Here is a 56,467-nt window from a genome sequence, read left to right as displayed (position 1 = left end):
CACATAGCCCTGTGTTGCGGCTCGCGAACGAATGCAGTGTGGAGCGGCCCATGAACCGGCGTCGTCCTCACCGTTCCGCGAGTGCCGAGGAGCTGCTCACCACGCTGCAGCAGCTCACCGCCCGGGCACGGCACGAGGTCCAGCTGCACCAGGCTCGGGTGGAGCTGGCCGAGGCGTTGCAGCAGGAGTTGCTCCCCGTCGGCCTTCCCTCGTTCCCGGGGCTGCAGACCGCCGCCCGGTACTCACCGGCTCGCAGCGGACTGGACATCGGTGGCGACTGGTACGACGGTTTTCCACTGCCGGACGGCACCCTCGGGTTCGCCATCGGGGATGTGCAGGGCCATGACGTGGAGGCCGCCGCGTTCATGGGGCAGATCCGGATCGGCATGCGGGCGATCGCAGCCACCACCGCGGATCCCGGCGAGATCGTGGGCCGGACGAATGATCTGCTCCTCTCCATCGACTCCACCCTCTTGGCGACCTGCACGTTCGTCCGTTTCGACCCGCACGCCGGGGAACTGCGCACGGCCCGGGCCGGACATGTGGCCGCCGTCTGGGCCACGACGGACGGGCGGTCGGGGATCACACAGGACGCGGGCGGACTGCCGCTGGGTGTCGGTGAGGCGGAGAAGTATCCGGTCACCCGCCACCGGCTGACCGCCCCAGGAGCGTTCGTGCTTGTCACGGACGGAGTCGTCGAAGGGCCCTCGTTCCCGATCGACGAGGGGCTGGACGCGGTCGTGCGACTGGTGGCCGCGCGGGCCTCGGCGTCGGCCGAGGCGCTGGCCGACGAGGTGATGCAGACGGCGGAGCGCACCGGTCACCAGGACGACGCGGCCGTCCTGGTCCTGCGCCACAAAGGCTTCCCCGTCGGCTCCGGGTGACCGGGCCGAGCGTGTCACGCCGCCGCGCGTCCCGGGCCGCGGTGTCTGATGAGATCTGTGATCCGCAGCGAGGAAACCAGACGTACGGCGTCAGCCGTGCTCCGCATCCTGGTCGTCGCCGCCGGCTACTACGGGGCAGGACAGATCGGTCTGCTGAGAAAGATGACCGTCCACGGCGCCACGGTCACTCCGCTCTGGCCGTCGACGGGGATCGCCCTGGGCTGCTTGCTGTACCTGGGCATCGGCGTCTGGCCCGGCATCACCCTCGGCGCCCTGCTCAACATCATCACGCTCTCCGACACGGTCTCGCTCTCCGACTACGGCATCATGATGAGCAGTACCGTGGCGCCCGTCTGCTCGTACCTCATGCTGCGCAGATTCGGCTTCCGGATGGAGCTGGACCGGCTGCGTGACGGCGTCGTACTGGTCTTCCTCGGCGCGATGGCCGGAATGCTGATCAGCGCGACGGTCGGCACCGTGCTCTTCGTACTCGACGGCAAGCTGCCCGCAGGCCATTTCTGGCCGGTCTGGGCGGCGTGGTGGTCGGGGGACGCCATGGGCGTGCTCGTGGTCACGCCGCTCATGCTCGTCATGCGCAAGGCGCGGCTGCCCCGCGCCGACGACAGATGGCTGGAGGCGACCGCACTGGCGGTCGTCTCCGTCGTGGTCTCACTGGTGGCCACGCGGAGCGAACTGTCGATGATCTATCTGGTGTTTCCGCTGCTCATCTGGGCCGCCCTCCGCTTCCAGCTGGCGGGCAGCGCGCCCTGCGCGCTGCTGGTGTCCGTGCTGGCAATCATCGCGGGAGGGCAGGCGGTTGGTCCGTTCGCCGGACACACCGTCCTGCAGGTGATGCTGAACCTGGCGATCCTGAATGGCTCCGTGGCGCTGACCGCGCTGCTGCTGGCGGCGATCGTCACCGAGAAGATGGACATCCGGCGCCGGATCGAGCAGGCCTGTGTGGAGCTGGCCGACGTGGTGGACCACCTCGCGCCGGGCAGATCGGCGACCGCGTGGCCGTCGCGGTACAAGGAAAGACGCGACGGCCTCTGACGCCGGGCGGCCGGGTCCCCCGACTCACCCCCGCGCGCCGCTCGCCGGCGTCACTGCGGAAAGTGGCGGTCCAGGAAATCGTTGCGGAACTTGCCCGCCGGGTCGGACCTGGCCATCAGCTTCTCGAAGCCGGCGTACTGCGGGTACAGCGTGCGCAGCGTCTCGGGTGCGGTCGTGAACACCTTGCCCCAGTGCGGACGGGCACCGAACGGTGCCAGGGCCTCCTCGATCGCCCCGAGCACCGGTGTGACGGCGGCGATGTCCTGCACCCAGGTGAAGTGGAAGGCCACCGCGTCGGTCCCGCCCGCGGGGCTCAGCCACAGGTCGTCGCGGGCCACGGTGCGGATCTCGCCGATCTGCAGCAGCGGGGCGATCCGGTCCCGGAGCCGGTCGAGCGCGGCGAAGGCTGCCGCGGCGTCGCTCCGAGCCACGAAGTACTCCGACTGCAACTCGTCCCCGTTGCTCGGGGTGAACTCCAGCCGGAAGTGCGGCAGACGCTTGTGCCACGCACCGGGAACACCCTGCTGGCGCGTGCAGTTCTCGGCCGGCATGCCCTGGATCGGGTGGCGCGGACCGTCCGCGAGCCTCGCGCCGAGCCACTCGGCGGGCGCCTCCGCCGCCACGTCCGCATCCACTCGCTGCTTGAGCCAGACCTGGTTGACGGGGCCGCCCCGCCAGTCGGTGAAGAGACTGACGCTGTAGGCGGCCGACATCACCTCGTCGAACCCGGACCGGTCGCCGATCCGGGCCTGCGGCAGATCCTCGTAGACCCACTGCCGTACGTCGAAGGCGGGCACCAGGTCCAGCGTCAGCCGGGTCACCACGCCGAGGGCGCCGAGGGCGACCACCGCGCCGGGGAAGTCCGCGTCTCCGCGGGTCAGCCGCGCGGTGGTCCCGTCCGCCGTGACCATGTCCAGCGCCCGGACCGCACCGGCCAGGGAGGTGTTGGCCACGCCGGAGCCGTGCGTTCCGGTAGCACAGGCGCCGGCCACCGAGATGTGCGGCAGCGAACCCAGGTTGTGCAGGGCGAAGCCGTGCTGGTGGAGTTCGTCGGCGAACTCCCCGAATCGCAGTCCCGCGCTGACGGTGACCGTCCCCGCCTCCCGGTCGATGTCGACGGTGCGAGGCAGTCCGGCAACCGACACGAGGTCTCCGGCCGTGTCGGCGACGGTACTGAAGGAGTGCCGGGTGCCCAGCGCCCGTACCTTTGTGCCGGTGGCGACGATCTCCTGCAGCTCGGCCTCCGAGCTGGGGGTACGCAGCCGCCGCGCACCGAAGGTGATGTTTCCGGCCCAGTTCTTCTCCGCGGGAGTCACCGCACGTCCTCTTTCGCTCGTGGCCGGCCATCGCCGCCTCCGGCCAAGTCTCCCAGACGCGGAGGCGACCGTACGAGGTGGTGACACGTCCGCGCACAATCCCAGCGCGGAACCGCCCAAATGCCAACAGCCGACCACAAGACCCTGTGATCCGGCTCGGAAGGGGACGAGACCAAAGCGGCAGCTCGCGTTCTGAACTTCACGAGAACTCCAGCGAAATGGCACGTGTGTGGATATCGTGCACCGAGCGAGGGCGCATCCGTCAGTCCACGGGATCGGCGGATGCGTCCTGTTTGTGGAGATGCAACTGTGACTGGGGGGTTCATGGGGCATGTCGAGCTACCCGAATCCGAAATATCAGGACCCGCGGGACTGGCGGGCGCGCCACGTCCACGGACTGCTTCAAACCGGCCGCACAGCACGGTACTCGAACAGCTGTGGAGCGCCCCGACCGTACAGCGCAACCGTTCCGACCACCGGCCCGGCCCGAAGAAGAGACCGGGCCGATACCTGCCGCTCATCGTCTGCGCCGATCTTCTCGGCATGGGGATACCGGCCTGGCTCGTACTGGGCGCCTACGGACAGCCGCGGGCACAGCTCGCCGCCGTGGTGTCCGCGTCGGCGTGGGCAGGCGTCCGGGCCGTGCGTGGCAGGTACACGAGCCCGCGGCCGGCGGGCTTCGCGGGCGCGCTGACCGCTCCGGGGGACTGGCTGCTGTTCATGGGCGTGATGGCCGTGCTCGCGACCGTGTTCAGCGAGCCGGTCCAGCCGGTGACCGCGGTCGCGGCGCTGGCGCCCGGCCTGCTGGTGACCGTCGTCGTGTCGACGGTGCGTCACCTCCCGTGGCCGGGAGGGCGACAGCAGGCCGCGCACCGGGTGCTGGTGGTCGGCGAAGCGCCCGGGGTGGACCGGGCGGTGCAGCTGCTCGGTTCCCGTACGGACCACGCCTACACCGTGGTGGCCGCCATACCCGTGGGGACGGCGTCACTGAGCGGTGAGGCTCCGGTGCCGGGGCGGCTCGCACCCGCCCCGGCGGACGACGACGTGACGACGGTCCTGGGCGGAGCCTTCGCCCATGACGCGGACCTGGCACTGGTCGTACCCGGACCACAGCTCTCCGGGGAACGTCTGCGACGCCTGTCCTGGGGGCTGCACGACGGGGGGCTCCAACTGTCCGTGCTGTCGGACCTCTCGGACATCGCGGCGGGCCGGGTGCGTCCCGCCTCCGCGGCCGGGCTGACGCTGCTGCACATCGTGCCGCCGCTGCGCCGGGGGCCTCAGATGGCGCTGAAGGCCGTGGTGGACCGCATCGGTGCGGCCCTCGGACTCGTTCTGCTGACACCGCTGTTGCTGCTGATCGGGGCGGCCATACGGTTCACCTCCGCCGGCCCGGTGTTCCACCGTCAGATCCGTCAGGGGCAGCACAACCAGCCTTTCACCATGTGGAAGTTCCGCACGATGGTGGAGGACGCCGAGACGCACAAGGCGAAGCTGGCGACGGCCAACGAGAACGACGGTCCGATGTTCAAGATGCGGCGCGATCCCCGGGTGACCCGGATAGGCCGGGTCCTGCGCCGGACCTCGCTCGACGAGCTGCCGCAGCTGCTCAACGTCATCCTTGGCGACATGTCACTGGTGGGTCCGCGGCCTCCTCTGCCGGAGGAGGTGTCCCGCTACGACGAGCGTGAGCTCCGGCGGCTCGCGGTCCGGCCCGGGCTGACGGGCCTGTGGCAGGTCAGCGGACGTTCGGACCTGTCCTGGCAAGAGACCGTCGCACTGGACCTGTGGTACGTCGACAACTGGTCGGTGGCCACGGATCTGGGGCTCATGGCCCGCACGCTGCGCGCCGTCACCGACGGCCGCGGGGCGTACTGAGAGCGGCGGGACACCGGACGCGAGAAGTGAACGCCGGCCGGTCGGGCGGCCGTCGCGCTGCGACGGCCGCCGCGGCCCGGCGGAGTCAGCGGTCGGTGTCCCGGTGTTCCAGCCACCAGGCGTAGGTGCGGGCGATGCCGTCGCGCAGCGGGATCTGTGGTTTGAAGCCGAGAGCGGAGAGGCGGGAGATGTCCAGGAGCTTGCGCGGGGTGCCGTCGGGCTTCGACGTGTCCCAGGAGACGCTTCCTTGATATTCCGTCACATCACGTACTGTCGAGGCGAGTTCACGGATGGTCAGATCCTCGCCGCAGCCGACGTTGACCGGCTCGTCACCGTCGTAACGCTCGAGGAGCAGGAGGCATGCCGCGGCCAGGTCGTCGACGTGCAGGAACTCGCGCCGGGGGCTGCCGGAGCCCCAGAGGGTGACCTCGGGTGCGCCGCCGTGTCGCGCCTCGTGGAAGCGCCGGATCAGGGCGGGCAGCACGTGCGAGGAATCCAGGTCGAAGTTGTCGCCGGGCCCGTAGAGATTGGTGGGCATGGCGCTGATGTACGAGGCGCCGTACTGCCGTCGGTACGACTGGGTCTGCACGATGCCGGCGATCTTGGCGAGCGCGTACGCCTCGTTGGTCGGCTCCAGCGGGCCGGTGAGCAGGGCGTCCTCGGAGATCGGCTGCGGGGCGCGCTTGGGGTAGATGCAGGACGAGCCGAGGAAGAGCAGCCGCTCGACCCCGGCGGCATGCGAACCGGCGATCACGCTCAGCTGGATTCGCAGGTTGTCCTCGAGGAACTGCACCGGATACGTGCTGTTGGCCATGATCCCACCGACCTTGGCGGCGGCCAGCACCACGGCGTCCGGGCGGATGTCACGCAGGAAGGCCTCGGTCGGTGCGGCGTCACGCAGATCGAGGCTGTCGCGACCGCGGGTGATCACCTCGTGGCCTTCGGCGCTGAGGCGGCGCACCACTGCCGAGCCGACGAGCCCGCGGTGGCCCGCGACAAATATGCGGGCTCCGGGTCGCAGGAGGGGGCGGACGGATTCCTGGGGAGTGCCGGGGAGATCAGTCGTCATGGCTCGGATTGTGCCAGTAGCCGTGCAACGCGGTGCAGTTTTGCCGCAGATCACGCAAATACTGATATTTCGGTGACCCAACAGCCTCTCGAGCGGCCTCGGCGGGCGAGGATGCGGCGAAGGCCGCATTCATCCCTGGTGAGTCGGCGCGCGATGTCAGATGCGGTGCATCGCAGGGCGGAGGGGCGCCTCCATGCGGGCATGTCCGGGCGTTCCGACATCGCAGCGAGATGCCACGGCTGTCGTCGTGAGCCCGCCAAAAATTACGGGACGGCCCTGAGTCGGGCAGCGTACGGACCGATTCCGGTCAGCTCCGGCGCGTAGTCGGTCCAGACGACGGGAAGCCGACGGCCCTCGAACGGCTTGTGATGATCGGCATCGGACATCGGACGATCGTCTTCCCCCGGTACAGCCCCCGTTCCCTCCAGGGAACATCCCCAAAAGTGAGCTTATCCGTTCACGTGATGCGCAAGTGGTCTTCACAGTAAGGTCATTGCACCATCAACACCGATACCGATATCCCGCAGGACCGGACGCCATGTCCGGACACCTGACCGGGACACGGACGTCACGTTCACCGTGGGGGGAGAGAACGGATGGTGCACAGGGTCGGCTACGCGCCAGGGGTCTACGACCTGTTCCATGTAGGGCACCTGAACATCCTGCGGCACGCCCGCAGCCAGTGCGACTACCTGGTGGCGGGGGTTGTCTCGGACGAGATGGCCGCGCTCGCCAAAGGCCACAAGCCGGTGATTCCACTGCCGGAGCGGCTCGAGATCGTCCGCAGCGTGCGCTATGTGGATGCGGCGTTCGTCGAGACCGTTCCCGACAAGGTCGAGACGTGGCAGCAGGTCAGGTTCGACGTCATCTTCAAGGGGGACGACTGGCGGGGCACGGAGAAGGGGAAGCGGCTCGAGCGCGACTTCGCCGAAGTCGGCGTGGAGGTCGTCTACTTCCCGTACACCGTGCATACGTCCAGTACCCAGCTGCGCCGGGCACTGGACAGGCTCGTCAGCCCGCCGCCCGGAGCGCTTTCAGCTCCCTGAACCACTTGACGAGGAAGGCCACCAGGAACAACGCGTGCACGACGGCGAGTACGGCATAGCCGATACGGAACGCGGCCTCGTTCCCGAGCAGTAGGAACACCAGGCAGAAGACCCCGTAGTCGGCGGGAAGCAGCGCCACGGCCCGCACCCGGGACACCGGGGCCGTGGCGCTGCCGGGCGGTGCGGGGTGGGCAGCGGCCCTCCCGAGCTGTTCGCGCAGCAGACCGGCACAGAAGGTCAGCACCGCGACGAACAGGAAGCCCAGCGGCAGCAACAGCCAGATCTCCCCGGGCAGCTCGAAGAACCGGTGGAAAGAGATCAGCACGGCGGTGTGGACGAGGATCATCTTGGCGCAGTCCACGACATGGTCCAGCCACTCGCCGTCGGGCCCGCCCCGCCCGGTCAGCCTGGCGAGCTGCCCGTCGGCCGAGTCGAAGGCGAAGCCGAGCACCAGAGCGGCGTACACGACTGCCCCGAGCCCCCAGGACGGACGGACCAGCGCCACCGAAGCGATGGCGGCGAAGGTGAACACCGCGCTGACCAGTGTGACCTGGTTCGGCGTCAGCCCGGCCCGAAAGGCGCCGGCCGCAAGCACCCGTCCGGCCGGGCGGTTCACGTACCGCGAGTAGAGCGACACACCTTTGGCGGTCTTCTGTGCGCCGCGCAACTCGCGCAGCACCGTACCTGTGGATCCCATACGCCCCCCAGCGTCCAGCCGTTCCCGCAGCGTCGGCGGAGCACCGCGGACGCTGCGGTCGGAGCCGCATCATGGCACGGAGAGCGCCTGTTACGGGGCTACTCCCGAGGTCGGACCGGCAGTCGGTCGCCTCAGGCGGGCGCGGTACGGCACTCGGGGTGGCCCCATCCGTTCGGATTCTTGGCGATCATGTCCTTGGCCGCGTAGGGCTTTCCGCAGTGGCAGCGCCCCGCGAACCTGGCCCGGACAGTGCCTCCGGTGCGCGCGGGGCGTGTCGCACCGTCCGTCTTCTTCGCCGCCGCACCGCCGCTCCGGCCCCCGGACGCCCTGGCAGGGGCGGGGATCGGCAGCGGGGACCCATGGGCGGAACCCGCCGCCCGCTGGGCGACGGCGGCCTCGCTGGCCGCCTGGTCGGCAAGGGCGTTGAGCGGGTCTCCGTCCACCTGGTGGGCGGGCACGTAGACGAAGTTCACGGTCCGGCCGCTGAGCAGCGTGTCGATGCGGACCACCAGATCGCGGTTGGCCACGGGCTTGCCGGCCGAGGTCTTCCACCCGTTGCGCTTCCACCCCGGCAGCCATTTCGTGACCGCGTTCATGGCGTACTGGGAATCCATCCGGACCTCGATCTCCGCGCCCGGGTCGGTGGACTCCAGCAGTTCCTGGAGCGCGGTGAGTTCGGCGACGTTGTTGGTGGCGGTTCCCAGCGGCCCCGCCTCCCAACGTCGAGGGCTCCCCTGGGCATCGGCCACGACCCATGCCCAGGCCGCAGGCCCCGGATTACCCTTCGATGCCCCGTCACACGCGGCGATCATGCGCTCGTTCATGCCCCCGATCATGCCAGCGTCACGCCGTCCCACGGCCGCGCAGCCCTGACGGTGACGCAGCGTAACGCTTCGGAATGCGGAGAGCCCGCGACGCTGGTTCTCTGATGGAGCCCGCTCTTCACCTAGCGTCCAAGGAGTGACGATGAGCGTTGCAGGCGAAACCAGTGGCCGAGCCCAGCAGATGCGCGAGAAGGCCAAGCACATGACCGAGGCCGCGGAGCGCGCCACCGATCCCGAGCAGCGTCAGCGGCTCGAGGAGAAGGCTCGGAAGCTGCAGGAGCAGAGCGAGCAGCTCAGCAACATGAGCGGCGACACGCGCCCGCACAAGTAGGACCGCAGCACGCACAGGCCGATGGTTTCGCCGCTCTGTCCATGAGTGGGCGGCGAACCATCGGCCTCTGCCGTGGGCTCACCGCTTCTGCCGTCGGCCACCCGGAGCGCGGTTACCCGGTGCAGCCGTCTCGACACGGACGGACCGCGGACAAGCATCGGCGCACGCCCCATCGCATGCCCATTGCCCGTTCAGCGAATTCCCGCGTAGCGAGGCCCGCCTGATCTTCCGTCAGCCCCCCAGAAACGACGACCCGTTGGAAACGACGGCCGATGGTCGAGGTGCACCACCGGCCGTACCGAACCGAGCAGTTGGATGCTGATGATCACCACCGCGGACCCCGCAGCGACGCACCTGGAACGGGTCCTCATGCGTGCGAACGAAGTGTCCATCGACAGCTGCGTTCCATACCACGCACGAGGTCGCTCAGTGCTCGCTGACCGCACGGACCAGTGGTGAGCCGAGCACCTGGTGTCCGCCGCTGGCCATCATCCGCACCTCGCCGTTCTCGCTGATCTCCGCGCGTACGATGCCTGTCTCGTCCTCGTAGATGGGGTAGCCGCCGGCCCCCTCCCGCACGGTCCGCCGAACGATCACGGCGTCGTCCTCGACGGCAGATGCCTGAAATACCAGCTCGTAACTTTCTGGGTAATCCATAAGGGGCTCCGCCCAACGATCTTCGGCGGCGAGTCCGCTGCCTGCGTCTTCCATTGTCGCCCACACCCGCGCGCTGTGCCTCAAGAGGATCTGGAGGCACAGGCGCCTCAGGACGGCAGCGCGGGCTCGTCCGAGCCGCGGGTTCCCCGGCGGATGAGGCCGTCTATGATCGCGTCGAGCTCGTCGGCGACCGAGTAGTCGGCGGCGTAGGCGCGCCACTGGTCCTTGATCGCAGTGAGCCTCGGCAGCTCCTCCGCGTCCTCCTCGGTGACCATCTCGGGGAAGTAGTGCCTGCTCGGCGGGTGCTCCGCACGGCGGGCGGCGGCCCTGCGGAAGATCAGGTCGCCGTAGATGTACTGCCAGATCGTCCAGCAGGCCCGTACCGCCCGGGCCGGGGAGAGACCGCACTTCTGGGAGCAGTCGAGGATCTCCTCCACTATCCACAGGGCATCCCTGTCGGTGAGCTCGCCCAGCGCCAGGACGTCGAGCACCCACGGCATCCGGCGGAGGATCTCATGCGCGTGCACAGAGACCGCGAGCAGCCGCGCGCGCGGGTCCTCGGGCAGTTCGGGGCGCGGCAAGGCCCCCGCGGTCCCGGACAGGGTGAGCATCAGCAGCTCGTCCTTGTCCCGTACGTAGTGGTAGAGCGCCATCGGCGTGCTGCCGAGCTCCTTCGCCACCCGTCGCATGCTCAGGGCGTCCAGGCCCTCTTCCTCGAGGATGCGCCGCGCGGTGGCGACCATCGTGTCGGGGTCGAGCCTGCGCGGCCGTCCCACGGACCGCCTGCCCGCCGCCTGCTTCCTGTCTGCACCCGACACATGACCATTGTCCCTCTCACCTCCCCCGCAACCGTTTTCGTATAGGTAAAACAATCTGCCCGTGAAGGTCAGCTACGGCTCCGCACGCGCAGCCCTGCGCCCGCATCCGATACGCAGGTGATCTGCCAGACCACTGCTGCGACCAGTCCCCAGACCAGCCACACCGCACCGAAGTGGCCGGCGAACCCGCCGAGCGCGAGCGTCAGCAGCAGACAGGGCAGCGCCCAGGCGAGGGTGTGCCCCCATGGCGCACGGGCCGCCGCCGCGGCCAGCAACCCGACACCGAAGTACACGGCGAGACCCACGCACAGCAGCCAGCGTGCCTCGTCCGGGGCGGGGCCGTGCGGATGGGCGATGGCCAGCCCCAGCCCCGCGGCCAGGACGGCGATCGTGCAGCTTGTCACACAGTGCAGCGTCAGGGTCACCCGCACGGGCAGGTCGTCCGGTCCGGGCTTCGGCACGCCGCCGAAGCCGTGCAGCAGGGACATGCTCCACAGCGCGACGAGCAGGACGAAGCCACCGGTCGCGACACCGGCCATCGGCACGTCCCAGGCGGTGTCCGCAGCTGCCGAGGTGATCCGGACGACCCCCTCGCCCAGCACGATGATGACGAAGAGGCCCAGTCGCTCCACCATGTGCGGCACATCGGAGTAGGCCGCCTCGATGACCGGCAGCCGATCGGAGTGTCCTCGCTTCCTGACGACGCGCTGCACGCGGTCCTGTGCGTCCCGGAGCATGCGGCTGCCCGAGGCGGTGAGCATGATCAGCAGGTCGAACGCGAGGCCCAGAGCCCACAGCCAGTACCGCACCGGGGCATCCACCCACAGCGAGACGATCCAGGGCAGCGTCCCGCCGCCCACTTGAGCGAGCGGCCAGTCCACCACGATCTGTCCGGGCCGCCAGAGCCGGCCGGACAGCCAGCGCACGAAGGCGTACGCGATCGCGAACGCCAGGGCGTGGTCGGTGCTGATGCCGGGCACGGACGCGACCATGACGGCCAGCCCGAACATCGCCAGCAGGAAACCGGGCGTCCAGGCGCGGCTTCCCTCCACGTTCCCGTAGACGGTGAAGCAGACCCACGCGATCCAGAACGCCAGGTAGAGCACCACGTACAGGCCCAGGTCGGCGGCTGTCGGGCTGTCGTGCAACAGGTGCGAGAGCTGGAGGACACCCGCGACGACGACCAGGTCGAAGAAGAGCTCGATCCAGGAGGCATGCCGCCGGGCGGCGGGCTGACGTGTACTCATGAGGGAATCATGGGACAGGTGTTCCGCTCCTGGACGCAGGCGGCCACGTCTCGCGGGGCACGGTCCGGGCCCGCGGGGCGGCAGGACATCGGCGGACGGGGAGGGTCAGAGCCGGACGATGACCAGGGCGGTGTCGTCGGTGGGGCCGTCGGGCGGGAGCAGATCGAGCAGGACGGCGTCGGCAAGGGCTTCGGGGTCGATGTCCTGGTGGCGGACGAGGGAGTCGGCGAGGCGGGCGAGGCCGACGTCGATGTCCTCGCGGCGGCGTTCGATCAGGCCGTCCGTGTACAGGACGAGGGCCTCCCCGGCGGCGAAGACGGCGGTGCCCTGGGGCCGGGGAACGAAGTCCGGGTGGGCGCCGAGCGGGGGGTCGGTGGCCTGGTCGAGGAACTCCACGGCGCCGTCGGTGTGCAGCAGTGCGGGCGGGGGGTGCCCGGCGCTGCTGTAGCTGATGGTGCGCGCGTCCCAGTCGATGCGGGTCGTGACGACGGTGGTGTTCTCGGCACCGTCGACCGAACGGGCGTACAGGTCGACGACCTCCAGGGCCTGGGCGGGGCCGCGGGCGACCCGGGACGCGGCGCTCAGCGCACTGCGGAGCAGACCCATGACACCGGCGGCCCGAAGGCCGTGTCCGACGACGTCGCCGACGGCGACGCCGACGCAGTCGCCGGGCAGATCGACCAGGTCGTACCAGTCGCCGCACACGTTCAGCGAGCCGGCTGCGGGCCGGTACCGCACGGCGGGGCGGTGGCGGCCGACGGGTCCGGGGACGGGCAGCATGGCCTGCTGCAGGGCGAGGGCCACCTCACGCTCCCGGGCATGGGCCTGCCGCAGCCGTTCGTTGACCTCCTGCAGCTCCCGGGCCCGGGTGTAGAGCTCGGCCTCCAACACGCGGGTTCGGTCGGTGTCGGGGCCGCCGCGGGCCTTGATGAGCTCGGTCACCTCCTCCACCCGGTGCACCAGCAGGACCACCCGCCCGTCGGGGCCGAACACCGGGGCGTTGACCGGGCTCCAGTACCGTTCCACCCATTCGCCCGGCCGCTCCAAGGACTGGACGTCATAGGGTTGCAGCGCCATGGCGTCCCGCTCGCCGGTGGCCAGCACCCGTCGGAGCGACGCCTCCAGATTCCGCATGCCGGTCGCGGCGGGGTTGTTCGGATTGTCGGGGAACACGTCGAACAGGTACCGGCCGACGACCTGGTCGCGCGTGCGACCGGACATGCGAAGGAACTCATCGTTCGCATCCGCGAACATCAGTTCCGGGGTGATCAGCGCCACCATGCCGGGCAGGCCCCGGAACACTGCCGTGTAGTCGATGCCGTCATCCTTCATGGTCCGCCTGCCTCAGTGTCCGCCGTCACCGTGTGACCCCACGCTCCGGCCCGTGCCGCCGACGGGACGGGCCGGGGAGCACAACCGTCTGCACGGGAGAGTGCCCGGAGCGGGCGAGTCGGTTCAGAAGTCGACGGGTTCACGGATGAGCGGGCAGGTCATGCAGTGGCCGCCGCCACGCCCACGGCCGAGTTCGGCGCCGACGATGGTGATGACTTCGACCCCGGCCTTGCGCAGAAGGGTATTGGTCTGCGTGTTGCGGTCGTAGGTGAAGACGACACCGGGCTCCAGGGCGACGGCGTTGTTGCCACTGTCCCACTGCTGCCGCTCGGACGCGTACACGTCGCCGCCTGTCTCGATCACCCGCAGACCGGGCAGGCCCAGACCCTTGGCGACGACATCGACGAACGCCGACGATCCCTCGTCGGTGATGCCGACACCAGGAGCGTTGTCTTCGGGGCGCAGGGAGAAGGTATGAACCGCTTCCATGATCGTCGGGTAGACCGTCACGATGTCCCGGTCGGCGAAAGTGAAAACGGTGTCCAGGTGCATCGCCGAGCGGAGCTTCGGCATCCCCGCGACGATGACGTGCTCGGCGGCGCCGTTCCTGAAGAGTGAGGCCGCGACCTGGGTGATGGCCTGGCGGGAGGTGCGCTCGCTCATGCCCATGAGCACGACGCCGTTGCCGACGGGCATGATGTCGCCGCCCTCGAACGTGGCCTGGCCCCAGTCCAGTTCCGGGTCTCCCCACCACACGGTGGAGCCCATGAAGTCCGGGTGGAAGGTGTAGATGGCCTTCATCAGAAGGGTTTCGCCGTGCCGGGCCGGCCAGTAGAGCGGGTTCATGGTCACGCCGCCGTAGAGCCAGCAGGTGGTGTCACGCGTGTAGAGCGTGTTCGGCAGCGGTGGCATGAGGTACTCGCGTGCGCCCGTCGAATCGCGGGCCAGGGTGACGTACCCGGAGCGGAACTCGTCCGGCAGATCCGTTGTGGCGAGACCGCCGATCAGGTACTCGGCGAGCCCGCGCGGATCGAGTGATTCCAGAAAGGCGCGTGTGTCGTCGATGAGCCCGATGCCCACCTCGTTCGCGGTGATCTTCCGGTCCAGAAGCCATGTCCGGGCCTCGGGAATCGCCATGGTCCGGGCGAGCAGGTCGTGCAGTTCGACGACCTCGACACCGCCTTGCGCCAGCTTGTCGACGAAGTCGGCGTGATCGCGCTGGGCGTTCTCCACCCACATGACGTCGTCGAAGAGCAGGTCGTCGGAGTTGGTAGGGGTGAGCCGGCGGTGTGCCAGACCCGGCGCGCAGACCAATACCTTGCGCAGCCTGCCGACCTCGGAATGGACGCCGAGTGCCGGCGCGGACGTTGATGTGTCGGTCACGGTGTGTGCCTTTCCGCATGGGGCGAGGGAGACGGGACGGCTGAGGCAGGCAGGTCAGAGCTCGATCCAGCCGACCGCCAGGGCGATCACGCCCACGACGGCACCGGCGATCGAGACGGCGCAGATGACAGCTTCGGCGGGCGAGAACAAGCGCCTGTTCTGCTCCCGCCTCGCCTTGACGAACAAGAACGTCGCCGGGGCGTAGAGGATGAACGAGAGCAGTACGAACCTCAGCCCGGCGGCGTACACCAGAAACGCGGTGTAGAGCGTCGCCAGCGCGGCGATCACCAGTTCCCGGCGGGGCCCGCGCTCCACGGCACTCTCCGGGCCTGGCCTGTATGCGATCTTGACGGCGAAGGCGGCCGCGAGGAAGAACGGGATCAGACTGAGCACACTGGTCAGGTCGAGGGCGAAATTGAAGGCGTCGTCCGAGAACATCGTGACGACCAGGACGATCTGGCTCAGTGCGGTGGTCATGAGAAGGGCGGGCACGGGGACGTCGGCCTCGGTGGCACGACCCAGGAAGCGCGGCATGTCCTCGTCCTTGGCCGCGACGAAGAGCACCTCGGCGGCCATCAGCGTCCATGCCAGATAGGCACCGAGTACGGAGACGATGAGCCCGACACTGACGAAGACCTTGCCCCAGGTGCCGACCGCGGCCTGGAGCACGCCGGCCATCGAGGGCTGGCGCAGCTCGGCGATCTCACTCATCGGCAGAATTCCGTACGACACGATGGTGACCGAGGCGAAGACGGCGAAGACGCTCAGGAATCCGAGGACGGTGGCTTTGCCGACGTCCTCGCGTCGCTTGGCGTGGCGGGAGTAGACGCTGGCTCCCTCGACACCGAGGAAGACGAAGACGGTCGCGAGCATGGTGCCGCGGACCTGGTGGAAGAGCGAGCCGGCGTAGTCGGCGCCGCCGAAGTTCGCTGCGAAGACGGACGGGTCGAAGTAGAAGAGGGACAGCAGGATGAAGACCAGGATCGGTACGACCTTGGCCACGGTCACCACCCGGTTGATGGCCGCCGCTTCCTTCACTCCGCGCCGGATGAGCAGGAAGAACGCCCACAGCCCGACGGTGGACAGGACGACCGCGAGGAGCGTGTCACCGTCGCCGAGTACGGGCGCGATGGCGCCGATCGTCGACATGATCAGCACCCAGTAGGTGACGTTGCCGACGCACGCGCTGGCCCAGTATCCGAACGCCGCGAAGAAGCCCAGATATTCACCGAATCCGGCCTTGGCGTAGGCGTAGACGCCCGCGTCGAGATCGGGCCTGCGCACCGCGAGGGCCTGGAACACGAACGCCAGCATCAGCATGCCGATGCCCGCGATGACCCACGAGATCAGCGCGCCGGCGACTCCGGTCTCCTCGGCGAACCGCCGTGGCAGGGAGAACACCCCGGCGCCCACCATCGAGCCGACGACCATCGTCGCCATCGTGAACAGGGTCAGTTTGGCCGCAGGCCGCCCCTCGGCCGCGGCGGACGGTGTGGTGCCGGTGTCGGAGTCGGTCATCAGATCCCTCATCGACGCGCCCTGTGACGGACGAATTGGCTGTCAGTGGGCCGCGGCACCGGCTGTGACCGGTTGCGTCTTCTCGATCTCGGAGCCGCTGCCGCCGTGGAGCACGCTCAGGGCGGGGCCCGGCTCGTCGAAGAGGGCGTACGGCGGGTACGACAGCGCACCCTGGCCGGTCCGCTGTACGGCGGACCGGCTGCGACCGTTCTTCGTCGCGACGAGCGCGGCGGGCATCGCGCGCATGCCCAGGGGCACCTGGCTCGGGCCGTCCGGAGCATCGAGAACGAAACGCGCCGGTGTGCCGGCCATCAGGACGGCCGGCACAACAGATAATGGGGACGACCGCGTCAGCCGATGAAGGCACCCGGACGCGCGCTCGCGCTCCGCCTGGTCATCGTCCGCCACATCAGCTCCGGTTCGCACAGGGGCCCGCCGACCGCAACGCCGCACTTTCGCCCAGACGGAAATCTAGTACCGTTCAATACCTTTGTCGCGCTTTACACCATTTAAGAACTTGATGCGGTTCTTGCCGCGCGCCCTGCGCCACGGGGCTCGCCGGCGCCCCGTGCGCACAGGGCGCCCTCCCTTCATGGCGCAGGGACCGGCCACCGGCGGACTCGCAGCCGTCCTTCTCAGTCGGTCACCTTGAAACCGTCGAGCGTGGTGTACTGCCCGCTGCGCTTGACGATCTGCACGGTGTGCTCACCCGCGGTCAGCCCGTCGATTCCGAAGATCTCGGCCTGTACCTGGCGCGTGGCGGCGGTCGTGTCCACCAATCCCTGCGACGAGCCGTCGACGAAGACCTCGACGCTGCCCTGGTCGGAGAACTTCTCGCCGAGGACCGCGACCCCGGTGCCGTGGAAGGTCAGCGAGGCGGACGCTCCGTCGGCGGTCGTGTAGTGGACGTCGTCGGCGAGGTCGCCGGCGCCACGGTTCACCGAGAGGCTCCAGTTCCCGGCGAAGACGGTGCCGGACGTGTTGTTCAGCGTCTCGGTGCCGGACGGTTTGGCCAAGGTGACCTCGGCGGCCGCCTGGTTGCGCCAGACCGAGAGCTCGACCGCGCCGCCCGCCGCCAGCTTGTTGTACGGCGTCCAGTAGCTGGTCCGGTCGGTGACCTTCCGGCCGTTGATCTCCCGGATGACGTCATTGACCCGCAGACCGCTCCGGTAGGCGTACGAATCCTCCGGCACGGTCTTGAGCACGAGGCCGTCGTAGTCGGTGAGACCCACCGACGACTTGATCTCGTCGGAGTAGATCTGGGTCGCGGTGGCGCCGAGGAGCGGCTCGGCGAGGGACTTGTACGGATCGGCCGGTGCGGCCCGCCACTGCAGCGGCGGAGGGGTGGGTGCGCCCGCCTTGCCGAACCCGCCCATCGCGATGTTCTCGAAGCCGAGCCCGAGCGCGGGTGAACCGGCAGAGACCGTGTAGTCGAGCTTCTTCGGGTCCATGAACGGGTTGCTGCCGGTGAACTGCGGATCGGCGATCACCGAGCTCACGTCCAGACCCTGCGCCCGCCAGGCGTCGTCGATGCCGGCGACACCCTTGCCGTTGTTCCAGAAGACGTTCTTGTCGATGACCGGCCTGGACCTGGCCATGTCGACGCCGATCAGGTCGTACGGGTCGTCCGTGGCGAAGACGTTGTTCTCGATCACGTCGCCGTTGTCCGCGTACCAGACGTGGAAGTGCGCCCCGCCGTTGACGAAGATGTTGTTGCGCACCGTCCGGTGGAAGCCCTCGCGCAGTTTCACCCCGCCGTTGAGCAGGAGATTGTTCTCGATGAGGTAGTTCGACGATCCGTCGTCGAGGTCGATGTCCCAGTGCGAGGAGTGCCAGATCCTGTTGTGCCGGATGACGGTGGTCTCCATCGCATCGAGCTTCGCATACGACTTCTTGGTGGCGTCGTCGGCGTCCAGCGGCCAGAAACGGTCCCGGCCCCACGCGTTGACGGGGCCGTGGTCGGAGGTCTCCTTCACACAGTTGAAGATGTCGTTGTTCTCGATGACGTGCCCGCCCCAGGTGCCGTCGTTGATGTCGATGCAGGCGCGCGGACCGTCGTGGATGGTGTTTCCGGAGACGGTGATCCGGCGGCTCATCGACATCTGCACGCCCGAGGTCTGCTTCTCGAACTGTCCGTTGTCGTGCATCCAGTTGTCGCGGACGACGATGTCGCGCGGGTAGTTCTCGGACTTCGGGCCCGGCGTGGTGTCGGTGATGGTGGTACGGAAGGCTTCCCAGGTGGACGGCTCCCGTACCGCGTCGGGGTTGCCGATGATCGCGACGTCCGAGGCACCGGAGTGGCTGAACTCGTTGCCCGCGACGGCGTTCCTGCTGTTGTAGCCGTCGAGAAGGACGGCGTTCCCGCCCACCTGGTCGAAGCGTGAGTCGCGTACATCGACGTGCTCGGTGTTCTTGAGGTACACCGCGCCGGTCCGCGCGATGGCCCAGTCCCCGAGCTGCAGTTTCTCGTACGGGTGGTTGAAGAGGGTGCGATGGGCCTGCGTGAAGGTGAACCCGGAGAAGGTGAGATGGCGTACCGGGCTGTCCGGACCTTCGCCGACGACCCGGATCAGTTCGTCACGCTCGGCGGTCTCCATCCGCGCGGTGGACAGGTCCGCGCCCTCGGGGGCGTAGAAATAGAGCTCGCCCGCGGGCTTGTCGTAGAACCATTCGCCGGGCGCGTCCAGCTCCTCGAAGATGTTCTCGACCATGCGGTACGTGGTGTGCATGCCGCTGCCGCGGTTGTTGTCGCCGACCCATGCGAGCTGAGCCGAGCCGTCCTCACGGACGCCGGTGATCCTGTACGAGTTACCACCCCACATGCCGTTGTGCAGGGCGCGGACCAGCCCTGTGGTGGGGTTGTGCCACGTCGCGATCCGGGCCGGGGATATGGCGTCCGCCGCGGTGCCGCCCAGGATCGCCTGGTCGGGGTCGAAGTCGGGGTACCGGGCCAGGATCTGGCGCCTGCCGTCGAGGAAGAGTTCGTCGAAGTCGAGTCCCTTGCCGATGTCCGCGACCTTGATCTTCTCGGTGTGGTCGTGCCACCGGGGCGTGAGGGCCCGGCCGCCGCTGATGACGACCTTCTCGCCGGGCGCCGCGGTGTAAGTGACCGGAGTATGCGCACTGCCGGAGTCACGGGTGTCGAAACTGAGAGTGTGCTGCAGGTGATACGTACCGCCGTGCACGACCACCCGGACCGCCACATGCTTCGTGCGAGCCAGGACACGCGCCGTCTTCTGTGCCCGCTCGATCGTGCGGAACGGACGAGCGGACGTGCCGGCGGCGCGGTCGCTGCCGGCCACGGAGACATGCAGGCTCACGCTCGCGACGCCTTCGGCGTGCGCGACGGCCGCCGGCAGCAGCGTAAGCCCCGCGCTCACGGCCGCCGACGTCACAACGGCCCACAATCGGCGGAACGGGCGTGATGGTTCCGATCTCCGGCTCAACGGGGCTCCTTGACGTTTCGTCGGACGCCTACCGCATCATTCATCCAATGTATGAGCGGACTTCTAGGCGCTCTGCAGGACTGTTGAGCCGAGAACGTAGAGAGTCATCGGATGACCGTCAAGAGATTCAACGGGATCGTCCGAGGAACACGGTGGTCTGCTCGCATGCCGCGCGCCCAGGAGAACGCGGCCCGAGTGGTCACGGGATCCGCCCACACCGTTGATCACCGAGGTCGCATACGAAGCGGATTCCCACGTCGAGATCTACGACGCCACCCACGTACCGGCGGCCGTCGATCGGGCCATGTCCTGTTCGGCCAGGAGCATCTGACGCCGCATCGGCTTCCGGTCCCGATCCGGAACTCGCCACGGGCCGTTCAGGCCGGCTCCCCCGCTTCGTGGACCAGCTTCTGCTCGGTCCAGATGGTCTTGCCCTGCTGCGTGTAACGCGTTCCCCAGCGGTCGGAGCACTGGGCTACGAGGAACAGCCCCCGGCCGCCCTCGTCGGTGGTGCGGGCATGTCGAAGCCGTGGCGCGGTGCTGCTGCCGTCGAAGACCTCGCAGGTCAGGACGAGGTCGTGGATCAGGCGCAGTCGGATGGGGGCCTCGGCGTGCCTCATGGCGTTGGTGACGAGCTCGCTGGCGATGAGCTCGGTGGCGAACGCCTCCTCGCGCAGGTTCCATGATGTGAGTTGGCGGGTGACGAGCGACCGGGCCGTGGAGACCACGGCCGGGTCCGTCGGCAGGTCCCACGATGCGACCCGGCCGGGGTCCAGCGCGTGGGTACGGGCGACGAGGACGGCGGCGTCCTGGCCGGCCTGCTCCGGGACCAGCGCCTCGGTGATCATGCAGGCCGTCTCCTGCACCGACCCGGACGGCCGGGCGAGCAGGTCCGCGAGTCGCGCCTCTTCCGGATCGCCGCCGCGCGCCCGCAGGCGCCCGCTGGTGTGGAGTGCGAGCACCGACCCCTCCGGCAGCATCACGTCGGTCTTCGCGAACGACGGCCCGGGGAGGCCGAGTGGAGCGGCGGGCGGAACGTCCAGCATCATCGCTGTCCCGTCCGGGTGGACGACAGCGGGGCCGGGATGGCCCGCGCCGGCCGCGCAGCAGCGCAGGGAGATGGGGTCGTAGACCAGATAGAGGAAGGTGCACCAGGCACCCGAGTCGGCATGGGGCGCTTCGGAGCCTGCTTCGTGGGCGGGTTCGTTGCCGTCGCGCCGCGGACCGGCGTCGTCGGCGAGACGGCGTACCAGGTCATCGAGGCGAGCGAGCATCTCGTCGGGCTCCAGGTCCAGATCGGAGAGCGTGTGCACGGCCGCGCGGAGCCGTCCCATGGCGGCGGCTGCCTCCATGCCACGCCCGGGCACGCTGCCTGCCACGAGCGCCACCCGGGCCCCCGACAGCGGCACGACATCGACCCAGTCACCGCCGGCCCCGCCGTGCACGTACTCGTAGGCCACCTCCACCCCGTTGTTCCGGGGAGGTCCCGTCGGAAGCAGACTGCGCTGCAGCGCCATCAGGGAGTCGTGCTCGCGCAGGTAGCGGCGGGCGTTGTCCAGACAGAGAGCGGTGCGGCGCCCGAGCTCGGTGGCCACCGTGAGATCGTCCTGCTGGAACGGGCCCTGCTCCCCCCAGCGGTAGAAGGTGGCGATCCCCAGGGCACGGTCCTGGGCGACCAGCGGTACGAACATGAGTGAGTGGATCTTCTCCTCCAGCATCCGCCGGCCGCGAACGGGATCGCTCCGCACCCAGTCGCTGTCGGGGGTCAGCGGGCTGATCAGCCGCGGTTGCAGATCGGAGAGAGCCTGCGACGACGGTGACGTCGGCGGGAAGGTGCTGGACTCGCCGACCGGGTAGGCGCCCGGCCGGGTGCCCGGCCGCCGGGACCGCGACGCGGCCCGACGCAGCACGGCCCCGGACTGCACCGGGCCGGAAGAGATCTCCTCGCCCATGAGTACCGGCTCCAGAACCTCCACGCCGATGCTGTCGGCCAGCTTGGGCACCGCCACCTCGGCCAACTCCTGGGCCGTGCGCATCACATCGAGTCCGGTACCGATGCGAGAACCGCCCTCGGCGAGCAGAGCGAGCCGCTCCTGCGCGAGGTAGCGTTCGGTGACGTCGACCGCGGCGTCAGCCACTCCCAGAACACGGCCGTCGTCGTCCTCGAGGCGGAACGCGGAGACCGAGTAGACGTGCGTGTGGTCAGGATCCCCCGGCGGCTTGCCGTGCTTCTCGAAACCCATCACCGGTTCACCCGTGTCCAGCACACGAGTCAACACCCGTTCCACCAGCTCCGGGCTGAAGTCGGGCCATGCCTCGGTCGGCCGTTTGCCGAGCGCTCCCGCAGCAGGGGCGCCGTGCATGCCTTCCGCGGCGCTGCTGAACCGCACCAGCCGCAGCTGCGGGTCGAGAACGAAGAGCCCCACCGGGGACCGGGTGAACAGCGCTTCGAGCAGCGCCCGGTCCAGGTCCGACTCAGGGGGGCCCGTCGGGACGAGCGTCACCGTCCACCGCGCGTCGGCACCGCTTCCTGTCCCCGTCGATTCCACAGGGCAGATGGTCAGCCTGCAGGGCACCGGTCGGCCGTCGCGATGACGCACCACGCTCATTGCGCCATCGGCATCAGTCGATTCCACAGCCGTGGCCAGGAACTCCGTCGCCGGTCGGCCCAGCACCCATTCGGCCGGGTATCCGAGCAACTGCTCCGCTTCCCGGCTCCATCCGGTGATGACGCCTCGCACTCCGACTTCGGCCCGGGCCCCGATCCGTATCGTGTGCGCGTCGAGCCGGTCCGTTCGATTTTCGACGTCCGGTGCACCCATGTCCACCAGCCTCGTCCTGCATCTGCGTCCTCGTGCTCCCAGTCTCCTCCACGGGAACCGGCTCACAACTTGTCCCCCGGCCGCCCCACCCCGTACCGCAAGAGATTACCGTTCGGTAACACGGGTGCAGAGGCATTGGCGGTGCGGGCAGCGCGAGGTTGACTCATCAACCATGACTGACTGGACCGGCCGCACCGCCGTCGACATCGCTGCCGCCGTACGTGAAGGACGGGCCGGCGCGGCCGACGTCACCCGCCAGCATCTGGACCGCATCGCGCGGCTCGACCCGAGCCTGTCCGCCTTCCGGCACGTGCGGGCGGAGAAGGCGCAGGCAGAGGCCGAAGCGGTGGACCGGAGGGTCGACCGCGCTTCCCTGCCGCTCGCAGGGGTCCCGGTTGCGATCAAGGACAACATCGCGGTCGCGGGCGAGCAGGCCCGCAGCGGATCCGCTGCCACTGCGCCGGACCGCAGCGCCGCCGACCATGTGATCGTCGAGCGGCTGCGGGCCGCGGGCGCCGTGGTGATCGGTCTGACCAACGTGCCGGAACTCTGCCTGGTCCCGATGGCGGACAGCGTCTACGGGATCGCCCGCAACCCCTGGAACGAGCAGCGCACACCCGGTGGCTCCTCGGGCGGCAGCGCGGCCGCGGTGGCCGCCGGCCTGGTCCCACTGGCGCACGGCAACGACGGGTTCGGCTCGATCCGCATCCCCTGCGCCTGCTGCGGAACCATCGGGATCAAGCCCGGGCGCGGCGTCGTGCCGCACGCACCGGACGAACTGACCTGGTTCGACCTGGTCGAGAACGGACCGATCGCGACCACGGTGCGGGACGCCGCGCTCGGACTGGCCGTGATGTCCGGTGAACCGGACTACGCGCAGCTCGGCGAACCGGGCCCGCTGCGAATCGGTGTCTCGGTCCGGTCGATGTCGCCGGGCTTTCCGATCGCCGCCGAATACCGCCATGCCGCGCTGAAGGCCGGAAAACTGCTGGAAGGACTCGGGCACACGGTGACCCGGCACACCCGGCGCTACCCGGCATGGCTGGGACCTGCGTCGCTGGGCACCTGGTACGCCTCGGCGCACCGGAGCGCCGAGGGACTCGACCGCGCCGAACTCGACCGGCGCACCCGGCGGTTGGCCGCGATCGGCAGGACGCTGACGGCCACGCACCTGCGAGGGGACCAGGCGCGGGACCGCTGGCGCACCGAAGCGGCAGAACGCTTCTTCGGACAGATCGACGTCCTGCTGCTGCCCGCGCTCAGCCGGCCGGCAGCGCAGGCGAAGCGCTGGGGCGAGCACGGCGCGCTGCGCACCTCGGCGGTCAGCACCCGTACGGCCTCACTCTTCGGCTCCTGGAACATCGCGGGTTGGCCGGCGCTCGCCGTGCCTGTGGGGGTGGACGACGACGCGATGCCTGTCGCGGTGCAGCTCGTCGCCAAGCCCGGCGGTGAGAAGCGCCTGCTCGAACTCGCCGCGCAGATCGAAGCCGCCAGGCCCTGGCCGCGGCACGCGCCGCGCTATGCCGTGGACGCCACGGCAGCACCGGGACAGGGGTTGTGAGCTACTACCTCGGCCACTCCGCGGCACCTGCACCATCGGCCCGCGTACGGGCGACTTCGGCCGCGGCGAAACCCGACTGACCCGGCCGCCCGAGTCGCTTATTGTCAACGTGATTCCTGGCGTAAGCCGTCGGCTCGGTCAGGACGAGGACGATGACGTGGAGGATGATTGTGCGCTACCGCGAGCTGGGACGCAGTGGACTGTCCGTGTCCGAGATCGGATACGGCGCGTGGGGCATCGGTGAGTCCAGCTGGGTGGGTGCCACGGAGGACGAATCCGTACGCGCCCTGCACCGGGCCATCGACCTCGGCGTGAACTTCATCGATACGGCGCGCGGCTACGGCGAGAGCGAGCGAATCGTCGGCCGGGTCGTCCGTGAGCGGGCCGACGACGAGGTGCTCGTCGCGACCAAGGTGCCGCCGAAGAACCGCACGTGGCCGGCGCCCGACGGACTGGACCCGGCCGAGGCGTTCCCCGGCGAGCACATCCGCAAGAGCCTGGAGACCAGTCTGCGCAGCAGCGGCCTGGACCACTTCGACGTACTCCAGTTCCATGTGTGGAGCGATGACTGGGTCGGCCGTGGTGACTGGCTGGAGACGATCGCGGAGCTGAAGCAGGAGGGCAAGATCCGCCTGTTCGGGGTCTCCATCAACGACCACCAGCCCGACAACGCACTCGCGCTCGTGCGCAGCGGCACGGTGGACAGCGTGCAGGTCATCTACAACCTCTTCGACCAGGCGCCGGCCGACGCGCTGCTGCCGGCCTGTGAGGAGCACGGCGTCGGTGTCGTCGTGCGAGTGGCGCTGGACGAGGGCGGCCTCACCGGCCGGATCACCGCCGGTACGACGTTTCCCGAGGGCGACTGGCGCAACCGCTACTTCCGCGACGACCGCCCCGCACAGGTCGAACAGCGGGTGGCCGCGATCGTCGCCGACCTCGGCATCGCCCCCGATGAGATCGCCGAGCACGCGTTGCGGTTCGTACTGAGTTCGCCCGCGGTTTCCACCGTCATCCCCGGAATGCGCTCCGTACGCAACGTCGAGCGCAACACGGCCCTGAGCGACGGACGCCCGCTCACCAACGACCAGCTGGCCGTGCTGGCCAAGCACCGGTGGGAGCGCAACTTCTACTCGTGATCCGTGGGCAGCGTCGCCGGGCCCGGGCGGCACGCGGAGCGCGCACCGCCCGGCCGCGAACGGCGCTACCGGCGTTCCAGCGAACCCCGGACGAATGCTGCCTGGCCGACATGCTGCAGGTCGTCCGCGACGACGCTGATCAGACGCACGCCGAGGGTGACCGGCGGCGACCAGGTCTCATCCACGATGCGCTCCAGGGACCTGGGGTGGAGCCCGCTGATGAACTCGACGCTCTGCTCGTGGACGGCGTCGTAGTAGCCGAGCAGCAGTTCGGGTGAGCCCACCCGGACAGCCGCGACCTGTTTGCTGCCCTGCCCGTATCCGGTGGCTCCCTTGTCGAAGGGCAGATCGAATCGGGAGGCCCAGTCCTGGGAGAACCAGACCTGCTGCACACCGGCCGCATCCGAGACATGGTCGTCCTGGATCCGGGTGAGGTGCCACACCAGCCAGGCGATCGAGTTCGCGCCGTCGTCGAGCCGGACGTGCAGGTCGTCGGTGGACAGGCCCTCGACCGCCGAGTGCACCGCTTCCTGGATTCGTGTGAACGCGTCCGTCAAAAGGTCTGCGCTGTTCATGCGAACACCATCGCCGTTCCCGCGCCCGGACCCTGCCATCGACACGCGTCGCAGGTCCGCCGCACGTCAGGTGGGTCGCGGGTAGCGGACGCCGACCGCCCGCCCGGAGCGGGTCGTCCCGTCAGTGACGTCCGCACCGGTGCCACGGACACCGGCGCGCGCTTTCGCCTCCACGTGGTGAATGCGCGCCCAGGAATCCGATTCCCATGCCCAGCATCCAGAAATCCTTGGCCAGCGGGATGCCGTTCTGGGTAGGACGCAGACTGCCGGGCTCCCGCATTCCGGGAACCCTCAGGTACAGACCGACCAGCCCCGCGGAGAACCCGGTGAGCGCCGCTCCGGCCAGCCTGGTCGGTACGAAGGGGGTGAGCAGCGTCCCGCCGACAGCGATCTCGGACAGGGCGAGCAGCCGGGTGAAGCGCCGTGCGTCCAACTTCTCCAAGAACGGATAGGCGATGCAGGCCATGCCGTGCACGCCCGCCGCCGTCTCCTGGTCCGCTCGCAATTTGCTCAGCCCCGAGTTCAGGATGAACACACCGGTGGCGAGGCGCGGGGCCACGTCGCGCGCTTCAAGCTTCAGTTCCATGGGAGCCTCCGTCGATCAGGTACTCGGGCCCCTCGTCGACCTTAGCCAGAAGGTGACAGAGGCGCTTGACGGAGGGATCGGCCTCTCCGTCAAGCGCCTCTGTCGCCCTTCGCCGGGCGCCGGTCCGTATCGCATCAGCCTCGTACGGCGTGTTCCGCCGTTCGGGGGATCGGCTTGCCTGAGGTCAGCCTGCGTTCTTGACGAACTCCGTGGTGAAGGTCTTGTCGAGGTCGACCTCGGCGTTCTTCAAGTTCGGGTTGAAGGCCTTCAGGACCCGCTCGACGGTGGCAGGTCCGTCCGCCGGCATGACGCCGTCCGTGGTGAACATGGGCAGCGTGCTCTTGATGGCCTGCGCGTAGAGGGCCTTGCCGCCTCCCTGCGCGTAGTCGGCGGGCATCTTGGCCGCGATCTCGTCCGCGCTGTGCGTGGACATCCACTTCAGTGTCCTGACGAAGGCGTTGGCCAGCTTCTGGACGGTTTCCTTGTGACTGTTGACCCATTCGGTCTGCATGTACAGGCTGGAGGACGGGTAGAGCCCGCCGAGCGCCTGCTTGGACCCTTCGGGGGTGCGCATGTCGACGAGAATCTTGCCGAGCTTCTTGTCCAGGATGGTGGCGACGGTCGGGTCGGTGGTCATGCCGCCCTGGATGGAGCCCTGCTGGAGGGCGGAGATGAAGGTCTGACCCGCTCCCACCGCGACGGGCGTGAACTGGCTGGTCTGCACATCGCTGTTGACGGCGAGGTACTTCGTCAGGAAGTCGGTCGAGGAGCCGATGCCCGTCACACCGAGCTTCTTGCCCTTGAAGTCCTTCGGTGACTTGATGTCGCCCGCCGCCTGGTTGGAGACGATCTCGACCTCGCCAGGAGCCTGTGAGAACTGGACGACCGACTCGACCTGCTTGCCCTTCACCTGGAGGTCGAGGGTGTGGTCGTAGAAGCCGACCGTTCCCTGCACATCTCCGGAGACCAGGGCGGTCTCGGCCTGGACGCCCGCCGGCTCGGTCAGGAGCTGTACCGACACCCCTTCGTCCTTGAAGTAGCCCAGCCGCTCGGTGAGCATCGCGGGCAGGTAGATGACCTTGTCGAGTCCCCCCACCATGATCTTGACCTTGACGTTCTTGCCGTCGGAGGCACCGCCGGAGGAGTTGGAGCCACAGGCGGTCAGGGTGGTCAGGGCGAGTGCGCCGGCGACGGCGACGGCCGAGACCCGGGTGAGTGTACGCATCTGGTTCACGTCCTCGTGAAGAAGCAATCGGATATTCGAATGGCGGGCGGCCCGGGGAGTGGGCGCCGCTGTGTGGAGCAGAGGTCAGCGCGCGGAGTCGGCGTCAGCCGGCTTCCAGCGGAAGAGCCGCTTCTCGAGGAAGGTCAACAGGCCTTCGGCCAGCAGCGCGACGACCGCGAGGATCACCATCGCGGCGTAGACGCCGGCGGCGTTGAAGGTGCCCTGGGAAGCGGCGACCAGCAGTCCGAGCCCCTTGGTGGCACCGATGTACTCACCGACGATGGCGCCGATGAGCGCGAAGCCGAAGCTCACGTGCAGGCTGGTGAAGATCCATGAAGTGGCCGAGGGGATGACCACCTGGAAGGTGACCTGGCGGTTGCTGGCACCCAGAATGCGGGAATTGGCGACGAGGTTGCGGTCCACCTCCCGGGCGCCCTGGAACGCGTTGAAGAAGACGGGGAAGAACACGAGGACGACCGCCGAGGCCACCTTCGAAGCGGGGCCGAGGCCGAACCAGATCAGGAAGATCGGGGCGAGCACGATGCGCGGCAGGGCGTTGAGCACCTTGATGTAGGGGCCGAGGACATCGGCGGCGAACTGGATCCGGCCCAGCGCGATACCGAGCAGCACACCGGCGATCACACCGATGACCCAGCCGAGCAGTGCTTCGTAGAGCGTGTACCAGATCTGCTCCCACAGGGAGCCCTGTGCGGTGCCGTCGACGACCCAGGTGCGGATCTGGTCCCAGATCTTCGACGGCATGGAGAAGTTGAACGGATCGATGACCGCGGTCCGGGCCAGCCACTCCCACAGCCCGATGACCGCGAAGAGCAGCGCGATCCGGCTTCCGAGCACCAGGAACCTGCGGTTGCGGGTGGCTCGCGCTCTGGCCTGGGTCCGCTCGGTCTTGGTGACGGCGGCGCTCGCGGTGATGGAATCAGGCGACATCGAGTGCACCCCTCTCGCGGGTGATGCGGACTTCTTCGCCGAGCGAGGACCAGATCTCCCGGTAGATCTCCAGGAACCTGGGCTCCAGACGCACCTGTTCGACCTTGCGCGGGCGGGGCAGATCGATCTCGAAGACCTCCTTGACGGTGGCCGGTCCCGCGGTCATGACCACGACCTTGTCGGCCAGCGCGATGGACTCCTCCAGGTCATGGGTGACGAAGACGACGGAGGCGCCGGTGCCGGCCCACAGCTCCAGCAGTTCGTCGGACATCAGGGCCCTGGTCTGCACATCGAGTGCGGAGAACGGTTCGTCCATGAGCAGGATCTCGGGATCATTGACGAACGTGGCCGCGAGTGCGACACGCTTGCGCTGGCCGCCGGACAACTGGTGGGGATAGCGGTCCTCGAAGGAGGACAGGCCGACCCGGGCGAGCCACTCCCGGGCGCGTTCCTTCGCCTCGGGCTTCGGCACGCCCCGGAAGCGGGGGCCTGCCATCACGTTGGACAGCACGGTGCGCCAGGGGAAGACCGCGTCCTGCTGGAAGACGAAGCCGACCTTGTCGCCGATGCCACGCACCGGCTCACCGGCGACCAGCACCTCTCCCTCGGTGGGCTCCTCCAGGCCGCTGACCAGGGTCAGCGTTGTCGATTTGCCGCAGCCGGTAGGTCCCACCACGGCAACGAACTCACCGCGCCCGATCGTGAGGTCCAGATCTCGTACGGCGGTGTGGAGCGCCCCCGACGGAGTCCGGAACGCTTTGCTCGCCCCCCGCAGCTCGATGGCGGGGCTCGTTTCGCTGTTCATGGGGCGGGACGCTAGATGCGGCCCGGGCACGACGGCACCCTTGCGCTCACAACTCCTGCTTCTGCCCATAACCTGCGGTTCTGCTCGTTCTGCTCACGCCGGAAGAACGAAAGTGCTACGAGGGCTGGTCAGCGACGGCAGCGACGTTTACGTTGCGTTTACACAGCAAACGGATCAGCAGATTCCCAGGCGGGCGGAAGGCAGAGGACGAGCACATGCGGATTCACTGGCCCCGCCGTGTCTTCGCCCAGGTCCTGCTCACCCAGGTCGCCATCACGACCGGGGTGGTCATGCTCGTCACCGGGCTCTTCCTCGCCCCGCTCAGCCACCAACTCGACGACCAGGCGATGCGCCAGGCTCTGTCCATCGCCCAGACGACCGCCGCCGAACCCGGCCTGGTGCACAACCTGACCAGCACCGAGCCAAGCCCCGGCGGGCCGGTACAGGCCGAGGCGGAACGGATCCGGCGGGCGACCGGCGCGCTCTACATCGTGGTGATGGACACCCGCGGGGTCCGCTGGTCGCACACCGACACCCCACAGATCGGCAAACACGTCTCCACCGATCCCAGCACGGCCCTGGCCGGCCGGGAGATCATGCAGATCGACGACGGCACCCTGGGCCGCTCGGCACGCGCAAAGGTCCCCCTCCGCGACGCACACGGGACGATCGTCGGCGCCGTCTCGGTGGGCATCGCCTACGACAGCGTCCGCGAGCGGCTGCTCGGCACCATCCCGGGACTTCTGCTCTACGCGGGGGCTGCGCTCGCCGCGGGGGTCCTCGCCGCCCTGGCCGTCTCGCGACGTCTGCAGCGCAGCACCCATGGCCTTGCCTTCGCCGACATCTCCGCGCTGCTGGACGAGCGCGAAGCCATGCTGCACAGCATCCGCGAAGCAGTTCTCGCCCTCGACGCCCGGGGGCGGATCCGGCTGCTGAACGACGAGGCGCAGCGTCTGCTGGAGCTGACGCCGGACGCCGTCGGCCGTGCTCTGAGCGAGGTGCTGCCACCGGGGCGCGCGTCAGAGGTGCTGACAGGGCAGGTCGACGGCGTGGACCTGCTCACCGTCTGCAGGGGACGCGTGCTGATCGCCAACCGCATGCCGACCGGTGACGGCGGCGCGGTGGTCACCCTGCGCGATCGCACCGAACTGGAGCTGCTCGGCCGCGAACTGGACTCCACGCACGGCCTTCTCGACGCGCTCCGCGCCCAGGACCACGAGCACGCCAACCGGCTCCACACCCTGCTCGGACTCCTGGAGCTCGGGAGGCACGAAGCGGCGGTGGAGTTCGTGGCAGAGGTGGCCAACGGTCGCCGGGCCTCGGCGGAGCAGGTCGCGGAACGCGTCAACGACCCGCTGCTGTCCGCGCTGTTGGTGGGCAAGTCGGCCATCGCGGCGGAGCGGGGCGCGTCCTTGCACATCTCCCCGAACACCATGTTCCCCGACGTCGTGGTGGACCCGCGCGATCTGGTGACCGTCCTGGGCAACCTCATCGACAACGCACTGGACGTCGCTTCCCTCATCGAGGTCGAGCTCCGCGCGGAGGGCACCACGACGGTCCTGCGGGTCAGCGACAACGGTCCGGGCGTGGCTCCCGATCTGCGCGAACAGATCTTCACCGAGGGCTGGTCCACCAAGGAGTCCCCCGCACACCGGGGCCGTGGACTCGGCCTGGCGCTGGTACGCCGCCTCGCGGAGCGTTACGGCGGGGTGGCCCGCGTCGGCGCGAGGGCCGGTGGCGGCGCTGTCTTCACCGTCGTACTGCCCGAGACGCTCACCGTCCGGCAGCTGACCGAAGTGGGAGGGGTGCAATGATCGACGTCCTCGTGGTGGACGACGACTTCCGGGTGGCCGAGATCAACGCTGCGTACGTGGCCAAGGTGCCCGGCTTCCGGGTGGTCGCTCGCGCACACACCGCCGCCCAGGCACTGTCCGTCCTGGAACGCGACCATGTCGACCTCGTACTCCTCGATCACTATCTTCCGGACGAGACGGGACTGACGCTGGTACGGCGACTGCGCCAGCTCGGCCACACGGCGGATGTGATCATGGTGACGGCCGCTCGCGATGTCACGACCGTGCAGACCGCCCTGCGCTACGGAGCCCTGCAGTACCTCGTGAAGCCGTTCAGTTTCGGCGGTCTGCGGTCCAAGCTGGAGAGCTACGCGGCTCTGCGCCGCACTCTCGAAGGCGTGGGGGGCGGCCGGGGCGAGGCCGGCCAGGAGCAGGTCGACCAGATCTTCGGGGCGCTCCGCACCCCGGAGGCCGTTCCCGCGGCCGGTCTGCCCAAGGGGCACTCCGCGCCGACCGCCGAAGTCATCCGCCACGTCCTGTCGGCGGCGGACGAACCGCTGTCCGCACACGAGGTCGCTGTCCGGGCCGGGTTGAGCCGATCCACCGCCCAGCGCTACCTCAAGTACCTGGAGAGCGCGGGCCGCATCAGCCTCAGTCTCAAATACGGCGACACCGGCCGGCCCGAGCACCGCTACGCGTGGGCGAGGGCCGGCTGACTTCCGTGCTGTGCCGGAGGCATCCGGCACAGCACGGACCGGGTAGGGGCATCGAGGCCGCGTGATCAGGCCCAACGGTCACGCGGGCAGCCGCGGCACGCTTTCGACGAGGCGACGTGTGTACGGGTGGGCGGGAGCGCCCAGCACCTGTCCCGTTTCGCCCTGTTCGACGATGCGGCCGCGCTCCAGGACGGCGGTGCGTTCGCACAGCGAGGCCACCACCGACAGGTCGTGGGAGACCATGACGAGAGTCAGACCCTGCTTCTGCTTCAAGTCGTGGAGCAGATCGACGACTTTGACCCGGGTCGTGACATCGAGTGCGCTGACGGGTTCGTCGGCGAGCAGCACCCGTGGGTCGCACACGGTCGCGCGGGCGATCGCGATGCGCTGGCGCTGACCGCCGGAGAACTCGTGCGGATAGCGCTCGGCGGCGTCGGCCGGGAGACCGACCCGCTCCAGCGCGTCGGCCACCTTGGGCCCGGCCGTGCTCCGGCTGCCGATACCGAGGGAACGCAGTGGTTCGGACACGATGCTGCCGACACGCCTACGCGGGTCCAGCGACGAGTACGGGTCCTGGAAGACGCACTGCACGCTGCGCCTGAAACGCCGCATCTGCTCGCGGTCGCGCGGCTTCAGCTCGTCGCCGTCGAACCGGACGGTCCCGGAGGTTGCCCGGGCCAGCCCGAGCAGCAGCCGCAGCAGGGTCGTCTTGCCCGCGCCGGATTCGCCGACGAGGGCGAGACTGTGCCCGGGCTCGACGGCGAAGGAGATGTCCTCGACGACGGGCGCGGTCTGCCCTCGGTAGGCGAAGGAGGCCGCGTTCAACTCCAGCACGGGCGTCATCCTGCGCTCCTGAGGTCGAGAGCCGATTCCAGCTGCCGCGCGCTTGCCACCAGCGCCTTGGTGTACTCCTCGCGCGGGGCCCGCACGATCTCGCGGACGTCGCCCTGCTCCACGGCGTGGCCGTCCTTCATCACCAGCACACGATCGGTGACCTTCGAGACGACCGCGAGGTCGTGACTGACGAAGAGGACGGCCATGTCCCGTTCCCGTACGAGGGTGTCGAGCAGGTCGAGCATGTCGGACTGCACGGTGACGTCGAGGGCGGTGGTCGGCTCGTCCGCGATGAGCAGCTTCGGGTCGCAGGCCAGGGCCATGGCGATTGCGACGCGCTGCCGCTGTCCGCCGGAGATCTCGTGCGGGAAGGCGCGGGCGATGCGGTCGGGCTCGGGCAGCCGCACCTGCTCCAGGGCCGTTACGATGGCCCGCTTCAGCCCGGTGCCCCTGAGCCCTCGCCTTCTGGCCAGCGGTTCGGCGATCTGCCTGCCGACGCGCATCAGGGGGTCGAGTGCGGTGAGCGGCTCCTGGAAGACGACGGCGGCGTCCCGGCCGCGTACGCCCGTGAGCTGTTTCTCGCTCGCGCCCACGATCTGGGTGCCGGCGAGTTCGGCGCTGCCGGTGGCCGTCATGCCGTCGGGCAGCAGGCCGAGGACGGCGAGAGTGGTCAGCGACTTCCCGGAGCCCGACTCTCCGATGAGGCCGAGTCGTTCGCCGGGGGCGATGGTCAGCGAGAGGCCGTCGACGAGGATGCGTCCGTCGGCGGTACGGATCGTGAGGTCGCGTACGTCGAGGATGTTCATGCGCTCCTCCGTCGGGCCGCCGGGTCGAGGGTGTCGCGCAGTCCGTCGGCGACGAGGTTCACACCGATGACGAGCAGGACGAGCAGGATGCCGGGGGCCAGTGCACCGGCGGGGGCCGTGGTGAAGGTGGCCTGCGCCTCCTGGAGCATGCGGCCCCACGAGGCGTTGGGCGGCGGTGCCCCCAGGCCCAGGTAGGACAGGCCGGCCTCGGCCAGCACCGCGAGTCCGAACTGCAGGGCCAGGTTCACCACGAGCGTCGGCCAGATGTTGGGGAGCACATGCCCGGCCACGATCCGCGGCCACGACGTGCCGGACGTGCGCGAGGCCGTGATGTAGTCCTGCGCCAGGACCCGCTTGACCAGGACCCGCACGAGCCGACCCACGACCGCGCTCTGCGCGAGGCCGATCGCCAGCACCGCGGACCCCAGTGTGGCCGAGTGCGCGGCGACGATGAGCATCGCGAGCAGCAGCGTCGGGAAGGCGATCAGGATGTCGAGGAACGCGGAGAGCGTGTCGTCGAGCCAGCCCTGGGCGAACGCGGCCAGCACACCCAGCGTGACCCCGACGGCGGCCGCGATGAGGACCGAACCCAGACCCGCTTCGAAGGCGACCCGGGAGCCGGTCATCAGCTGGGTGAACAGATCACGGCCGAGCTTGTCGGTGCCCAGCAGATGGCCCGCACCGGGGCCGGTGAGCCGCCCGCCGGACGTGTCGTCGGCGGCGTACGGGGCCCAGAAGAGCGAGACCAGCGCGAGCAGCGCGATCAGACCGGCCAGCGCGCATCCGAAGGTCAGCGTGTACGAGCGCTTCGTCGACTGCTTCACCGGACACCCCCGGAGAGCCTGCCGCGGAGCCGAGGATCGATGATCCGCTGTACGAAGTCGGCGGCGAAGCCGATGACCAGCACCGCGAGCGTGGAGACGAACAGGACGCCCTGGATCACCGGGTAGTCGTGCTGCGCGATGCCCGTCGCCAGCAGCGAGCCGAGGCCGGGAAGCGCGTACACGGACTCCACGACGACCGCGCCCAGCAGCGTGGACGCCAGCTCGATGCCGAGGATCGAGATCACCGGCACCGAGGCGTTGCGCAGCCCGTGCCGCCACATGGCCCGTCCGAACGACGAGCCCAGGGCTCGCGCGGTGCGCAGATAGTCGCTGTCCAGCACGTCGAGCGTGGCCGACCTGACGTAGCGGATCAAGGACGCGCTCATCACGAGCGCGATGGTGACGACGGGCAGGACGAGCGAGCGGACCGCCTCGGCCGGCTGCGACCAGCCGTCCGGCGGGAAGCCACCTGCGGGGAGCCAGCCGGCGTTCAGCGCGAAGACGGCTATCAGGATCATTCCGAGCCAGAACACGGGAACGGCGATGCCGAGTTGGGAGACCCCGCTGAGCAGCGCGCCGTACCAGGTCCTGCGCCGGTGCGCGGCGACGAAGCCGACCGGGACGGCGATGAGGACCGCCAGGACGAACGCCGTGAGCGTGAGCGGGATCGTGACGTTCAGCCGCGAGGCGACCTCGGGCGCGACCGGCAGCGAGCTGACGAACGACGTACCGAGGTCACCGCCGGCCATCTGCCCGATCCAGTGGACGAACTGCTCGGGCAGCGGCTTGTCGGAGCCGATGGAGTGCCTCGCCGCCGCGATCTGCTCGGGGCCGGCGCCCACCGCGGTGAGCGCGTTGGCGGGGTCGCCAGGCAGCATCCGCAGCAGCACGAACAGGACCACGCTCGCGAGCGCCAGCGACACCAGCAGGAAGGCGAGGCGGCGCAGGAGATACCGCGCCATCAGCCCTTCTCGATGTCGTACGCGAAGAACTGCGAGTTGAGGCCGTTGACCGGGTATCCCGAGAGCTTGCTGTTCGCCACGACGATCTGCGGGTAGAGGTACAGCCAGTCGCTGGCCGCGTCCTCCGCGGTCCGGCGGTTGACCTTCTTCAGCAGTTCGGTCTGCTCAGCCGTGCCGGACGCCTGCTCGGCCTCTTCGACCCACTTCGTGACCTGCTTGTCGTCGTAGCCCCAGTAGAAGTCGGGGTTGCCGTACCAGACCAGGTCGCGGTCGTTGACGTGTTCCTGGAGCGTGGCCGTGAAGTCGTGGTTCTTGTATACCTTCGTGTACCACTCGTCCGGCGTGATCGTGTTGATCTCGACGGTGATACCGACCTTGGCGAGCTGCGACTTGATGAAGGTCGCCGCCGTCGGGTGCGGGTCGTAGTTCGGGGTGTCGAGGGTGAAGGTGAAGCCGTTCTTGTATCCGGCATCGGCGAGCAGCTTCTTGGCTCGCGTGGTGTCGTAGGCGTTGACCTTGGTGAGGTCCTCGTACCAGGGGTCGGTGGGCGGCACCATGGAGCCGATGAGCTTGCCGTAGCCGCCCCAGACCGACTCCAGCAGCTTCTTGTCGTCGATGGCGGAGGAGACGGCCTGGCGGACCTTGACGTCCGTGAAGGGCTTGGCCTTGTCGTTGAAGGCGAGCAGCAGCTTGGTCGTCGAGTTGCCGTCGCTGACCTTGTAGTTCTGGTTGCTCTTGAACTGGTCGAGGGCGTCGGGCGACTGCTCGCTCGTGACGACGTCCACGGCGTTGGTCAGGAGCGCGTTGTTGAGAGCGGTCGCGTCCTTGTAGTAGTGGAAGACGACCTGCTTGTTCTTGGCCGCGTCACCCCAGTACCCGGCGAACCGGTCGAGGCCGAGAGCGGAACCGCGGGTCCACTTGTTCAGCCGGTACGGGCCGGTGCCGTCCTCGCTCGTCTTGAGGCTCTTCGCGTCGGAGTTGATGATCCACACGTAGGAGAGGTTGTAGACGAAGGAGATCGACTTCTTCGACAGCTGGACCTTCACCGTGCGCGCGTCCGGTGTCTCGAGGGACTTGATGACCTCGAGATTGCTCTTGCGCGCGGACTGCGAGTCCTTGGCTATCACCTTCTCCAGGCTGTACTTGACGTCCTGGCTGGTGAGCTTCTTGCCGCTGTGGAACTTCACACCGTCGCGCAGGGTGAAGGTGTACGTGAGCCCGTCGCCGCTGACCTTGTAGTCCTGGGCGAGCAGATTCTCGACCTTGCCGTCGTCGGTGAGCTCGAACAGCCCCTCGTACACGTTGCCGTTGAGCGCCTCGGTGACGCCCTGGCCGCCGCCCGCGGTGTTGTCGAGATTCTGCGGCTCGTAGAGCGAACCGATGTTGACCGTGGCGCTCTTGTCGTACGCCCCTGTGGCGGCACCGCCCCCGTTGGAGCCCCCGCCGCAGGCGGTGAGGGTCAGGGCGAGGGCAGCGGCGGTGGCGCCGCCGTACACAGAGGTCTTCTTGATGCTCATGAGGAGTACGCGCTTTCGTGCGGCGAGGCGGGAGTGCGGGATGGATCAGTGCTGCGCGAGGAAGCCGTCGCGGAAGACGGGGCGCTTCTCTCCGGCCTCGACGGGCAGGTGGAAACGGTTCTGCCGCGGCGGCATCGGACAGTTGTACTGGTCGGAGAATCCGCACGGCGGCACGAAGGCGCGGTTGAAGTCGAGGAGGACACGGCCCTCACCGGTGTGGGTGACGAAGAGGAAGCGCCCGGCGCCGTAGGTGCTGCCGCCGTTGGTGGGGTCACCGAAGACGAGAAGCAGGGTGCCGTCGTCGTCGAAGGCGCTCAGCACGTACTCCTGTCCGTCCAGCGTGAGAGTGATGTCACCCGGCACGGCGAGGTCACGGGTACCGCCGTTGTCGCGGATGTGCTCGAAACCGACCCGCCGGGCATCCGGCACCGGGGTGTACGAGGCCTCCAGCACCCAGTCCGGGTCGTACGGGAAGACATCGGTGCGCTCGAAGTTCTGGATCGCGGGCGACTGCGCGTCCCAGAAGCGCAGACCGTGCTCCGGCTCGCCGGTGACGAGGTCGGTGCGCTGAACCGTGGTGACAGTCACGTTCTCCGGCTGTCCGGCACGGGCCGCATCGAGGTCGGGGCGCTGACCTGCCGGGGCCCAGCGCGTCTCCACGAGGGCGAGGTTCCCGGAGGGCGAAGCGACGGAGCGCCGCCGCTCGGCGCGCCATGCCTCCCAGTCCGCGGCGGGGTCGGTCGGCTGGTCCGGGACGGCGGCGTGGGACACGGCTTTACTCATTCGCGTAGACGATCATCGGCTGTCACACGTCGAATATCACGCTGCGTGAAGTTCAGCCCAAAGGACCTTCTTTATCTTTCATAAGGCAAGCTAATGTCAAATTCGGGCCACTGGCCGAGATGAGACTGTCTGTTCCAGCAGGTGGGAGCCCGGAAGGCGCACAGTGTCACCCCCGGAGGGCGCCTCCCGGGTTGCTCGGCGTGCGACACGCGGTGTGCCGGAGCACGCTGGTCGTGAAGCTGCCTGTCCGCCCGACCGGCAGCAGGCCAGGAAAGGGGTGGCAGCCATGTTCGCGAGGCTGAGCACCTATCAGGGTTCACCGGTTCCTGCAAAGGGAGACCTGACCGCGAACTGGGAAGCGACTCTCCAGCACATCCAGGAGGCTTCGGGCTTCCGAGGCGTGTTCTACCTCGTCGACCGGGCCTCCGGAAAGGCCGCGTCGCTGACTCTGTGGGAGGACGAGGAGGCCATGCAGGCCAGCGAGGACAGTGCCGCCCAGCTCCGCGAGGAGGTCGCGCACAGGGAAGGCCAGCGCGTCGCCTCGGTCGAGCATTACGAGGTGGGTTTCGGTCGCGTGGAGCCGTCGTAGTCGGCGCACCAGGCGTCGACGGCGACGCAGAGTCGCCGGACGGGCATCACGGGCCCCACCCTGGCCGGGTCGCGGTCGGCTCGGGATCCGCCACCTGGCCGACGCAGCCGGCAAGCGGGGTTGAGCCATTCGTGTTGTGATCGAAGACAGGGGAACACGCCGGTCGAGGACAGGAGGACACCATGTCCGAGAAGCTGCTGGCCCGGGACATCATGACCGGTGGGGTGCAGTGCGTCGGCGCACACGAGTCGCTGTTCGAGGTGGCGAGGACGATGCGCGATCTGGGCGTCGGTTGCCTTCCCATCTGCGGCGACAACAACAGGCTCACCGGCTTGATCACCGACCGCGACATCATCGTCAAGTGCTGCGCCGAGGGCATCGACCCTGCAACCGTGCAGGCCGGATCCCTCAACGCCAAGATCCACTGGATCGATGCCGAAGCGGACGCCGCCGATGTCCTGACGACCATGGAGGAACACCAGATCAAGCGACTGCCGGTGATCGACGTGAAGGGCGGCCACCGCCTGGTCGGCATGATCACGGAGGCCGATCTCGCGAAGAACCTGAGCGACGAACAGATCGCTGAATTCGTGAGCTGCGTGTACGCGACCGCTCAGTAGCAACTCCTTCAACTGCCGCCGCACCACAGGCCTCTCATGAATTGGTCGGTGAGTATGCTCTGCGCATGATCCAAGCGGTGTTGCTGGACCTCGATGCGACCTTGCTCGACTACGGCACGCCCGCTTGGAGGGCGACTGTGCGGGCGGTGTGCGACACCCTCGTCCGGTCATCGGCCCCCGACCTCGATGCCCAGGCGCTCCACGACGCCTATACACGCCGCTACCTCGACCACATGCGCGCGGGCGGGGACGGGGCGCAGCACCCGCCCGGCCGGATCCCGGATGCCGATTCCATCTGGAGGGAGTGCTGGCGGCAGGCACTCGACGAGTGCGGGCACGCCGAACTCGCCGGTCCTGCGACGGATGAGTACAAGCGGCAGCGTCGTCGGCGCTACGTCCTTTTCGACGACGTGGCGAGCACGCTGAGTGCGCTTCGCAGCGCCTCGTACCGGGTGGGGCTTGTCACCAACGGTCCGGGCGACGCGCAGCGGGACAAGATCACGGCGACCGGCCTGGACAGGTTCCTGGACCTCACCGTGATCTCGGGCGAGGTAGCCGTGTCCAAGCCCGACCGGAGGATTTTCGAGATCACCCTCGAACGCATGGGGCTCGGGCCCACCGATGTCTGCCACGTGGGCGACAGTCTGGTGACCGACGTCGGCGGAGCGCTCAACGCGGGTCTGGGTGCCTCGATATGGCTGAACCGGTCGCGCGCGGTGCGGGACCCCCTGCTGCGTCCCCCGTCGCACGAGATCACTTCTCTTCACGAACTTCCTGCACTGATGCGACTCCACGCACCACGGTGACATAGCCGCTGCGCGGCGGGCCGCTCCCTGATCCAGCCTGATCCGAACGACAGACCCGGGCCCGAGGGGCACCCGTCGTGCGGTGACAGCTTCCGCCGGGCGGCCGTCGTCCGGCGGAAGCAGGGATTCGGCCGGGTCAGGCGTGCGCCGTGGCGCGGGTGGGGCGCAGACGGGACTTGACGCCCACGAGCACGGCCGACAGCACCGCCCAGAGGGCGAGAGTGAGCAGCGGCACTCCTGCGTGGGCACCGTCGAAGTAGCTCAGATCGCTCACCACTCGTACCGCCGCGCCGGGCGGCAACAGAGCGGAGACGGCACGGGCCGCGGCCGGCAGCAGGTCGGAGCTGATGGTGGCGCCGCTGGTCGAGTTGCCGACCGTGAGCAGAAGCAACGTCGCCACCGGGACGCCGATGGGGCCGAGGTAGGTGCCCAGCAGCTTCGTGGTGAACGCTGCCGCTGCCGCCAGCAGCGCCAGTGTGGCCGCCAGTGGGAAGAACGGCGCAGGGACCGCGTCCAGGACGGGGCCTGCGATGATCGCGGCTACGGTGCCGGTCGCCACCGAGACGCCCGTGATCAGCCAGAACCGGTGCCGCAGGTGGAGCACGTTCGCCATGCCCAGGGCGTTCTGGGCGAGGACGAATCCGGCGAGGGTGACACCGAAGGACACATAGAACCCGGCGAGACCCCGCCCGTCGAACGGAGCGAGCGGCACCACGTCGGTCGTCGTGACCTGCTGGCCGGATCCCGCGGCGTACGCGGACACCACGCTCTTGACCGCGCCCGTGGTGGACAGGCCGTTCGCCCCGGCCACCTCCAGGTTCAGCTGTCCGGCGCCGCCGGAGCTCAGCGCAGCGACCACGTCGTGCTGTTCCACTGCCTGGCGGGCTGCGACCGCGCTCTCCGCGGGGCGTACGGCGACACTGTCGCCGAGCGACAGTTCCATCTTGTGCGCGAGCGTGTTGCCCACGACCGCCACCGGCAGCTGATGCGGCTTCGGGTCGCGTTGCAACCCGACGTAACAACTGATGAAGGCCGAGACGAGGACCAGGGCGATCACCGCGGGCTGCAGCAGCGTCCGCAGCGGCGGCCGACTGCTCGGACCCGGGTGGCGCGGCGCGGACGCCTCGCCGGGTACGGAGCCGGGCGGTGCGGTCACTTCCTCGCTGCGGGCGGAGGCGGGTCCGACGGTGGGTGTCATGAGGTAACTCCGGTGTTCTGAGAAATGATGGGGCCGCTCGAGACCGCGGGGGCCGTGCTGCGTCAGGCGGCGGCCGACCGCGTAGCCAGGACCCGCTCGCCCTGACCGCTGACGTCGTCGGCGAGGAGCCTCGAGAAAACCGTGCTGCAGGCCGCGTCCAAGGCCTACGTGGCCATCGAGACGGGGTCGATCTTCTGGCCGACGGGGACGTGGCCGGCCATGCCCATGAGGCAGACGTGCAGGGTGCATACGGCGATGCCGTGCGGAGCGAACTCCCGGCCGACCGATCCGGTCAGCGCCCAGGAGGCGGCCTCGGCCGCGGAGTGGACCTCGCACCCGGGCAGGTGGCCGCCGGTGCCGGAGCCCTTCGGTCCCATGCATCTCCCCGTGTCGGCCGCGTCGGCCACCTTCCGTGAGCGCAGCGGACCAACAATAGATTTCACTAACAATCTAAACAGGGTCGTACGATAGATTGCAAGCGACATCCATGTGGAGGAGGTGGCCGATGGGCCGCGCGTCACAGGCACAGGCGCAGGAGAACCGGAAGCGTGTGGTCGCCAACGCCTCCAGGCTGTTCCGGGAGCAGGGCACCGGAGTGAGCGTCGCGGACCTGATGAAGTCGGCCGGGATGACCCAGGGCGGCTTCTACAAGCAGTTCGCCTCGAAGGACGCCCTGGTCGGCGAGGCCGCCGTGCACGCCTTCGCCCAACTGGAGGCGCGCCGCGCGGCGGAGCTCGACGCACACGACGGGCGACGTGACGCCGCCCGTCAGGGCATGATCGACCACTATCTGTCCACCCGGCACCGCGACAACGCCGGCGACGGCTGTCCGACCGCCGCGCTCGCCGCCGATATGGCCCGGGACGCGGGTGATGCCGCCCACGACGTCTACATCGAGGGTGTACGCGACTTCGCCCAGTGGCTCGCCACCGACGACGAAGACGGCCTGGCCCGCCTGGCCACCCTGGTCGGCGCTCTCCTGCTGGCCCGCGCCACCAACGGCTCCCCACTGTCCGACGAGATCCTCCACGCCGCCCACGCGGCCCTGTCGGACGACAGCTGATCCGCCCGGGCTCTCCGCACCCACCGGCAGGGCGCTCGTCAGGACCCGCTACGTGGGCGCGACATCTCAAAATGCGCGGGACGACGCCTGCGCCCCCATGCTGGGTAGGTGTGCGCATCACCCGTACGGAGAGGAGTGCCCGAGATGATCCGCCGCAAGTGTGCGGCCCTCGGCGCAGCGCTGCTGACCGCCGGGGCCCTGGCGACGACTACGCACGAGGCCGCCGCCGCCGAGAAGACATGCCCCTACACGTCCTCCATCGATCGCCCCGCGCTCACCGGCGTGAGCACCGGTCTTTCCGTGAAGCAGGCGCAGTGTCTGAGCAACGTGTGGGGCGGCGTTCCGAAAGTCGCGGTCGACGGGGTCTTCGGCACCGCCACGTCGAAGAAGATCATCTGGATTCAGGGATGCCACGGACTGGGCAGAACCGGAGTCGTCGACCAGGCCACCTGGCGGGTGCTCTACGACCCCGCGCTGGACTGCTACGACCCCTATCCGAAGTGACCTCGCCGGATTCGGCCGCGACGGCCGACGCGGAAAGCGCGCGCCGATCGGAGGCTTACGGTCGAAGTGGCCCCGCACAAGTGACCAGCCGATGGCCTCGCGCGGCTCGAAGGTCGCGGGCAGCCACCGGCTGGCGCATGCACACGGCTCTTACACCATGGGGTCGATGTCCCCGCCGCCCGCCTGCTTGCTCTGCTGCTTGAGCTCGCGAGCCTTGTCCTTCAGCCGCTGACGCTCCTGCGGGTCGGAGATACGCTCCGCGGCCTGTTCCATCTCCTGTGCCTTCTGGAGAAGTTGCTGGGCACGGGCACCGGACTCGCCTGCAACGCTCATGATCACTCCTTGGTGTCATCGGGGAAGAGCGGGCCACCCCAGCGAAGCAGCGCGCCTGTGCCCGCGCATCTCGAAGGCTCACCCACCGTTATCCGCGCAGGCCGCGGCATGCACATGAGGGTGCGGACGCATCCGCGGGACCGACGCACAAGCGGCTGCCCACGGAGGCGGGTTGAGCAGTACGAACGACCGTGCCCGGGCGGGGCGCCGGCCGCTGCCCCTGCGGCCGTACGCCGGCATCAGACGCGGCAGTGCTGTGGTGGGTGAACGTGCGGCCTACCTGTCGACCTTGTCGATGCGCCACGCAACCATCCCCGTGGCCCCCGGCATCCCCTCGGTGTCGATCTTCACCTTGGCCGCTGGGACCGTGATGCGTCGGCGAAGCGGGACGCCGTCGCAGGCCATGGTCCGGTGGACGGGCTTCTGCAGGGCCATGGACAGGATGATCTTTCCCTTTCCCGCGCAGACGACGGACAACCTGTACGAACGCCCACGTGTCAGTTCCGGCACGGTGTGGAACCCGTCGCTGACACGCTCAAGACCCGCCTCGACGAACAGCGGATCGCTGTCGCCGATCTCCTCCGTGCCGAGGGCTTCCTCGACCTGCTCACCGAGTCTCTCCTCGGCGTGGGCGGATGTTTCGGAGGTGTGCTTCCGTTGCTTCCTTGTACTGCTCTCCGGTGTGCTGGGCCCGTTCGGCTCGCCGGGTGCACTCGTACACCCGGCGGCGAGGGCGACGGACAACAGGGAAGCGCAGAGGACGAGGCTGCGCCGCAAGGGGTGAGGAGGCAGCGGAGTCATCTGTTCGCCGACCGGTATCGCCAACCGCGTATCGTAGTAGGAGACTTCACAGCGCCTGAGCCCAACTTCACTTCGCCACAATGTCGGAACTGGTGCAGTACGTGGTCCAGTTCACCACTCCTAGGCGGGGACGTCGCGCGTGAGCCGGTGGCCCTGGGTGGCCCCCGCTTCCGAAGGTCACAACCTTCGCGCCCCGCAGTCAGCCCCCATGGAAGACGTCTCCGCTACCGGGGCGGACGGTCGAACCAGTCTCTGGTGTCCTGTCCGGTCGAGAGGACGATCACGAGAGCGCCGACTGCGACGGCAATCCCCCACGCGCCGTTGTGCAGCTTCGCGCTGGTCGCAGTGCCGGCGATGATCGATGAGCCGACGATGGTCAATGATCCGACGGCAACAGCGCCGATGCGGACGCGGTGGCCGCCGTTGGTGAACTTCGCGGCAATGACGATCGCGGCTGCGGCGAGCGTCCCGAACGGGAGCGCCGCAAGGAGGAGCAGGCCGATCACCAGCTGTCCCATGGCACCTGTCTGCAGGGTTACAGCGGCCATCATGAGCCACAGGGAGGCCACGATGTTCCCTGCGCCCACGACGAGGAGCAGGGCGCGGGCGGACTTGACCGTGCCGGGCATCTGGACCATGCGGGTTCCTTCGAACGGGCTCGCCTGGGTGGCGACGTACACGGCGCTGCCGGCCACTCGTCGTCGCCCGTGCACCGGTGCACCGCGTCGTGGCGATGGCCGCGGAGGCACAGGATAGGAGCAGGTCGGGAATGGAAGGCCGAGTCATGCGAAGTCGTTATCAGCGGGCGGATCCAGACCTTCATCAGGATGGCTGACCGCTCTCCTGATCGCATACCGCCAGGACCAGCAGGCCACCCTGGGCGGACGACGATTCTGCTGACGGGAGTGGAGTGCACCTCTGCTGCTCGGATGCCAGTGCTCTCTGGCGGCCCTGCGGGCCTTGTTCGCCGCGGATGGAACGCCAACCGCTCATTGCCGCTGGAGGTAACCGCTGGGCAGACCCGTCAGCGGGAACCGGGGCCAGCCGCAGACTGGCTCTCCCCGTTGCTGCGCCATTGAACGTCCACGGGAAGCGATGATCGCCGACGAGTCTTCCTGTCGAGACCGGGTAAGCCCCGCGCCCAGCCGCCTGACGGCTCACCAGGGCGCTGGGCCCTCGTCGTCGGTGAAGGTGCCGGTCGGTCCGTCGGCGCCGATGGTGGCCATCCGGACTGCGGCCACCGCGCCTTCGGCGGGGGTGCGGTGGCCGCGGTGGCCGTTCAGGTCGGTGGCGACGTAGCCGGGGCAGACCGCGTTGACCTTGATGCCGTCGGGCAGCAGGTCTCGGGCGTACTGCAGGGTAAGGGCCGTCAGCGCGGACTTCGACGTGACGTACCCGGCGGAGATCGGGATCGGCGGGCCGTCGGTGCGTTCCAGGTCTGCGTTGATGCTCAGTGAGCCCACGGAGCTGGACACGTTGACGATCCGCGGAGAGGCCGATCGGCGCAGCAGCGGCAGCATCGCGTTGGTGACGGCGATCACCCCGAAGTAGTTGGTCTCGAAGATGGCGCGCAGCACGTCGAGGTCCGCCGTGCTGGGGCGCTGGTCGCCCATGTCGCTGCTCGGAGGGCCGCTGATGCCGGCGTTGTTGACCAGCGTGTCGAGCCTGCCGTAGCGGGACTCGATCTCGGTGGCGGCTGCGGCGGCCGAGACCGGGTCCGTCACGTCGAGCACGACTGAAGCCGCATCGGCGCCGCTCTCGCGCAGCTCCGTGGCGGCCTTCCGGCCGAGCTCGGCATTGCGGGCGCCGATCACGACGATGTGGCCCAGGGCCCCGAGCTGGCCGGCGATTTGGCGGCCGATGCCCTTGTTCGCTCCGGTCACCAGGGTGATCTTGGTTTCGTTCATGGATCCAGCACAACACCGCACCGAACGCGCTGGCCAACACCCGTAGCGTCTCGAACGATACCCTGCAGGTATGGATGTGCCGGAGACGCGGGAGCTCACTTACTTCGTCGCCGTCGCCGAGGAACTGCACTTCGGGCGCGCCGCACAGCGCCTGGGCATGGCGCAGCCCCCGCTGTCCCGCGCCATCGCCCAGTTGGAGCGGCGCATGGGCGTGCAGCTGCTGGAACGCACCAGCCGGGCAGTGAACCTCACCGCCGCCGGCCAGGTCTTCCTGACGGAAAGCCGCAAAGCACTGGACGCGGTATCGGCATCGGTCCGGCGCGCGCAACGGGCGGGACAAACCGATCCGAAGCTCACGCTGGCGATGAAGCCCAACGGGGATGCAGGGCTGCTGGAGTCGATCCTGCGACGCTACCGCCTCGATTCTGATGCCGTCGACATCGAGGTGATCGTCTGCGGCATCGGGGAGCAGACTCCGATGCTGCGCGACGGCAGGGTCGATGTCGCGTTCCTGACCGCGCCCTACGACGACGTCGCGGGATTCGACACCGAAACGCTCGTGACCCAGGACCAGGTGGCCATGCTTCCCCGGGCCCATCGTCTCGCCGGCCGCGCCGCCTTGACCCTCGCCGACCTGGCCGGCGAACAGCTACCCCGATGGCCTGATGACGATGTGCACGCCACCGATGGCCGTCTTCCCCAGGTGCGTGATATCTCGCAGCTGATGCAGCTGGTTGCTCTGGGTCAGCTGGTCGCGGTCCTGCCCGAGTCGGTGCGCCGGCGTGCCTGGCCCGACGTGGTGTGCGTGCCGCTGCTCGATGCGCCGCCCACCGCGGTCATCATGGCCTGGCCGGAGCGGACGACATCACGGGCGGTGGCCGCGCTGATCCGCGCCGGCGCGGAGGCGGCAGGGGCGGGCGCGCTGTATCAAGACGAGCACCGCGGCCAGGACGCCCTGACGTAGGCTTCACACCTTGCGGCGTCACACCTGCGGTTGCTGAGCGCGGGCAGGAACCATGGCCGCAGCCGCCGAGGCCGTCGCACAGTCCTCACAAACCACGATCATCATCGGCCCGCAGCGGGATCAACTGTCGGCGTCCGCGGGTAGTTCGGGCTGTTCGGCGGCGATGCGCTTCGACAGCGACCATCCACACGAGCACCCCTGGGACCGGCGCTCCGCACGATGTCGGGCGGGGCACCAGTTCGGCACGTCGGTCCGATTTACGGCGGCGGCAGCCTGGTTCGGCCGAACGAGCAGCGGTCCCTACTCGGGTCGAACGACTTCGTCTACAAGATGACGAGCAGCCAGGAGTGACTGCCGGGCAGAAGTGGACGAGCGAGGCCACCCCGGGGCGCTGGGGACACTGGCGAGCAGATGACACCGAAGCCCGGCCGTCGCATCCGGCCGAGATGCCCACCGCTGCCGGACCCCTTCGATCAGGGTGAGGAAGGGGTGTTCGTGGCCGTGGCGGATGTCGGCAAGCCGGCCGGCATCGATCGTGTGGGATCGCCCTGCTCACTCCGGGCGCCCGGGATCTGCCCGGGCCGGGGGATGTGATCCAGGTAGGTCACGGTCAGGAACTTGATCTGGCGTGCACTCACCGACACCAGTTGGTGATCGGTGAGCGGCCGGCAAGGCGTTCCGGGGTGAGACCGGTATTCCAGGGGAGCGACCAGGGCCAGTTCGCGGTCGCCGGTCTCCTCGGCCTGGTGTGCGAAGTGCTTGAGCACGCCGGCCAGATACGATCCGTCGACGAGTTCGCAGCCGACGTACGTGCACTTCGCCCCGGTGAGTACCGGGTAACGGCCGAACAGCAGCCACCACGACGACTCGACCGACAGTGGGCCCGGACCACGCGGCAGCAGCTGGGCGGCGGCCAGCGCGGCACCGGCCGCGGCGACGAGCAGGACGCAGGACCACAGTGTCAATCGCCCGTAGTCGGCGCGCACATAGACCCAGCCTTCGCGCACGAGACGGCCGGTGTCGGGGGTGAGGCCGGGTGCGGCCGTACGGATCAGCGCGAACACCGCGAGCGCGATCCCGTCGAAGGCGAGGCTGGCCAGTACGACGCGGGTGGTCTCGCGGAACGCGGACGAGGTGCGCTCGGGCAGGCGCAAGTCGCGGGCTGCCGCATAGACGAATCCCGGGACCAGGCAGACGACGAAGAGAACCAGTCCGAGAATGGAACTGGGCATGGCGCCTCAGCTCTCCGCGTCGTCCGTACGGTGCTCCCCCTGCCGCCCGGCACTGCCCGCCGTAGCGCTGTCGGCAGGGCCGGCCGGTGCGTCAGGGATGCCGGAGGCCGGTGCAGGCAGGCCCACGCCGGCGATCACGGCCTGGCCGCCGTGCTTGGGGCCGTGGAGGAGTTCCTCGCGCGGGCTGGTGAGTGGCCGCCGTCCGCGCGGCTTCGGTGGCGGGGTGGAAGTGGTGGCGCCGGCGCCCGCGTCATCGCCCGTCATCAGTGCCTCCTTGCGCATCATGCGAACGTGCGTACTGATCCTCTTTGTCGGCTCGTGAGCCGGCGTGCGGACCGCGGTGATTCACGGGCCGATGTGGATGAAAGGTGTCCAGATCGCCAGTTCCATACCCGGCTGGGCACGCAGCTCCCGCACCGCGCAGTGGAGTGCGAGTGCGCATTCCTCGGCCGCCAACTCACCTTCGAAGGCGAGGGAGTTGTACAGATGGTCGGCGACGGAACCAGCATAGCGGCCGAGTACCGTCCACATGGTGGCCACCACGTGCCGGTATCCGGCGAACTGGAGCGCGGCAGCGACGTGGATCGCCTCGTCGGGCTGACCGTAGCCGGTGAGCGCCGTACCGCAGCTGGACAGGAAGGTGAACTCCGCGTCGTCCAGGCTCAGTCGGCCGAGTTCGGCGACGGTGAGCGTCCCGTCGTGCAGTCGCAGCCCGCTGTGCGAAGGGTCGAGAGGGTCCAGGTCACCGTGACAGGTGATGTGTGCCCAGCTGTGGTGGCCCAGTGCCCGGCGCACGGCGTCCCGAGTGGCCTCGGGGCCGACGATGACGCTGGTCCGCTCGGGGAAGAAGGCGCTCACCGCCTCGACGTCCTCTTCCGCGTCCGGGAGCGGTGGCCGCCCAGGTGTCTGCGGCATGGCGACAAGAAGCATGCGGCGCCGTCCGGGCCGGGCGGTCGGGCGAGTACGGGCCCTGATGAGGGTGCGCAGAGTCGGCGTGTAGGACGACACGACCCGGTCCAGTACGCAGGCCCCCGGCCGGGGCTCCGGGTGGTAGTGACCCGCGGCGTGGAACGGCAGGAAGGTCAGCGGGCCGACGGGGCACCACCACACTCGCGGCCAGGCGCCGTCGGTCGGCTCGCCGGTGTGGCCGAGCGCGTCCAGGACGGGTTCGACGGCGGCCTCCCACAGCCAGTTCAGGACGTCCCTCATCATCCGGCCGAGCACGTCGAGTTGTCCGTCCGCGTCGTGCTTCATGTCGAGAGCCAGCAGCAGATCCACGTACTCGTACGATTCGAGGGCGCTCATGTACGTGGTCACGCGTTGCTGCACGACGTCCGGGTCGAGCTGGGGCAGAGGGATCACCGTCAGCCCGTCCTGGCTCAGCGCCAGGGCATCGCCGCGGCGTTCGGCGATATTGATCAGGACCACTGTGCCGTTCGTGGCCGCGGTGCACAGGTGGGCGAAGCCGGGCGGGAGCAGGAAGTCCCCGCATCCGGGGACATGCTGTCGTACCTGCTCGCACAGCACGTCCCATCGGCGGGCCAGATCCATGCGCAGGTCCGTGTGGTCAGCTGTGGTGTTCAGGCCGTCGGGTCCGGCGTCCATGGCAAGCAGGCGGGTGCGCACCTGGTGCAGTTGCTCGGCGAGTTCGGGCGCCGTCCGGCGTACCGCGTCCAGGTCGGTGTCGATGTCGAGGGACTGCCTCCACAGGATGGCTCGGCCGTGCTCCAGCAGTTCGACGGCCCGTTCCGGACGACCGGCGTCCAGGGCCGCGGCGGCAGCCTCCTGAGTGAGGGGGCCGATGCGGGTCAGGTGCCGCTCGCGGTCACGGCGGCCGAGGCCGTGCCAGGCGACCAGGGGGACACAGGCCATCGCCTGCTCGTAGGCGGCCAGGGCGGCGGCCGGTTCGGGCGCCTGAGCAGCCAGCTCGCGCAGTGCTGTCATCCGCAGCAGGGGGGAAGCCGTGGCCGCCTCGGCGGCCTCCCGCAGCGCATCGGAGGCGGATGTCCGGTCGGCGGCCGCGGTCGGGCCGGGGCGCGCGTCGGCCCCCTTGAGCAGCAGCCGTGCCCGCAGGTACAACAGTTGGGCTCGCTCGGGCCGCCCCGCCGGGCACTCCTCCAGGGCGTCGGCGACGCCGGTGAGCGCTGCTCGGTGATCGGCCCACCGTGAGGTCGCCGAGAAGCGGTCCGTCAGCGCGTTCGCCAGGTTCGCCAGCAGGCCCGGGCGAATGCGCCGGCCGACGGGAACGGCGTCGACCGCCTCACGCAACAGGTCGATCGACGTGTCGATGTCGTACGTCAGCAGATCGGTGTCATCGGCAGACACGCTGAACGCGCCGTCGAGATCGAGCGCTGGTGCCGACTCGTGGAAATGGCTGCTGTGGGCCAGTGCCAGATTCGACAGATAGGCGGGGCGCAGCGTATGGCGGGGCGGTATCGCCCGGACGGCCTGCCCGCCTGTCTCGATCGCCTCATCCAGGTCCATCGGGTCGCCGAAGTGGTCGAACCGCAGGCGCAGCGCGATTCCGGCCAGGTGCAGCGCGGTGTGCCGTTCGTGTTCCGGAGCGGCCTGTGCGGCGGCCCGGCTGAGTGTGATGGCTTCGTCGAGATCGGCGCGCCCGCCGCGGCGCAGGAAGCGGTCGAGGCGTACGGTCGCGTGCCCGCTGAGAGCGAAGTGATCGGCGTCTGCCGCAGCGGCCTCACGGTACGCGGCGATCGAGGCGTCGAGGTCATCGACGTTCCCGGAGATCGCCGCGCGGGCCCGCAGCGCGTTGCCCAGCCCGGCGTGGGTACGAGCGCGCTGCGGTGAGTCGGCAGGAAGGATCTCGACGGCCTTGTCGAGCGCCTCTACGGCGTGGTCCATGTCCGACGGCGAGCCGGACGCCTCCCCGCGCAGTGTCAGCGCATAGCCGAGGAGGAGCAACCGGGTGGCGTATCCGGCCGTGCTCCGGCCGTCCTCGGCGGACCGTTCCACCCCGTCCTGTGCCATCTCGACGGCGAGGTCGAGGTCATCCGGATGCGGCTCCAGACGGAACCTGTCGCACAGGGCCTGCGCCAGCGTCGGGCCGATGGCGGACTCCCATTGCGCGGACCGGGAGGCATCGGCGTCGGCCGCGGCTTCGAGCAGGACCTCCTCGGCGGAGGCGATCGCGGCATCCAACTCGTCGCGGTCTCCGCGGTGATGGTAGGCCGCGTAGTGCACCTCCGACCGGCGGACCAGAAGCCGCATACGCGCTTCCGTCCTGTCCTCACGCTCCAGACACTCGCGGACTGTCCGGGCGGCCTCCTCGAGGTGGCCGCCGTCCCCGTCGACGCGATACAGGTCGAGCAGCGCGGCCACGAGCAGCTGAGCGACTTCGGCCCCCGTCCGTGCGGCCCCGGACGCGGACGACGACGTGTCGTGGGCGGCCCGAAGGCTGAGCACGCAGTCGTCGAGGTCCTGTCGACGATGGTGTCCGAGGTACAGCGCTCGGCAGGCGCTGCCGAGCATGTGGTGCGTCTGTGCCGCCTCGGGACTGCCTTGAGGGTGGACGGTGAGAACGCGCCGCAGAACGGCCGCCGCCTCCTCGTAGTGACCGGCCAGAAGCAGAGCGGCGCCGAGATTCTGGGCGGGCGCGAGCCACTCGGGATCGTCCGGACGGAGGGGGGCCGGCCCTCCGTGGGCCTGGCGCAGCTCGGCCAAGGCCGCGTCCAGGTCCTCCGGCAGGCCCCGCAGTTGATGGCGTCGCAGGTAGGCCCGGCCCAGGTAACCGTGCATCACGGCCGCAGTCGCCGGGTCGTCGGGGGCATGCCGCACCGCGTTGCTCAGATCGGCGACAGCTCTGTCCAGATCCTCCGCCCGGCCGAGCACCTCGTAGAGCGCGCACAGCTGATGGCCGCGCAGGCACCGGTAGACCACGCGGTCGGCGTGCGCACCGGCTTCGAGTGCCAGCACCTCGGCCTCGGTCAGGACCGCGATCGCCCAATACATGGCGTCCGGATCCCGCCTGTGCGAGGCATCGCGCGCGAGCGCCGCCGCCAAGGCTGTGTCCAGTTCCCGGGCAGCGGCACGGACCGCGTACTGCTGCTCCATCAGCGGGGGCAGCACCGCATCGGGATCCAGATCGCGCACCAGGAAGAACAGCCGCACAGCGGCACTTGTCGCCTCCTCGTGTGCGCGCTCGACAACCTCCAGACGCAGATACCAGTAGAACCAGGCCAGTACGGTGGCTGCCTCCAGGTCCGGTCGAGGTGCCTGGGCCAACAGTTCCCCGGCGGCGGTCACTGCCGTCGGGTCTGTCACCGCGTCGCGCGTGCCCTGCTCGTACTGGACGATGCGGCGCCGCAGTGTGGTGAGCCGATCCAGTTCCTGCATTCGGTTCCCCCGTGTCCCGGAACTTCTCTCAGACGCTAGCACCGGACATGACAGGATCGAGGCCGTCGCCGGCATTGCCCACCCCGCTTCGCCGCACATCCGGCCCACCGCCGCTCGACCTCGCATCCGCCCCGCGGCAGCGATCGCCGGCGAGATGCCGCCGGATACGGGGAGCCGCCCGAGTCGCGCTCGGCCGACCGAGCTGACCGACCGGACGAGTGTCCGGCTCACATACGCAGCAGAAACGGCCCATCGGCGGCAGCACCACACCGACATGACGTTCCGTCACTCCTTGCGGCCCTGCCTCACCTCCACGGGCCACTGGGGTGGTACGTGGCGACACGGCATCCGTGGGCGGCCCGGGTCCGGGGGACCGGCTCCGGATCCGCGTTTAATCGCGTCCGAGAACCGGAACGCCGGGCACGGACAGCGCTGACGGGCGCGGATCCCCGGGCCACGCCCCACAGCGTTTGAGGGAGACTGCCATGAGCGGCACAACGGCTTTGCCGACACCGTCCGGTCCCTACCTGGGCGAAGGGCTGTTGCCCGCCGACTTCTACGCCTACGAGGATCTGCTGTCGGACAGCGAGCGGGAGAGGGCCGAGTCCGTGCGCGCGTTCCTCCGCACGCAGGTCGCCCCGATCGTCGACGACTGCTGGGCCCGGGCCCTTCCAACTCGTCGAGAGCTTCGGGAAGCTCGGCTTGATGGACTGGGCCGACCCGGACTCCCAGGAGTCGGGGCCGAGCAACCTCCTCGCGGGCTTCATCGCGCTGGAGATGGCGCATGTCGACGCGTCCATGGCGACGTTCGCCGGCGTGCACATGGGTCTGGCCATGGGCACGATCCTCACCTGCGGTTCCGACGAACAGAAGCGGCGATGGCTGCCGGCGATGAGCCGCTTCGAGAAGATCGGCGCCTTCGGGTTGACCGAGCCGCACGGCGGCTCCGACGTGGCCGGCGGCCTGCTGACGACCGCGCGCCGCGACGGCGACGTATGGATTCTCGACGGCGCGAAGCGGTGGATCGGAAACGCGACGTTCGCCGACCTGGTCGTCATCTGGGCCCGCGATGTCGAGACGCAGCACGTGCTGGGCTTCGTCGTGGAGAAGGACACCCCCGGGTTCACCGCGACGAAGATCGAGAACAAGATGGCGCTGCGGATCGTGCAGAACGCCGACATCGTGCTCGACGGCTGCCGCGTCCCGGAGGCCAACCGGCTGCAGAACGCGAACTCCTTCAAGGACACCGCCAAGATCCTGCGCCAGACGCGCAGCGGCGTGGCGTGGCAGGCGGTGGGAATGATGTTCGGCGCCTACGAGATCGCCCTGCAGTACGCGAAGGAGCGCGAACAGTTCGGCCGCCCGATCGGGGGCTTCCAGCTCGTGCAGGACCTGCTGGTGAAGATGCTCGGCAATGCCACGGCCTCGTGCGGGATGATGGTGCGCCTGGCCCAGTTGCAGGACGCCGGCGTGTACAGGGACGAGCAGTCCGCCCTGGCGAAGGCCTACTGCACCGTGCGGATGCGCGAGAACGTGGGGTGGGCGCGGGAACTGCTGGCCGGCAACGGCATCATCCTCGACTACAAGATCGGCCGCTTCGTCGCCGACGCCGAGGCCATCTACTCGTACGAAGGCACGCGGGAGATCCAGACCCTCATCGTCGGACGTGCCGTGACCGGCGGCCTGAGCGCCTTCGTGAGGTGACCGGGATGACCACCGAATCCGTCTTCACCGGCTTGAAGGTCCTCGACGCGTCGAGCTTCATCGCAGGACCGGCCTCAGCCACCGTGCTCTCCGACTTCGGAGCGGACGTCATCAAGATCGAGCCGCCGGGGACGGGCGATCCCCAGCGGCGGCTGAGCTCCGTGCCGCCCAGTCCCCGGGCGCGGGCCAACTACAGCTGGCACCTCGCCAACCGCAACAAGCGCGGCATGGTGATCGACCTGAAGTCGCCGTCGGCCACCACGGTCCTCAAGCGCCTCGTCGAGTGGGCCGACGTGGTGATCACCAACTTCCCGCACGGCACACGCGAGAAGCTGCACCTCGGCTACGAAGAGGTCGCGGGCTGGAACCCGCGGGTCGTCTACGCCGACATCACCGGATTCGGGGACGCCGGCCCCGACGCCGGCCAGCCGGGCTTCGATCTGACCGCCGCCTGGTCGCGCAGCGGACTGCTGGCCTCCACCCGGGACGCGGGGGCCCCGCCGACGGTGCCGGTCTGGGGCAGCGGCGACTACATGTCGGCGATCGCGATCTACGCGGCGATCGTGACCGCCTTGTACCGCCGTGAGCGCACGGGACAAGGCGCCAGTGTCGGGACGTCGCTGCTCGCCTCAGGCGTCTGGGCCACGGGAACGCTCGTGGCCGGCGCGCTCGCCGGCGGCACGCCGTTCGAGCTGCACGACCGGAAGGCGCCGGCCAACCCGCTGATCAACCCCTACCGGACCGCGGACGACGAGTGGTTCATGCTGGTCGCCTCTCCCCCGCACTGGCCGGGACTGACGCGGGCCATCGGTCACCCCGAACTGCTCGACGATCCCCGCTTCGCGGACGTCGAGGGCTTCGTCAAGAATTCCGCCGCGTTGAGCGAGCTGCTCGACGCCGAGTTCCGCACACAGCCCTTCGCCCACTGGAAGGACGCCCTGGGCCGGGAACGCGTCACCTACAGCCTCATTCAGACGCCGGAGGAGGCCGCGCAGGACCCGCAGCTGCGCGCGAACGACATCGTGGTGCCGCTGGAGGGCGTCAGCGGGCTGACGGAGACCATCAGCAGTCCGGTCAACCTCCGAGGGGTGCCGAAGGTGCCGGCTAAGCGAGCGCCCGATCTGGGCGAGCACAACGACGAGATCCTCACCGAGCTGGGATTCGGCCCCGCCGAGATCTCCGAGCTGCGCGCCCAGGGAACGATCCCCGGCACGTCGGAAGGCGCGGCGTCGCCATGAACACGGCGCACGAGGCGTCCGCCTCGGTGCTCCACGAGCGCCGCGGCGGCGTACTGACCATCGCCCTCGACCGCCCGGCGCAGAAGAGCGCCGTGGACCACGAGGTCGCGGCACGGCTCGCGTCAGTCTCGGGATCGGCTCGACGCGGACCCGGAACTGTCGGTCGCCGTACTCACGGGCGCGGGCGGGGTGTTTCAGTCACCCACCTCCCGACCGGCGTCCGACTCCCAGGAGCAGTGACCAACCATGAATGCGCACAGACCCGTCCACCGCGTGACGATCGTCGGCACCGGCACCATCGGCGCGAGCTGGGCGACGCACTATCAGGACGGATCGCGGGGACCCCCCTCGGGGCAACAGCGTGAACCGCTCGCCGATGGACCCGCCGTACGGGCGGCGGACGCCAGAGATCCTGTTGACCCACCTGATGGAAGGCATCGGCCTCGCCCTCGATCGGGACGCCGGCCTCATGTACGTGACCGACCTGGCCGGGAACGTCTACGCCGCCGATCTCGACGGATCGAACCGGACGGAGATCCTCGTCCCGCAGGGGAACCTCACCGGCATCGCCCATACCGTGTTGCCGGCCGGAACGAGTGTCTGACTGATCTTCGACCTGTGGGACAAGAGCCGGGTGGGCCGATCCGGGGGTGTCTCCTCGGTTGTCGAACTGCCGATCAGTCCCGAGGTGGGCGGCTTGCGGTGTGCCCGCTCGCGCGCGGGGCTTCCTCCGGCCACATCACGCACTAGGTTTTGATCCGGTACCGCCGCACGGCGCCGCGTTCGGTGTCCCGGATGTCCTCGAGGACGCCTCCCTGATGTTCGATCGTCTTCACCGAGGCAAGGTTGTCGACGGAGCAGACGATCAGCACCTGTTCCAGACCGAGCGTCCGCGCTTCGTCGAGTATCCGGCCCAGCGCCCAGGTGGCCAGCCCGCGCCGACGCGAGGACGGCCGGATGCCGTAGCCGATGTGGCCGAACTGCAGCACGTAGTCGTTGAGCCCGTGCCGCAACGCGATTCCGCCGTGCACCCGGTCGCCCTCGACGATCCATCGATACGTACAACCTCGGCCGGTCTCCGCGGCCTCCGGACCCGACTCCTCAGCCAGCAGCGCCACCCACGCCGCGAACCCGTCCGGCGAGTCGACTTCGTCCGACGGCCCCAGCCCGAATCCGTCCTCGTGGAAGCCGGGCCCCCACTCGTCACGTGCTTCCCGCCAGGCGGCGTACAGGCGAGTGGTGGGCGCGATCAGTTCAGGCACACGGCAAAGATACCGATCCGGACCATCGTGATCTGCGGATGGACTACGGAACGCGTTCCGTGGTCGACTCCGCAGCCGTCTGCGAATGACACGGCAGGCGAGGACGCGGCAGACTGCAGCCATGTGGACAGGGGCGGCAGCGATGATGCTGGTCTTCGTGCTCGGGTCGGCCTCGGCGATCGGCAAAGCTCGCAAGGGTCAGTGGTGGACGGCCGGCGCGGTCCTTCTTCCCGTCCTCGGCATGGTGGGGATGCTGCTCGGCGGCGTGGCGTGGCGGAGCACGTCGCTCTTCTGGCTGGGATGCCTGTTCGTGGCGGCCGGCTTCGGCGCTGAGGCCATGGCCTACTGGACAACTCGAACTCCCGGAACGGACAAGGCAGTTCGGTGACGGGGCGCCACTCCGAGGCAGGTCGAGTGCCCTGCGCCCTCGCCGCTCAACCAAGGTCGGACACGATCGCCTCGACGACCACAAGCTGCGCGCCATCGCCGAAGCCCAGGCCGCCG

General features: G+C 69.1%; 54 protein-coding genes and 1 pseudogene (1 of these 55 cut by a window edge). 20 read left to right on the top strand and 35 right to left on the bottom strand.

The features are described 5' to 3' along the window. The first annotated feature begins 50 nt into the window (after positions 1–50). Together OG963_RS38975 and OG963_RS38970 are read left to right on the top strand one after the other, a co-directional pair. Entirely contained in the window at positions 51–884 is an 834-nt protein-coding gene (locus tag OG963_RS38975) for a PP2C family protein-serine/threonine phosphatase (RefSeq protein ID WP_093929875.1), read from the top strand. A 57-nt stretch (positions 885–941) separates the two neighbouring features. Next, positions 942–1,937 carry an MASE1 domain-containing protein gene (locus OG963_RS38970; RefSeq protein WP_093929874.1) on the top strand — a complete coding sequence of 332 codons (996 nt, stop codon included), beginning with the start codon at positions 942–944 and terminating at the stop codon, positions 1,935–1,937. Between the two features lie 50 nt (positions 1,938–1,987). Here OG963_RS38970 and OG963_RS38965 read toward each other — a convergent pair whose 3' ends face one another. Continuing rightward, entirely contained in the window at positions 1,988–3,253 is a 1,266-nt protein-coding gene (locus OG963_RS38965) for an FAD-binding protein (protein ID WP_319325608.1), read from the bottom strand. Between the two features lie 324 nt (positions 3,254–3,577). On the opposite strand from OG963_RS38965, the gene OG963_RS38960 reads away from it, so the two are divergent. Then, positions 3,578–5,128, top strand: coding sequence for a sugar transferase (locus tag OG963_RS38960; protein ID WP_093929872.1), 1,551 nt, complete (start codon positions 3,578–3,580; stop codon positions 5,126–5,128). Between the two features lie 85 nt (positions 5,129–5,213). Here the strand turns inward: OG963_RS38960 and OG963_RS38955 are convergent, their stop codons facing one another. Both OG963_RS38955 and OG963_RS38950 read right to left on the bottom strand, forming a co-directional pair. Next, complete coding sequence (locus tag OG963_RS38955) at positions 5,214–6,197, bottom strand: GDP-L-fucose synthase (protein WP_030920628.1); 984 nt, start codon at positions 6,195–6,197, stop codon at positions 5,214–5,216. Positions 6,198–6,460: 263 nt separating this feature from the next. Continuing rightward, complete coding sequence (locus OG963_RS38950; RefSeq protein WP_256223581.1) at positions 6,461–6,583, bottom strand: hypothetical protein; 123 nt, start codon at positions 6,581–6,583, stop codon at positions 6,461–6,463. Between the two features lie 210 nt (positions 6,584–6,793). Between OG963_RS38950 and OG963_RS38945 the strand changes: the two genes are divergently transcribed. Beyond that, positions 6,794–7,243 (top strand): adenylyltransferase/cytidyltransferase family protein, encoded by a 450-nt coding sequence (locus tag OG963_RS38945; RefSeq protein ID WP_030920630.1) that lies wholly within the window; start codon positions 6,794–6,796, stop codon positions 7,241–7,243. On the opposite strand, the gene OG963_RS38940 is transcribed toward OG963_RS38945, so the two are convergent. Then, complete coding sequence (locus OG963_RS38940) at positions 7,209–7,940, bottom strand: CDP-alcohol phosphatidyltransferase family protein (protein ID WP_093929871.1); 732 nt, start codon at positions 7,938–7,940, stop codon at positions 7,209–7,211. The two genes, OG963_RS38945 and OG963_RS38940, sit on opposite strands and share 35 nt — an antisense overlap. Before the next feature lie 131 nt (positions 7,941–8,071). After that, positions 8,072–8,764, bottom strand: coding sequence for a ribonuclease H (locus tag OG963_RS38935; protein ID WP_093929870.1), 693 nt, complete (start codon positions 8,762–8,764; stop codon positions 8,072–8,074). Between the two features lie 142 nt (positions 8,765–8,906). Between OG963_RS38935 and OG963_RS38930 the strand changes: the two genes are divergently transcribed. Continuing rightward, positions 8,907–9,095 carry a DUF6381 family protein gene (locus tag OG963_RS38930; protein WP_030920636.1) on the top strand — a complete coding sequence of 63 codons (189 nt, stop codon included), beginning with the start codon at positions 8,907–8,909 and terminating at the stop codon, positions 9,093–9,095. A 426-nt stretch (positions 9,096–9,521) separates the two neighbouring features. Here OG963_RS38930 and OG963_RS38925 read toward each other — a convergent pair whose 3' ends face one another. The 9 genes from OG963_RS38925 to OG963_RS38885 form a co-directional block, all read right to left on the bottom strand. Further along, complete coding sequence (locus OG963_RS38925) at positions 9,522–9,752, bottom strand: DUF6296 family protein (protein WP_030920638.1); 231 nt, start codon at positions 9,750–9,752, stop codon at positions 9,522–9,524. Positions 9,753–9,859: 107 nt separating this feature from the next. Continuing rightward, positions 9,860–10,570, bottom strand: a complete 711-nt coding sequence (locus tag OG963_RS38920) for a TetR/AcrR family transcriptional regulator (protein WP_256223550.1) — start codon at positions 10,568–10,570, stop codon at positions 9,860–9,862. 68 nt (positions 10,571–10,638) lie between these two features. Next, the gene (locus tag OG963_RS38915) at positions 10,639–11,817 is read right to left on the bottom strand and encodes a low temperature requirement protein A (RefSeq protein WP_093929869.1); all 1,179 of its coding nucleotides are present in this window, start codon (positions 11,815–11,817) and stop codon (positions 10,639–10,641) included. Between the two features lie 105 nt (positions 11,818–11,922). Next, a complete protein-coding gene (locus tag OG963_RS38910; protein ID WP_093929868.1) occupies positions 11,923–13,149 on the bottom strand; it encodes a PP2C family protein-serine/threonine phosphatase in 1,227 nt (408 codons plus the stop codon). Between the two features lie 123 nt (positions 13,150–13,272). Further along, positions 13,273–14,532: an arginine deiminase gene (locus OG963_RS38905; RefSeq protein ID WP_319325621.1), complete on the bottom strand. Its 1,260-nt coding sequence runs from the start codon at positions 14,530–14,532 to the stop codon at positions 13,273–13,275. A 54-nt stretch (positions 14,533–14,586) separates the two neighbouring features. Then, positions 14,587–16,050: a basic amino acid/polyamine antiporter gene (locus OG963_RS38900; RefSeq protein WP_093929866.1), complete on the bottom strand. Its 1,464-nt coding sequence runs from the start codon at positions 16,048–16,050 to the stop codon at positions 14,587–14,589. Positions 16,051–16,092: 42 nt separating this feature from the next. Beyond that, entirely contained in the window at positions 16,093–16,296 is a 204-nt protein-coding gene (locus OG963_RS38895; protein WP_319739418.1) for a hypothetical protein, read from the bottom strand. A 389-nt stretch (positions 16,297–16,685) separates the two neighbouring features. Next, positions 16,686–19,430: a right-handed parallel beta-helix repeat-containing protein gene (locus OG963_RS38890; RefSeq protein WP_319325624.1), complete on the bottom strand. Its 2,745-nt coding sequence runs from the start codon at positions 19,428–19,430 to the stop codon at positions 16,686–16,688. A 443-nt stretch (positions 19,431–19,873) separates the two neighbouring features. Next, positions 19,874–22,318 (bottom strand): SpoIIE family protein phosphatase, encoded by a 2,445-nt coding sequence (locus OG963_RS38885; protein WP_371799947.1) that lies wholly within the window; start codon positions 22,316–22,318, stop codon positions 19,874–19,876. Positions 22,319–22,490: 172 nt separating this feature from the next. Here OG963_RS38885 and OG963_RS38880 point away from each other — a divergent pair, with 172 nt between their 5' ends. Further along, complete coding sequence (locus OG963_RS38880) at positions 22,491–23,879, top strand: amidase family protein (protein WP_319325626.1); 1,389 nt, start codon at positions 22,491–22,493, stop codon at positions 23,877–23,879. A gap of 170 nt (positions 23,880–24,049) precedes the next feature. Further along, positions 24,050–25,015, top strand: a complete 966-nt coding sequence (locus OG963_RS38875; RefSeq protein ID WP_093929941.1) for an aldo/keto reductase — start codon at positions 24,050–24,052, stop codon at positions 25,013–25,015. A gap of 65 nt (positions 25,016–25,080) precedes the next feature. Here the strand turns inward: OG963_RS38875 and OG963_RS38870 are convergent, their stop codons facing one another. The 5 genes from OG963_RS38870 to OG963_RS38850 form a co-directional block, all read right to left on the bottom strand. After that, complete coding sequence (locus OG963_RS38870) at positions 25,081–25,590, bottom strand: DUF664 domain-containing protein (RefSeq protein WP_093929862.1); 510 nt, start codon at positions 25,588–25,590, stop codon at positions 25,081–25,083. Between the two features lie 121 nt (positions 25,591–25,711). Continuing rightward, entirely contained in the window at positions 25,712–26,176 is a 465-nt protein-coding gene (locus OG963_RS38865; RefSeq protein WP_256223548.1) for a hypothetical protein, read from the bottom strand. Between the two features lie 184 nt (positions 26,177–26,360). Beyond that, on the bottom strand, positions 26,361–27,401 hold the full coding sequence (locus OG963_RS38860) for an ABC transporter substrate-binding protein (RefSeq protein ID WP_093929861.1): 1,041 nt from the start codon (positions 27,399–27,401) through the stop codon (positions 26,361–26,363). Between the two features lie 84 nt (positions 27,402–27,485). Then, positions 27,486–28,349 (bottom strand): ABC transporter permease, encoded by an 864-nt coding sequence (locus OG963_RS38855; RefSeq protein WP_371799946.1) that lies wholly within the window; start codon positions 28,347–28,349, stop codon positions 27,486–27,488. After that, positions 28,339–29,154, bottom strand: a complete 816-nt coding sequence (locus OG963_RS38850; protein ID WP_030973163.1) for an ABC transporter ATP-binding protein — start codon at positions 29,152–29,154, stop codon at positions 28,339–28,341. The genes OG963_RS38855 and OG963_RS38850 overlap by 11 nt, the downstream gene beginning before the upstream one ends. 215 nt (positions 29,155–29,369) lie before the next feature. On the opposite strand from OG963_RS38850, the gene OG963_RS38845 reads away from it, so the two are divergent. Then, positions 29,370–30,968, top strand: a complete 1,599-nt coding sequence (locus OG963_RS38845) for a sensor histidine kinase (protein WP_093929859.1) — start codon at positions 29,370–29,372, stop codon at positions 30,966–30,968. After that, a complete protein-coding gene (locus OG963_RS38840; RefSeq protein ID WP_030920676.1) occupies positions 30,965–31,663 on the top strand; it encodes a response regulator in 699 nt (232 codons plus the stop codon). The genes OG963_RS38845 and OG963_RS38840 overlap by 4 nt, the downstream gene beginning before the upstream one ends. Before the next feature lie 78 nt (positions 31,664–31,741). Here the strand turns inward: OG963_RS38840 and OG963_RS38835 are convergent, their stop codons facing one another. The 6 genes from OG963_RS38835 to OG963_RS38810 are packed head-to-tail and all read right to left on the bottom strand — an operon-like array spanning position 31,742 to position 37,389. Next, entirely contained in the window at positions 31,742–32,506 is a 765-nt protein-coding gene (locus OG963_RS38835) for an ABC transporter ATP-binding protein (protein ID WP_093929858.1), read from the bottom strand. Continuing rightward, a complete protein-coding gene (locus tag OG963_RS38830) occupies positions 32,503–33,303 on the bottom strand; it encodes an ABC transporter ATP-binding protein (protein WP_093929857.1) in 801 nt (266 codons plus the stop codon). Before OG963_RS38830 ends, OG963_RS38835 begins: the two co-directional genes overlap by 4 nt. Then, complete coding sequence (locus OG963_RS38825) at positions 33,300–34,127, bottom strand: ABC transporter permease (protein WP_030920685.1); 828 nt, start codon at positions 34,125–34,127, stop codon at positions 33,300–33,302. Before OG963_RS38825 ends, OG963_RS38830 begins: the two co-directional genes overlap by 4 nt. Next, positions 34,124–35,089 (bottom strand): ABC transporter permease, encoded by a 966-nt coding sequence (locus OG963_RS38820; RefSeq protein WP_093929856.1) that lies wholly within the window; start codon positions 35,087–35,089, stop codon positions 34,124–34,126. Before OG963_RS38820 ends, OG963_RS38825 begins: the two co-directional genes overlap by 4 nt. Continuing rightward, positions 35,089–36,606, bottom strand: a complete 1,518-nt coding sequence (locus tag OG963_RS38815) for an ABC transporter substrate-binding protein (protein WP_371799945.1) — start codon at positions 36,604–36,606, stop codon at positions 35,089–35,091. The genes OG963_RS38820 and OG963_RS38815 overlap by 1 nt, the downstream gene beginning before the upstream one ends. Before the next feature lie 45 nt (positions 36,607–36,651). Then, the gene (locus OG963_RS38810; protein WP_371799944.1) at positions 36,652–37,389 is read right to left on the bottom strand and encodes a DUF1684 domain-containing protein; all 738 of its coding nucleotides are present in this window, start codon (positions 37,387–37,389) and stop codon (positions 36,652–36,654) included. Positions 37,390–37,675: 286 nt separating this feature from the next. On the opposite strand from OG963_RS38810, the gene OG963_RS38805 reads away from it, so the two are divergent. From OG963_RS38805 to OG963_RS38795, 3 genes are all read left to right on the top strand, one after another. Beyond that, positions 37,676–37,978, top strand: a complete 303-nt coding sequence (locus OG963_RS38805; protein WP_030920697.1) for a hypothetical protein — start codon at positions 37,676–37,678, stop codon at positions 37,976–37,978. Positions 37,979–38,160: 182 nt separating this feature from the next. Continuing rightward, a complete protein-coding gene (locus OG963_RS38800; RefSeq protein WP_093929853.1) occupies positions 38,161–38,598 on the top strand; it encodes a CBS domain-containing protein in 438 nt (145 codons plus the stop codon). A gap of 65 nt (positions 38,599–38,663) precedes the next feature. Then, on the top strand, positions 38,664–39,404 hold the full coding sequence (locus tag OG963_RS38795; RefSeq protein WP_093929852.1) for an HAD family hydrolase: 741 nt from the start codon (positions 38,664–38,666) through the stop codon (positions 39,402–39,404). A 136-nt stretch (positions 39,405–39,540) separates the two neighbouring features. Here the strand turns inward: OG963_RS38795 and OG963_RS38790 are convergent, their stop codons facing one another. Together OG963_RS38790 and OG963_RS38785 are read right to left on the bottom strand one after the other, a co-directional pair. Next, positions 39,541–40,602 (bottom strand): hypothetical protein, encoded by a 1,062-nt coding sequence (locus OG963_RS38790; RefSeq protein ID WP_371799943.1) that lies wholly within the window; start codon positions 40,600–40,602, stop codon positions 39,541–39,543. A 164-nt stretch (positions 40,603–40,766) separates the two neighbouring features. Further along, positions 40,767–40,979 carry a hypothetical protein gene (locus OG963_RS38785; RefSeq protein ID WP_093929850.1) on the bottom strand — a complete coding sequence of 71 codons (213 nt, stop codon included), beginning with the start codon at positions 40,977–40,979 and terminating at the stop codon, positions 40,767–40,769. Positions 40,980–41,107: 128 nt separating this feature from the next. On the opposite strand from OG963_RS38785, the gene OG963_RS38780 reads away from it, so the two are divergent. Both OG963_RS38780 and OG963_RS38775 read left to right on the top strand, forming a co-directional pair. Continuing rightward, the gene (locus OG963_RS38780) at positions 41,108–41,665 is read left to right on the top strand and encodes a TetR/AcrR family transcriptional regulator (protein ID WP_371799942.1); all 558 of its coding nucleotides are present in this window, start codon (positions 41,108–41,110) and stop codon (positions 41,663–41,665) included. Between the two features lie 144 nt (positions 41,666–41,809). Further along, complete coding sequence (locus tag OG963_RS38775; RefSeq protein ID WP_093929849.1) at positions 41,810–42,169, top strand: peptidoglycan-binding protein; 360 nt, start codon at positions 41,810–41,812, stop codon at positions 42,167–42,169. Between the two features lie 150 nt (positions 42,170–42,319). Here OG963_RS38775 and OG963_RS38770 read toward each other — a convergent pair whose 3' ends face one another. From OG963_RS38770 to OG963_RS38755, 4 genes are all read right to left on the bottom strand, one after another. Then, positions 42,320–42,502 carry a DUF6381 family protein gene (locus tag OG963_RS38770; protein ID WP_030920718.1) on the bottom strand — a complete coding sequence of 61 codons (183 nt, stop codon included), beginning with the start codon at positions 42,500–42,502 and terminating at the stop codon, positions 42,320–42,322. Positions 42,503–42,778: 276 nt separating this feature from the next. Then, the gene (locus OG963_RS38765; RefSeq protein WP_371799941.1) at positions 42,779–43,327 is read right to left on the bottom strand and encodes a hypothetical protein; all 549 of its coding nucleotides are present in this window, start codon (positions 43,325–43,327) and stop codon (positions 42,779–42,781) included. A gap of 200 nt (positions 43,328–43,527) precedes the next feature. Continuing rightward, entirely contained in the window at positions 43,528–43,941 is a 414-nt protein-coding gene (locus OG963_RS38760) for a hypothetical protein (protein ID WP_143136437.1), read from the bottom strand. A gap of 519 nt (positions 43,942–44,460) precedes the next feature. Then, positions 44,461–45,210 (bottom strand): SDR family oxidoreductase, encoded by a 750-nt coding sequence (locus tag OG963_RS38755; protein ID WP_319325654.1) that lies wholly within the window; start codon positions 45,208–45,210, stop codon positions 44,461–44,463. A gap of 70 nt (positions 45,211–45,280) precedes the next feature. Between OG963_RS38755 and OG963_RS38750 the strand changes: the two genes are divergently transcribed. Further along, on the top strand, positions 45,281–46,174 hold the full coding sequence (locus OG963_RS38750; protein ID WP_371799940.1) for a LysR family transcriptional regulator: 894 nt from the start codon (positions 45,281–45,283) through the stop codon (positions 46,172–46,174). Positions 46,175–46,647: 473 nt separating this feature from the next. Here OG963_RS38750 and OG963_RS38745 read toward each other — a convergent pair whose 3' ends face one another. The 3 genes from OG963_RS38745 to OG963_RS38735 form a co-directional block, all read right to left on the bottom strand. Then, entirely contained in the window at positions 46,648–47,406 is a 759-nt protein-coding gene (locus tag OG963_RS38745) for a DUF6338 family protein (protein WP_371799939.1), read from the bottom strand. Positions 47,407–47,412: 6 nt separating this feature from the next. Beyond that, on the bottom strand, positions 47,413–47,670 hold the full coding sequence (locus tag OG963_RS38740) for a hypothetical protein (RefSeq protein WP_371799938.1): 258 nt from the start codon (positions 47,668–47,670) through the stop codon (positions 47,413–47,415). Between the two features lie 81 nt (positions 47,671–47,751). Beyond that, positions 47,752–51,759: a CHAT domain-containing protein gene (locus OG963_RS38735; protein ID WP_371799937.1), complete on the bottom strand. Its 4,008-nt coding sequence runs from the start codon at positions 51,757–51,759 to the stop codon at positions 47,752–47,754. 705 nt (positions 51,760–52,464) lie between these two features. Here OG963_RS38735 and OG963_RS38730 point away from each other — a divergent pair. The 3 genes from OG963_RS38730 (at position 52,465) to OG963_RS38720 (ending at position 55,305) form a co-directional block, all read left to right on the top strand. Continuing rightward, entirely contained in the window at positions 52,465–53,463 is a 999-nt protein-coding gene (locus tag OG963_RS38730) for an acyl-CoA dehydrogenase family protein (RefSeq protein WP_371799936.1), read from the top strand. Between the two features lie 5 nt (positions 53,464–53,468). Further along, complete coding sequence (locus tag OG963_RS38725; RefSeq protein WP_093929840.1) at positions 53,469–54,701, top strand: CaiB/BaiF CoA-transferase family protein; 1,233 nt, start codon at positions 53,469–53,471, stop codon at positions 54,699–54,701. Between the two features lie 361 nt (positions 54,702–55,062). After that, a complete protein-coding gene (locus tag OG963_RS38720) occupies positions 55,063–55,305 on the top strand; it encodes a hypothetical protein (RefSeq protein WP_177309236.1) in 243 nt (80 codons plus the stop codon). 142 nt (positions 55,306–55,447) lie between these two features. Here OG963_RS38720 and OG963_RS38715 read toward each other — a convergent pair whose 3' ends face one another. After that, positions 55,448–55,963, bottom strand: coding sequence for a GNAT family N-acetyltransferase (locus tag OG963_RS38715; protein WP_177309235.1), 516 nt, complete (start codon positions 55,961–55,963; stop codon positions 55,448–55,450). A 121-nt stretch (positions 55,964–56,084) separates the two neighbouring features. On the opposite strand from OG963_RS38715, the gene OG963_RS38710 reads away from it, so the two are divergent. Next, positions 56,085–56,351: a hypothetical protein gene (locus OG963_RS38710; RefSeq protein ID WP_143136436.1), complete on the top strand. Its 267-nt coding sequence runs from the start codon at positions 56,085–56,087 to the stop codon at positions 56,349–56,351. A gap of 64 nt (positions 56,352–56,415) precedes the next feature. Next, positions 56,416–56,467: pseudogene (locus tag OG963_RS38705) on the top strand (TetR/AcrR family transcriptional regulator); its annotated part runs 177 nt beyond the window's last position; the annotation flags it as partial.

Source organism: Streptomyces sp. NBC_01707, assembly GCF_041438805.1.
Lineage (GTDB): Bacteria > Actinomycetota > Actinomycetes > Streptomycetales > Streptomycetaceae > Streptomyces.
The sequence above is the reverse complement of the archived record's forward strand: the minus strand, read 5'-3'. Positions and strand labels throughout refer to the sequence as shown.

Coding starts and splice junctions, on each gene's coding strand:
- OG963_RS38975 (WP_093929875.1), top strand. CDS start 51: ATGAACCGGCGTCGTCCTCACCGTTCCGCGAGTGCCGAGGAGCTGCTC.
- OG963_RS38960 (WP_093929872.1), top strand. CDS start 3,578: ATGGGGCATGTCGAGCTACCCGAATCCGAAATATCAGGACCCGCGGGA.
- OG963_RS38955 (WP_030920628.1), bottom strand. CDS start 6,197: ATGACGACTGATCTCCCCGGCACTCCCCAGGAATCCGTCCGCCCCCTC.
- OG963_RS38950 (WP_256223581.1), bottom strand. CDS start 6,583: ATGTCCGATGCCGATCATCACAAGCCGTTCGAGGGCCGTCGGCTTCCC.
- OG963_RS38945 (WP_030920630.1), top strand. CDS start 6,794: ATGGTGCACAGGGTCGGCTACGCGCCAGGGGTCTACGACCTGTTCCAT.
- OG963_RS38940 (WP_093929871.1), bottom strand. CDS start 7,940: ATGGGATCCACAGGTACGGTGCTGCGCGAGTTGCGCGGCGCACAGAAG.
- OG963_RS38935 (WP_093929870.1), bottom strand. CDS start 8,764: ATGAACGAGCGCATGATCGCCGCGTGTGACGGGGCATCGAAGGGTAAT.
- OG963_RS38930 (WP_030920636.1), top strand. CDS start 8,907: ATGAGCGTTGCAGGCGAAACCAGTGGCCGAGCCCAGCAGATGCGCGAG.
- OG963_RS38925 (WP_030920638.1), bottom strand. CDS start 9,752: ATGGATTACCCAGAAAGTTACGAGCTGGTATTTCAGGCATCTGCCGTC.
- OG963_RS38915 (WP_093929869.1), bottom strand. CDS start 11,817: ATGAGTACACGTCAGCCCGCCGCCCGGCGGCATGCCTCCTGGATCGAG.
- OG963_RS38910 (WP_093929868.1), bottom strand. CDS start 13,149: ATGAAGGATGACGGCATCGACTACACGGCAGTGTTCCGGGGCCTGCCC.
- OG963_RS38900 (WP_093929866.1), bottom strand. CDS start 16,050: ATGACCGACTCCGACACCGGCACCACACCGTCCGCCGCGGCCGAGGGG.
- OG963_RS38895 (WP_319739418.1), bottom strand. CDS start 16,296: ATGCGCGCGATGCCCGCCGCGCTCGTCGCGACGAAGAACGGTCGCAGC.
- OG963_RS38885 (WP_371799947.1), bottom strand. CDS start 22,318: ATGGGTGCACCGGACGTCGAAAATCGAACGGACCGGCTCGACGCGCAC.
- OG963_RS38880 (WP_319325626.1), top strand. CDS start 22,491: ATGACTGACTGGACCGGCCGCACCGCCGTCGACATCGCTGCCGCCGTA.
- OG963_RS38870 (WP_093929862.1), bottom strand. CDS start 25,590: ATGAACAGCGCAGACCTTTTGACGGACGCGTTCACACGAATCCAGGAA.
- OG963_RS38865 (WP_256223548.1), bottom strand. CDS start 26,176: ATGGAACTGAAGCTTGAAGCGCGCGACGTGGCCCCGCGCCTCGCCACC.
- OG963_RS38860 (WP_093929861.1), bottom strand. CDS start 27,401: ATGCGTACACTCACCCGGGTCTCGGCCGTCGCCGTCGCCGGCGCACTC.
- OG963_RS38855 (WP_371799946.1), bottom strand. CDS start 28,349: ATGTCGCCTGATTCCATCACCGCGAGCGCCGCCGTCACCAAGACCGAG.
- OG963_RS38850 (WP_030973163.1), bottom strand. CDS start 29,154: ATGAACAGCGAAACGAGCCCCGCCATCGAGCTGCGGGGGGCGAGCAAA.
- OG963_RS38845 (WP_093929859.1), top strand. CDS start 29,370: ATGCGGATTCACTGGCCCCGCCGTGTCTTCGCCCAGGTCCTGCTCACC.
- OG963_RS38840 (WP_030920676.1), top strand. CDS start 30,965: ATGATCGACGTCCTCGTGGTGGACGACGACTTCCGGGTGGCCGAGATC.
- OG963_RS38835 (WP_093929858.1), bottom strand. CDS start 32,506: ATGACGCCCGTGCTGGAGTTGAACGCGGCCTCCTTCGCCTACCGAGGG.
- OG963_RS38830 (WP_093929857.1), bottom strand. CDS start 33,303: ATGAACATCCTCGACGTACGCGACCTCACGATCCGTACCGCCGACGGA.
- OG963_RS38820 (WP_093929856.1), bottom strand. CDS start 35,089: ATGGCGCGGTATCTCCTGCGCCGCCTCGCCTTCCTGCTGGTGTCGCTG.
- OG963_RS38815 (WP_371799945.1), bottom strand. CDS start 36,606: ATGAGCATCAAGAAGACCTCTGTGTACGGCGGCGCCACCGCCGCTGCC.
- OG963_RS38810 (WP_371799944.1), bottom strand. CDS start 37,389: ATGAGTAAAGCCGTGTCCCACGCCGCCGTCCCGGACCAGCCGACCGAC.
- OG963_RS38805 (WP_030920697.1), top strand. CDS start 37,676: ATGTTCGCGAGGCTGAGCACCTATCAGGGTTCACCGGTTCCTGCAAAG.
- OG963_RS38800 (WP_093929853.1), top strand. CDS start 38,161: ATGTCCGAGAAGCTGCTGGCCCGGGACATCATGACCGGTGGGGTGCAG.
- OG963_RS38795 (WP_093929852.1), top strand. CDS start 38,664: ATGATCCAAGCGGTGTTGCTGGACCTCGATGCGACCTTGCTCGACTAC.
- OG963_RS38790 (WP_371799943.1), bottom strand. CDS start 40,602: ATGACACCCACCGTCGGACCCGCCTCCGCCCGCAGCGAGGAAGTGACC.
- OG963_RS38785 (WP_093929850.1), bottom strand. CDS start 40,979: ATGGGACCGAAGGGCTCCGGCACCGGCGGCCACCTGCCCGGGTGCGAG.
- OG963_RS38780 (WP_371799942.1), top strand. CDS start 41,108: ATGGGCCGCGCGTCACAGGCACAGGCGCAGGAGAACCGGAAGCGTGTG.
- OG963_RS38775 (WP_093929849.1), top strand. CDS start 41,810: ATGATCCGCCGCAAGTGTGCGGCCCTCGGCGCAGCGCTGCTGACCGCC.
- OG963_RS38770 (WP_030920718.1), bottom strand. CDS start 42,502: ATGAGCGTTGCAGGCGAGTCCGGTGCCCGTGCCCAGCAACTTCTCCAG.
- OG963_RS38760 (WP_143136437.1), bottom strand. CDS start 43,941: ATGGTCCAGATGCCCGGCACGGTCAAGTCCGCCCGCGCCCTGCTCCTC.
- OG963_RS38755 (WP_319325654.1), bottom strand. CDS start 45,210: ATGAACGAAACCAAGATCACCCTGGTGACCGGAGCGAACAAGGGCATC.
- OG963_RS38750 (WP_371799940.1), top strand. CDS start 45,281: ATGGATGTGCCGGAGACGCGGGAGCTCACTTACTTCGTCGCCGTCGCC.
- OG963_RS38745 (WP_371799939.1), bottom strand. CDS start 47,406: ATGCCCAGTTCCATTCTCGGACTGGTTCTCTTCGTCGTCTGCCTGGTC.
- OG963_RS38740 (WP_371799938.1), bottom strand. CDS start 47,670: ATGACGGGCGATGACGCGGGCGCCGGCGCCACCACTTCCACCCCGCCA.
- OG963_RS38735 (WP_371799937.1), bottom strand. CDS start 51,759: ATGCAGGAACTGGATCGGCTCACCACACTGCGGCGCCGCATCGTCCAG.
- OG963_RS38730 (WP_371799936.1), top strand. CDS start 52,465: ATGGACTGGGCCGACCCGGACTCCCAGGAGTCGGGGCCGAGCAACCTC.
- OG963_RS38725 (WP_093929840.1), top strand. CDS start 53,469: ATGACCACCGAATCCGTCTTCACCGGCTTGAAGGTCCTCGACGCGTCG.
- OG963_RS38710 (WP_143136436.1), top strand. CDS start 56,085: ATGTGGACAGGGGCGGCAGCGATGATGCTGGTCTTCGTGCTCGGGTCG.